The 56,272-nt window shown below is 66.8% G+C and carries 55 protein-coding genes and 1 pseudogene; 10 read left to right on the forward strand and 46 right to left on the reverse strand.

The window, feature by feature from the left end; all coding sequences use genetic code 11:
* From BTH42_RS22510 to fliF, 6 genes are all read right to left on the reverse strand, one after another.
* Positions 1 to 1,393, reverse strand: a 1,393-nt coding sequence (locus BTH42_RS22510; protein ID WP_075303376.1) for a flagellar hook-length control protein FliK, incomplete at its 3' end; no start/stop codon positions are given.
* Between the two features lie 77 nt (positions 1,394 to 1,470).
* Positions 1,471 to 1,920: a flagellar export protein FliJ gene (fliJ, locus tag BTH42_RS22515; protein ID WP_075303377.1), complete on the reverse strand. Its 450-nt coding sequence runs from the start codon at positions 1,918 to 1,920 to the stop codon at positions 1,471 to 1,473.
* Between the two features lie 64 nt (positions 1,921 to 1,984).
* The gene (gene fliI / locus BTH42_RS22520) at positions 1,985 to 3,808 is read right to left on the reverse strand and encodes a flagellar protein export ATPase FliI (RefSeq protein WP_143752170.1); all 1,824 of its coding nucleotides are present in this window, start codon (positions 3,806 to 3,808) and stop codon (positions 1,985 to 1,987) included.
* Positions 3,802 to 4,488, reverse strand: a complete 687-nt coding sequence (gene fliH / locus BTH42_RS22525) for a flagellar assembly protein FliH (RefSeq protein WP_075303378.1) — start codon at positions 4,486 to 4,488, stop codon at positions 3,802 to 3,804. Before fliH ends, fliI begins: the two co-directional genes overlap by 7 nt.
* Positions 4,481 to 5,476 (reverse strand): flagellar motor switch protein FliG, encoded by a 996-nt coding sequence (gene fliG / locus BTH42_RS22530; protein ID WP_075303379.1) that lies wholly within the window; start codon positions 5,474 to 5,476, stop codon positions 4,481 to 4,483. The genes fliH and fliG overlap by 8 nt, the downstream gene beginning before the upstream one ends.
* A complete protein-coding gene (gene fliF, locus BTH42_RS22535; protein WP_075303380.1) occupies positions 5,466 to 7,256 on the reverse strand; it encodes a flagellar basal-body MS-ring/collar protein FliF in 1,791 nt (596 codons plus the stop codon). Before fliF ends, fliG begins: the two co-directional genes overlap by 11 nt.
* A 241-nt stretch (positions 7,257 to 7,497) precedes the next feature.
* On the opposite strand from fliF, the gene fliE reads away from it, so the two are divergent.
* From fliE to BTH42_RS22560, 5 genes are all read left to right on the forward strand, one after another.
* Positions 7,498 to 7,839, forward strand: a complete 342-nt coding sequence (gene fliE / locus BTH42_RS22540) for a flagellar hook-basal body complex protein FliE (RefSeq protein WP_075303381.1) — start codon at positions 7,498 to 7,500, stop codon at positions 7,837 to 7,839.
* A 228-nt stretch (positions 7,840 to 8,067) separates the two neighbouring features.
* Positions 8,068 to 8,502 carry a flagellar export chaperone FliS gene (gene fliS / locus BTH42_RS22545; protein ID WP_075303382.1) on the forward strand — a complete coding sequence of 145 codons (435 nt, stop codon included), beginning with the start codon at positions 8,068 to 8,070 and terminating at the stop codon, positions 8,500 to 8,502.
* The gene (locus BTH42_RS22550; protein WP_075303383.1) at positions 8,499 to 8,825 is read left to right on the forward strand and encodes a flagellar protein FliT; all 327 of its coding nucleotides are present in this window, start codon (positions 8,499 to 8,501) and stop codon (positions 8,823 to 8,825) included. The genes fliS and BTH42_RS22550 overlap by 4 nt, the downstream gene beginning before the upstream one ends.
* Positions 8,826 to 8,878: 53 nt before the next feature.
* On the forward strand, positions 8,879 to 10,372 hold the full coding sequence (locus BTH42_RS22555) for a flagellar hook-length control protein FliK (RefSeq protein WP_075303384.1): 1,494 nt from the start codon (positions 8,879 to 8,881) through the stop codon (positions 10,370 to 10,372).
* Complete coding sequence (locus BTH42_RS22560; RefSeq protein WP_075303385.1) at positions 10,372 to 10,722, forward strand: EscU/YscU/HrcU family type III secretion system export apparatus switch protein; 351 nt, start codon at positions 10,372 to 10,374, stop codon at positions 10,720 to 10,722. The genes BTH42_RS22555 and BTH42_RS22560 overlap by 1 nt, the downstream gene beginning before the upstream one ends.
* A 32-nt stretch (positions 10,723 to 10,754) precedes the next feature.
* On the opposite strand, the gene fliR is transcribed toward BTH42_RS22560, so the two are convergent.
* The 19 genes from fliR to flgB all read right to left on the reverse strand — a co-directional run bounded on the left by fliR (position 10,755) and on the right by flgB (position 27,878).
* The gene (gene fliR, locus BTH42_RS22565) at positions 10,755 to 11,537 is read right to left on the reverse strand and encodes a flagellar biosynthetic protein FliR (RefSeq protein WP_075303386.1); all 783 of its coding nucleotides are present in this window, start codon (positions 11,535 to 11,537) and stop codon (positions 10,755 to 10,757) included.
* Positions 11,538 to 11,568: 31 nt separating this feature from the next.
* Complete coding sequence (fliQ, locus tag BTH42_RS22570) at positions 11,569 to 11,838, reverse strand: flagellar biosynthesis protein FliQ (RefSeq protein WP_075303387.1); 270 nt, start codon at positions 11,836 to 11,838, stop codon at positions 11,569 to 11,571.
* 28 nt (positions 11,839 to 11,866) lie between these two features.
* Positions 11,867 to 12,709 carry a flagellar type III secretion system pore protein FliP gene (gene fliP, locus BTH42_RS22575; RefSeq protein ID WP_075303388.1) on the reverse strand — a complete coding sequence of 281 codons (843 nt, stop codon included), beginning with the start codon at positions 12,707 to 12,709 and terminating at the stop codon, positions 11,867 to 11,869.
* Positions 12,709 to 13,317, reverse strand: a complete 609-nt coding sequence (gene fliO, locus BTH42_RS22580; protein ID WP_083654867.1) for a flagellar biosynthetic protein FliO — start codon at positions 13,315 to 13,317, stop codon at positions 12,709 to 12,711. The genes fliP and fliO overlap by 1 nt, the downstream gene beginning before the upstream one ends.
* Entirely contained in the window at positions 13,314 to 13,760 is a 447-nt protein-coding gene (fliN, locus tag BTH42_RS22585; protein ID WP_075303389.1) for a flagellar motor switch protein FliN, read from the reverse strand. Before fliN ends, fliO begins: the two co-directional genes overlap by 4 nt.
* On the reverse strand, positions 13,753 to 14,751 hold the full coding sequence (gene fliM, locus BTH42_RS22590) for a flagellar motor switch protein FliM (protein ID WP_075303390.1): 999 nt from the start codon (positions 14,749 to 14,751) through the stop codon (positions 13,753 to 13,755). Before fliM ends, fliN begins: the two co-directional genes overlap by 8 nt.
* A 58-nt stretch (positions 14,752 to 14,809) precedes the next feature.
* Positions 14,810 to 15,310: a flagellar basal body-associated protein FliL gene (gene fliL / locus BTH42_RS22595; protein ID WP_075303391.1), complete on the reverse strand. Its 501-nt coding sequence runs from the start codon at positions 15,308 to 15,310 to the stop codon at positions 14,810 to 14,812.
* Positions 15,311 to 15,527: 217 nt separating this feature from the next.
* A complete protein-coding gene (gene flgL / locus BTH42_RS22600; protein ID WP_075303392.1) occupies positions 15,528 to 16,754 on the reverse strand; it encodes a flagellar hook-associated protein FlgL in 1,227 nt (408 codons plus the stop codon).
* Positions 16,755 to 16,766: 12 nt separating this feature from the next.
* Entirely contained in the window at positions 16,767 to 18,761 is a 1,995-nt protein-coding gene (flgK, locus tag BTH42_RS22605; RefSeq protein ID WP_075303393.1) for a flagellar hook-associated protein FlgK, read from the reverse strand.
* A 190-nt stretch (positions 18,762 to 18,951) separates the two neighbouring features.
* Complete coding sequence (locus tag BTH42_RS22610; protein WP_075303394.1) at positions 18,952 to 19,725, reverse strand: flagellar brake protein; 774 nt, start codon at positions 19,723 to 19,725, stop codon at positions 18,952 to 18,954.
* Positions 19,726 to 19,969: 244 nt separating this feature from the next.
* Positions 19,970 to 20,983 carry a flagellar assembly peptidoglycan hydrolase FlgJ gene (gene flgJ, locus BTH42_RS22615; RefSeq protein ID WP_075303395.1) on the reverse strand — a complete coding sequence of 338 codons (1,014 nt, stop codon included), beginning with the start codon at positions 20,981 to 20,983 and terminating at the stop codon, positions 19,970 to 19,972.
* Positions 20,984 to 20,995: 12 nt separating this feature from the next.
* Positions 20,996 to 22,165 (reverse strand): flagellar basal body P-ring protein FlgI, encoded by a 1,170-nt coding sequence (locus BTH42_RS22620; protein ID WP_075303396.1) that lies wholly within the window; start codon positions 22,163 to 22,165, stop codon positions 20,996 to 20,998.
* Between the two features lie 2 nt (positions 22,166 to 22,167).
* Entirely contained in the window at positions 22,168 to 22,878 is a 711-nt protein-coding gene (gene flgH, locus BTH42_RS22625) for a flagellar basal body L-ring protein FlgH (RefSeq protein WP_075303516.1), read from the reverse strand.
* 29 nt (positions 22,879 to 22,907) lie between these two features.
* A complete protein-coding gene (gene flgG / locus BTH42_RS22630) occupies positions 22,908 to 23,696 on the reverse strand; it encodes a flagellar basal-body rod protein FlgG (protein ID WP_075303397.1) in 789 nt (262 codons plus the stop codon).
* Positions 23,697 to 23,786: 90 nt separating this feature from the next.
* Entirely contained in the window at positions 23,787 to 24,545 is a 759-nt protein-coding gene (flgF, locus tag BTH42_RS22635) for a flagellar basal-body rod protein FlgF (RefSeq protein ID WP_075303398.1), read from the reverse strand.
* A gap of 17 nt (positions 24,546 to 24,562) precedes the next feature.
* Complete coding sequence (locus BTH42_RS22640) at positions 24,563 to 26,074, reverse strand: flagellar hook protein FlgE (RefSeq protein ID WP_075303399.1); 1,512 nt, start codon at positions 26,072 to 26,074, stop codon at positions 24,563 to 24,565.
* Between the two features lie 52 nt (positions 26,075 to 26,126).
* Positions 26,127 to 26,837, reverse strand: a complete 711-nt coding sequence (locus tag BTH42_RS22645; RefSeq protein WP_075303400.1) for a flagellar hook assembly protein FlgD — start codon at positions 26,835 to 26,837, stop codon at positions 26,127 to 26,129.
* Positions 26,838 to 26,848: 11 nt separating this feature from the next.
* Entirely contained in the window at positions 26,849 to 27,274 is a 426-nt protein-coding gene (gene flgC, locus BTH42_RS22650; RefSeq protein WP_075303401.1) for a flagellar basal body rod protein FlgC, read from the reverse strand.
* A 106-nt stretch (positions 27,275 to 27,380) separates the two neighbouring features.
* Positions 27,381 to 27,878 carry a flagellar basal body rod protein FlgB gene (flgB, locus tag BTH42_RS22655; protein WP_075303402.1) on the reverse strand — a complete coding sequence of 166 codons (498 nt, stop codon included), beginning with the start codon at positions 27,876 to 27,878 and terminating at the stop codon, positions 27,381 to 27,383.
* Between the two features lie 218 nt (positions 27,879 to 28,096).
* Here flgB and flgA point away from each other — a divergent pair, with 218 nt between their 5' ends.
* The 3 genes from flgA to BTH42_RS22670 all read left to right on the forward strand — a co-directional run bounded on the left by flgA (position 28,097) and on the right by BTH42_RS22670 (position 30,653).
* Positions 28,097 to 29,611 (forward strand): flagellar basal body P-ring formation chaperone FlgA, encoded by a 1,515-nt coding sequence (gene flgA, locus BTH42_RS22660; RefSeq protein ID WP_075303403.1) that lies wholly within the window; start codon positions 28,097 to 28,099, stop codon positions 29,609 to 29,611.
* 144 nt (positions 29,612 to 29,755) lie between these two features.
* Entirely contained in the window at positions 29,756 to 30,112 is a 357-nt protein-coding gene (gene flgM, locus BTH42_RS22665) for a flagellar biosynthesis anti-sigma factor FlgM (RefSeq protein WP_075303404.1), read from the forward strand.
* Between the two features lie 94 nt (positions 30,113 to 30,206).
* The gene (locus tag BTH42_RS22670; RefSeq protein WP_075303405.1) at positions 30,207 to 30,653 is read left to right on the forward strand and encodes a flagella synthesis protein FlgN; all 447 of its coding nucleotides are present in this window, start codon (positions 30,207 to 30,209) and stop codon (positions 30,651 to 30,653) included.
* Positions 30,654 to 30,707: 54 nt separating this feature from the next.
* Here BTH42_RS22670 and BTH42_RS22675 read toward each other — a convergent pair whose 3' ends face one another.
* The gene (locus tag BTH42_RS22675; protein ID WP_075303406.1) at positions 30,708 to 32,075 is read right to left on the reverse strand and encodes a Fic family protein; all 1,368 of its coding nucleotides are present in this window, start codon (positions 32,073 to 32,075) and stop codon (positions 30,708 to 30,710) included.
* Positions 32,076 to 32,373: 298 nt separating this feature from the next.
* On the opposite strand from BTH42_RS22675, the gene BTH42_RS22680 reads away from it, so the two are divergent.
* Positions 32,374 to 32,556 (forward strand): type II toxin-antitoxin system HicA family toxin, encoded by a 183-nt coding sequence (locus tag BTH42_RS22680; RefSeq protein WP_075303407.1) that lies wholly within the window; start codon positions 32,374 to 32,376, stop codon positions 32,554 to 32,556.
* The gene (locus BTH42_RS22685; protein WP_075303408.1) at positions 32,553 to 32,963 is read left to right on the forward strand and encodes a type II toxin-antitoxin system HicB family antitoxin; all 411 of its coding nucleotides are present in this window, start codon (positions 32,553 to 32,555) and stop codon (positions 32,961 to 32,963) included. The genes BTH42_RS22680 and BTH42_RS22685 overlap by 4 nt, the downstream gene beginning before the upstream one ends.
* A 109-nt stretch (positions 32,964 to 33,072) precedes the next feature.
* Here BTH42_RS22685 and BTH42_RS22690 read toward each other — a convergent pair whose 3' ends face one another.
* The 20 genes and pseudogenes from BTH42_RS22690 to flhD form a co-directional block, all read right to left on the reverse strand.
* A complete protein-coding gene (locus tag BTH42_RS22690; protein ID WP_075303409.1) occupies positions 33,073 to 33,807 on the reverse strand; it encodes an RNA polymerase sigma factor FliA in 735 nt (244 codons plus the stop codon).
* Between the two features lie 25 nt (positions 33,808 to 33,832).
* Positions 33,833 to 34,702, reverse strand: coding sequence for an AAA family ATPase (locus BTH42_RS22695; protein WP_075303410.1), 870 nt, complete (start codon positions 34,700 to 34,702; stop codon positions 33,833 to 33,835).
* Entirely contained in the window at positions 34,695 to 36,818 is a 2,124-nt protein-coding gene (gene flhF, locus BTH42_RS22700) for a flagellar biosynthesis protein FlhF (RefSeq protein WP_075303411.1), read from the reverse strand. The genes BTH42_RS22695 and flhF overlap by 8 nt, the downstream gene beginning before the upstream one ends.
* A 246-nt stretch (positions 36,819 to 37,064) precedes the next feature.
* Positions 37,065 to 39,167: a flagellar biosynthesis protein FlhA gene (gene flhA / locus BTH42_RS22705; protein ID WP_075303412.1), complete on the reverse strand. Its 2,103-nt coding sequence runs from the start codon at positions 39,165 to 39,167 to the stop codon at positions 37,065 to 37,067.
* Positions 39,164 to 40,384, reverse strand: a complete 1,221-nt coding sequence (gene flhB, locus BTH42_RS22710) for a flagellar biosynthesis protein FlhB (RefSeq protein ID WP_075303413.1) — start codon at positions 40,382 to 40,384, stop codon at positions 39,164 to 39,166. Before flhB ends, flhA begins: the two co-directional genes overlap by 4 nt.
* A 174-nt stretch (positions 40,385 to 40,558) precedes the next feature.
* On the reverse strand, positions 40,559 to 41,866 hold the full coding sequence (locus BTH42_RS22715) for a DUF3443 domain-containing protein (RefSeq protein ID WP_075303414.1): 1,308 nt from the start codon (positions 41,864 to 41,866) through the stop codon (positions 40,559 to 40,561).
* Between the two features lie 14 nt (positions 41,867 to 41,880).
* Positions 41,881 to 42,444: a DUF2844 domain-containing protein gene (locus tag BTH42_RS22720; RefSeq protein ID WP_075303415.1), complete on the reverse strand. Its 564-nt coding sequence runs from the start codon at positions 42,442 to 42,444 to the stop codon at positions 41,881 to 41,883.
* Positions 42,445 to 42,861: 417 nt separating this feature from the next.
* Complete coding sequence (gene cheZ / locus BTH42_RS22725) at positions 42,862 to 43,572, reverse strand: protein phosphatase CheZ (protein ID WP_075303416.1); 711 nt, start codon at positions 43,570 to 43,572, stop codon at positions 42,862 to 42,864.
* Position 43,573: 1 nt separating this feature from the next.
* A complete protein-coding gene (cheY, locus tag BTH42_RS22730) occupies positions 43,574 to 43,969 on the reverse strand; it encodes a chemotaxis response regulator CheY (protein ID WP_075303417.1) in 396 nt (131 codons plus the stop codon).
* A 60-nt stretch (positions 43,970 to 44,029) separates the two neighbouring features.
* Positions 44,030 to 45,118 carry a chemotaxis response regulator protein-glutamate methylesterase gene (locus tag BTH42_RS22735; protein WP_075303517.1) on the reverse strand — a complete coding sequence of 363 codons (1,089 nt, stop codon included), beginning with the start codon at positions 45,116 to 45,118 and terminating at the stop codon, positions 44,030 to 44,032.
* Positions 45,119 to 45,123: 5 nt separating this feature from the next.
* Positions 45,124 to 45,867, reverse strand: coding sequence for a chemoreceptor glutamine deamidase CheD (gene cheD, locus BTH42_RS22740; protein ID WP_075303418.1), 744 nt, complete (start codon positions 45,865 to 45,867; stop codon positions 45,124 to 45,126).
* Entirely contained in the window at positions 45,864 to 46,817 is a 954-nt protein-coding gene (locus tag BTH42_RS22745; RefSeq protein ID WP_075303419.1) for a CheR family methyltransferase, read from the reverse strand. Before BTH42_RS22745 ends, cheD begins: the two co-directional genes overlap by 4 nt.
* A 364-nt stretch (positions 46,818 to 47,181) precedes the next feature.
* The gene (locus BTH42_RS22750) at positions 47,182 to 49,107 is read right to left on the reverse strand and encodes a methyl-accepting chemotaxis protein (RefSeq protein ID WP_075303420.1); all 1,926 of its coding nucleotides are present in this window, start codon (positions 49,105 to 49,107) and stop codon (positions 47,182 to 47,184) included.
* A gap of 67 nt (positions 49,108 to 49,174) precedes the next feature.
* Entirely contained in the window at positions 49,175 to 49,711 is a 537-nt protein-coding gene (locus BTH42_RS22755) for a chemotaxis protein CheW (RefSeq protein ID WP_075303421.1), read from the reverse strand.
* Positions 49,712 to 49,768: 57 nt separating this feature from the next.
* Positions 49,769 to 52,099 (reverse strand): chemotaxis protein CheA, encoded by a 2,331-nt coding sequence (gene cheA / locus BTH42_RS22760; protein WP_075303422.1) that lies wholly within the window; start codon positions 52,097 to 52,099, stop codon positions 49,769 to 49,771.
* Positions 52,100 to 52,197: 98 nt separating this feature from the next.
* Complete coding sequence (locus BTH42_RS22765) at positions 52,198 to 52,575, reverse strand: response regulator (protein ID WP_075303518.1); 378 nt, start codon at positions 52,573 to 52,575, stop codon at positions 52,198 to 52,200.
* Between the two features lie 102 nt (positions 52,576 to 52,677).
* Complete coding sequence (gene motB, locus BTH42_RS22770; protein WP_075303423.1) at positions 52,678 to 53,688, reverse strand: flagellar motor protein MotB; 1,011 nt, start codon at positions 53,686 to 53,688, stop codon at positions 52,678 to 52,680.
* Between the two features lie 21 nt (positions 53,689 to 53,709).
* Entirely contained in the window at positions 53,710 to 54,570 is an 861-nt protein-coding gene (motA, locus tag BTH42_RS22775) for a flagellar motor stator protein MotA (protein ID WP_075303424.1), read from the reverse strand.
* A 358-nt stretch (positions 54,571 to 54,928) separates the two neighbouring features.
* Positions 54,929 to 55,447 (reverse strand): annotated as a pseudogene (flhC, locus tag BTH42_RS22780) (flagellar transcriptional regulator FlhC); the annotation flags it as partial.
* Positions 55,447 to 55,767 (reverse strand): flagellar transcriptional regulator FlhD, encoded by a 321-nt coding sequence (gene flhD, locus BTH42_RS22785; protein ID WP_075303425.1) that lies wholly within the window; start codon positions 55,765 to 55,767, stop codon positions 55,447 to 55,449. The gene flhD and the pseudogene flhC, both read right to left, overlap by 1 nt.
* Positions 55,768 to 56,272 lie beyond the last annotated feature (505 nt).

A 56,272-nucleotide genomic window follows, 5' to 3' on the forward strand; every position in this document is an offset into this window, starting at 1 on the left:
AACCAGCCCCAGCCCCAGCCCCCGCACTCTGCTGCCCACTCTGCCGCGCAAACCCATCACTCACACTAGCGCTCCCCAACCCGATCCCATTCGACTCCATCGCCTCGCGCAACTTCGGCAACGCCGCCTCCACCGCCTCCCGCACCGACTGGTGCTGAGAAACAAACAGCGCGTGCGCATGGTTATCGGCCACCTGCAACACCACCTGCAACGGCCCGAGATCCTTCGGGTTCAACGTCAACTCGGCGCTCTGCGAGTGCGCGTTCGACAAAAACACCACCTTCTGACTCAGCGCCTCTTCCCAGTCGCTGGTGCCGACCTGCGGCCCCAACGCATTCGATGCCGCCTCCGCCGCGCCCGCATTACCGGTGCTCTGCGCCGCCGCGGTCGTGCTAGCGGCATTCGCCGCCGCCTGGGTCGCGGCCAGCTCTGCACTGGCCGAGTCGGCCGCGCTGCGCGCCGCGGCCAGCGTGTCCGCCTGGCCGCCGCTGGCCGCTGCCGCCGTCAATGCGTCGGCGGCCGTTTTTGCCGTCGACGGATCGGCCAACGCGGTCGCCGCAGCCGTGGCCGTCGTCGTCGCGTGGCTCGCGCCGCTCTTCGCGTCGCCGAACAGGCCGCTCGTCAGCGTCTTGCCATCCGAGCCGCCGCTGTTCAACCCGCTCTTACCGCTCGCGAGGCCGCCCGCCGTCGTCGCGGCCTTGGTTGCCGCCCCGGCCGCCAGCGCCTGCGCGGGCACCGCTCCCTGGCCACCCGACAACGCGGCCAGCGCCGTGTGCAACGCATCCTGCAGCGTCTTCGGATCGATCGTGCCCTTCGCGCTCGCCGCGCTCCCGGTCAGCGCGTTCGCGACGCCGCCCGCCACGGTGCTCAGCGCATCGGTGGCCGCGTCGGTGAGGTCGGTCGTGGCGGTGCTATTCGTATCGGCGCCGTTCGCGGCGGCCTGGGCTTGCGCCTGCACGGCCGCAGCCGCGGCAGCCAGCGCGCCGGCGTCGCTCTGCGCTTTGTCATCGGCCTGCTTCGCCTGCGCGCTGTTCGCCGCGTGCCGGACATGCGCGGTCGCCGCAGCGGAGCTATCCGTGCCCGACGACGACGTACCGCTGCTCTGCTTGCTGTTCGCACGATCAGACGCGGACGGAGCCTTCGCCAGATCGTGCACGCTCGAACCCGAAGCCGAGCCCGAAGATGCAGAAGCCGACGCCCGCGCCGCCGCCGAATCCGCGTCCCGGCTCGCGCTCTGCGCACCCGCGCTGTTCTGCTGGTCGATGCTCTGCTGCAAGGTCTGCGCGAACGGTATCGCGTTGGCTGCCGCGCTAGCGGCCGCGCCACTCGATGAATCGCCGCCCGCGCCGAGCAGCGAGCTCAGCTGCGAGCCGATCTGTGAAAGAAGGGACATAAGGAATCCTGCCAATCGATGAAACGGGTAGGCCCGCACGCGCGCGGCTGTGCGCCGCGCGCCGGTCCCATGAGTGGTTACGCGCCCTCGGCGCGCATGCGCAGCACGCGCGCCGCGAATTCGTCGGCGTCGCGCTGCTCGCGGCGTGCGATCACCTTGGCCTCGGCCGCCTCGCCGCGCGCCTGCAGCACTTCATACGAGCCGAGCTTCTGCTTCTGACGCTGCCATTCCGGCTTCGCGGCTTCGAGTCGCGCGTTCGCGTTCGCGAGCAGGTTGCGCTGCTGGTCGATCGCGGCATCGAGCGTGTCGATAAAGGCCTGGAAGTTGCGCATATTGCCGGCCGGCATGCCCGACTGCGCACTCTCGGTAAAACGCGCGTGATACTCGTCGCGGTATTGCACCAGCGCGTCGAGCTGCGCGGCCACGTCGTTGCGCTCGCGCTGCGCGCGGCCCAGGCGCTGCGCGGCGGCGTCGACGTCGTCCTGCGCGAGGCCGATCAGCGTCTTGATCGGGAAATGTTTCGCCATCGTCAGCCTCCTCGGGCCGGTTCAGGTAGGTGTTTGAGCATACGGCGGGCCAGCCGGCGCACGCTCACGCGAACAGCGCGTTCAGCATGTCGATGCTCGGTTTGAAATTCGCGCACTCGCGAAAGCCCTGCTGCAAAAACTGCTCCATCCGCGGATACAACGCGATCGCGCGATCGAGCACCGCGTCGCGCCCGCTCGAATACGCGCCGACGTTGATCAGATCGCGGTTGCGCTGGTAGCGCGACAGCATCTGCTTGAACATACGCGTTTTATTCAGATGGTTATCGTCGATCAGCGCGGTCATTGCCCGGCTAATCGACGCTTCGATATCGATCGCCGGATAGTGGCCGGCCTCGGCGAGCGAGCGCGACAGCACGATGTGGCCGTCGAGAATCGCGCGCGCCGAATCGGCGATCGGGTCCTGCTGGTCGTCGCCTTCGGTCAGCACCGTGTAGAACGCGGTGATCGAGCCGCCGCCCGCCGGCCCGTTGCCGGTGCGCTCGACGAGCGCCGGCAGCTTCGCGAACACCGACGGCGGATAACCCTTGGTCGCCGGCGGCTCGCCCACGGCCAGCGCGATCTCGCGCTGCGCCATCGCGTAACGGGTCAGCGAATCCATCAGCAGCAGCACGTGCTTGCCCTGGTCGCGGAAATATTCGGCGAGCGAGGTCGAATACGCGGCCGCCTGCATCCGCAGCAGCGGCGACACATCGGCCGGCGCGGCGATCACGACCGAGCGCGCGAGCCCCTCCTCGCCAAGAATCTGCTCGATGAACTCCTTCACTTCGCGGCCGCGTTCGCCGATCAGCCCGATTACGATCACTTCGGCGTTGGTATAGCGCGCCATCGTGCCGAGCAGCACCGATTTACCGACGCCCGAACCGGCGAACAGGCCCATCCGCTGGCCCCGGCCCACGGTGAGCAGCGAGTTGATCGCCCGCACGCCGACGTCGAGCACCTGGTGGATCGGCTCGCGGTTCAGCGGATTGATGACCGGCGCGGACAGCGGCGCATCGGTGCGGGTGCCGAGCGGGCCAAGCCCGTCGAGCGGCCGGCCGGACGCGTCGAGCACGCGGCCGAGCAATTCCCAGCCGACCGGCAGACGTTTCGCGCCCGCCAGCGGATCGTCGATCGGCGCGCTTTCGAGCGGATAAACGCGCGCGCCGGGTAACAGTCCGATCACTTCGGTGGTCGGCATCAGGAACAGTTTGTCACCCGAGAAGCCGACTACCTCGGCTTCGGCCATCGGCAGCGAACTGCCGGGCGGCAATTCGATCATCACCTCGGCGCCGACCGACAGCCGCAGCCCGACCGCTTCGAGCACCAGACCGGCCGCGCGGGTCAGTCGCCCGCAGGCGCGCAGCGGCTTGGCGATCGCATTGCGCGCGCGCAGCGCGTCGAGCTGGCCGCGCCATGCCTGCATGTGCGGATTGGCGTCGAGCGCCGGATCGTAGGGAGCGGGCGGCGGCACGTGGGCGGCAGTGTGGCTGGCATGGCGGGCCTTCGTGGCGTGCCCGGCATTCTCAGCCTCGGCTGCGCCATCGGCGTTACCAGCGCTACCAGCGTTATCAGCGTTGCCGGCGCGATCGGCACCACGGCCGCCGCCGGCCTTGGCCGCCTCGGCAGGCTCAGCAGCCGCCTCGGCCACGCCACCGCGACCGCCAGCCTTCCGGCCACCCGCCCGAGAATGCGAATGCGTATCCGAACTCCCTGAACCCGCCGCCCCCGCCGCCTCGCTGGCCGCCGCAATCGCGTCCTCGAGTTCCGCGAGACTGCCACCGTCGGCCTCGTGCGCGAGCGCCTCGGCGCCGAACGACGCCAACGCGAGTTCGCGTTCGAGCGGCGTCAGATCGCTGGCGCGGATTTCTTCGAGAGTCGGCTTCACCATGTACTCACCTTGCCGAGCGCGGCCGCGACGCGCTGCCAGCGCGTCTCGATCCCCGCATCGACTTCGCCGCTGCCGGCCTGTGCGCGGCAGCCGCCGCGTTCGACCGCGGCATCGGTACGCACGGTCCAGCCGCGCGTTTGCAATTCGTCCAGCAGATACGCCTCGACCACCGGCAGATCGGCGGGACTGACGATCAGCGCCGGCGCGCCGGTCAGCGCCGGCTCGGCGGCCAGCACTTCGCGCGCGGCCGCGATCAGCGCGGTCGGATCATGTTGCACGTGCTGGCGCACCACCTGCTGCGCGATATCGAGCGCGAGGGTGACCAGCGTTTCGGAAATCGCGAACTGCGCGCCGTCGAGCGCGGTTTTGAAGGTCTGCGCGAGCGCGGCGAGCTGCATCGCCTGTTCGCGCGCTTCGGCCTGGCCCTGCTCGAAACCGCGTGCATGGCCCTGGTCGTAACCGGCCTGATAACCGAGCGCCTGGCCGGCCACGTGGCCGGTCGCGACGCCCTGCGCATGCGCGGCTTCGCGCAGGCGTTCGAGTTCGGCTTCGAACGCGGCGCCGTCGTCGACCTCGGGCTCCGGCGGAGGAGGCGGCGGCGGCACCGGATCGAACGAGGCCATCTCCCAGCGCTGGTAGGCCGAGAGGCTTGCCTTCGCCGAGGAGTTCGAATCAGACATATGCGTCTTCCGCCTTGCCGCCTAGCACGATCGCGCCGCTCTCGGCGAGATTGCGCACGATCTGCAGGATGCGGCGCTGCTGCGTTTCCACTTCGGACACCCGCACCGGGCCGCGCGCGTCGAGGTCTTCGGCGAGCAGTTCGGCCGCACGCTGCGACATGTTCGACAGGAACTTCTGGCGCAGCGCCGGGGGCGCGCCCTTCAGCGAGATGATCAGCGCCTCGGACTCGACTTCCTTGAGCAGCAGCTGGATCGCGCGGTCTTCCAGGTCGAGCAGGTTCTCGAACACGAACATCTGGTCGATGATCTTTTGCGCGAGCTCCGCGTCGTACTGGCGCACGTTCTCGATCACGCCTTCCTCGTGGTTGCTCGACATGAAGTTCAGGATCTCGGCCGCCGTGCGGATACCGCCCATCGGGCTGCGCTTCAGGTTGTCGCTGCCGGACAGCAGGCCCGTGAGCACGTCGTCGAGTTCGCGCAGCGCGGCCGGCTGGATGCCGTCGAGCGTCGCGATCCGCAGCAGCACGTCGTTGCGCAGCCGGTCGGTGAAGCAGGCGACGATTTCCGACGCCTGATCGCGGTCCAGATGCACGAGGATCGTCGCGATGATCTGCGGGTGCTCGTTCTTGATCAGCTCGGCGACCGCCGCGGAGTCCATCCACTTCAGGCCTTCGATCCCGCTCGTATCGCTGCCCTGCAGGATCCGGTCGATGATCACGCCGGCCTTGTCGTCGCCGAGCGCCTTGGTCAGCACCGAACGGATGTACTCGTTCGAGTCGAGCGACATGCCGGTGTGCTGTTCGGCTTCCTTGACGAACTCCTGCAGCACCTCGTCGACCTGTTCACGGGTCACGTTCTTCAGCGCGGCCATCGCGACGCCGATCTTCTGGACTTCGCGCGGCCCGAGGAACTTGAACACCTGCGCCGCCTCTTCCTCGCCGATCGACATCAGCAGCAGCGCGCTTTTCATCACACCTTCAGCGCTCATCGGACACCCAGTTCTTGACGACGGTTGCTACGATCTTCGGATCCTGGCGCGCGATGCTGCGTGCGAACTCCAGGTTCTTTTCATACTTGTGCTTCGCGTTTTCGAGCGCGAGCGTCTCGGGATCGGCGTCGATCTCGACCACCGCGCCGTCGCGTTCGGCGGCCGGGATGCCGTCGAGCAGGATCGGCTCGTCCGGCGACGGCAGCGCGGCGACCGGCTCCGGCGGCGGCGGAAACGCGCGGCGCAGCGCCGGCTTGACCATCACGAAATACAGGAACAGGGCCACCGCGCCGATCCCGAGATAGGTCGCGATCTGCTTGTAGAGCGCGAGCATGTCGCGGGTGCGCCACCACGGCAGGTTCGCGTCCGGATCGATGTCGGTCGAAAACGCGCTGTTGACCACGTTGACCGAGTCGCCGCGCTGCGCGTCGAAGCCCATCGCGTCCTTCACCAGCTGGGTGATCTGCGCGAGCTTGTCGGCGCTGACCGGCTGCATCGTCACGTGACCCTTCGCGTCGGTGACCTTCATGTAGTTGACGACCACCGCGACCGACAGCCGGCGAATCCCGCCCATCGGGCTGTCGATATGACGCACGGTCTTATCGAGCTCGTAATTGGTGGTCGAATCCTTGTGATCGCTGATCGGCGTGGTGGTCACACCGCTCGCGCCGTTGCCGGCGACGATCGGCGCCGACGCCGGCTGCGGCGGCTGGTTCGACAGCGCGCCCGGCACGCCCGACGCGCCGCCTTGCGACATTTCGGTCGCGCTGCTGTTCTGCTGGCTGCGGATCGACGCCTGCTGCGGATTGGCGTTCGGGCCGTAGTTTTCCGAGGTCTGCTCGCTGTGCGAGAAGTCGATATCCGCGCTGACCTGCGAATGCGCGTTGCCCGAGCCGAACAGCGGCGCGAGGATCGCGTCGATGCGCTGCTGCGTATTGCGTTCGATCTGCTGACGGAACTTCAGCTGGGTCGCGTCCAGACCGGTGCCGTTGCTCGGCTGGGTCAGCAGGTTGCCGTCCTGGTCGAGCACGGTCACGCCCTTGGCCGGCATCTGCGGCACCGCCGACGCGATCATGTGCGTGATCGCGACCACCTGCCCTTCGTCGAGCACGCGGCCCGGAAACAGCTGCACCAGCACCGACGCCGACGGCAACTCCTTGTCGCGCACGAACACGGTCGGCTTCGGAATCGCCAGATGCACGCGCGCGGACTTCACCGACGAGATCGATTCGATCGTGCGTTCCAGCTCGCCTTCGAGCGCGCGCTGATAGTTGATCTGTTCGTCGAACTGGCTGATGCCGAATTTCTGGTTGTCCATCAGCTCGAAGCCGACCGAGCCGGCCTTCGGCAGACCTTGCGACGCGAGCCGCAGACGCGTCTCGTGCACCTGTTCGGACGGCACCAGAATCGCGCCGCCGCTGTCGGACAGCTTGTACGGGATGTTCGCCTGTTGCAGCGCGGCGATGATCGAACCGCCGTCGCGGTCCGACAGGTTGCTGTACAGCACTTTGTAGTCCGGCGCGCGCGACCACAGGTACAGGCCGGCGACCACCGCGACCAGCAGCGCGACCGCGAACACCAGCGGCGCGCGCGGGTTGCCGCGCATCTGCGCGAGGCCGGACAGACGCTGACCGAGGTTGCCGCCCATGGCGCCGAAGCCGCCGAGACCGCCGGGGTCGGCTGCGCCCGCCTGGCCGGCGGCTTGCCCGGGCGCGGGCTGCGCGCCGGCGAGCCCCATGCGGGCGTCGGGGTTGATCAACGAGTTGGCTGACGAATCCATGCGTCGGGTTTCTCCGGGGGATGCCTTGGCGTTCTGCCGTCACCGCGCGCCGGGGCTCGGCGGGCGGACGGACAGAGACTTTCACCGTCGAAATTATCCGGGGCGCGGCCGCCGCCGATTGCTTGAATAGAGCCGGGTTTCCCCCCTAGTTTCGGGACTTTCGCGACGGGGCCGCTTGCTATGCTTTCAGCCAGATCGGTGCGCCTGTCCGCACGCCGGTGAATCAATCAACGGAGAAAACATGAGCATGCCCGTGAACGCGCTATCGTCCGCGCTGCAACAGATGCAGGCGATGGCGGCGCAGGCCGCCGGCGGCACGACCCCGGCAGCGGCGGCGGAACAGTCCGGCGCGGCCACACCGACCGGTTTCGCGTCGGCGCTGAAAGCGTCGCTCGACAAGATCAGCAGCGACCAGAAGACCGCGGTCAGCGAATCGCAGGCGTTCGAGCTGGGCTCGTCGAACGTGTCGCTGAACGACGTGATGGTCGACATGCAGAAGGCCAACATCGGCTTCCAGTTCGGCCTGCAGGTGCGCAACAAGCTGGTTTCCGCCTACAACGACATCGCGCAGATGTCGGTCTGAGCGGCGTCCGCGCGACGCCGCCAAGGAGCACCGGTTCGCAGGCTGCCCGGCACGTCGCCGGGCGGCCTCGCCGCGCATCGGCGCGCGCTTCCTCGCTCCTCCTTACATCGGCCTAAAGCTTTGTCGCCGGCTATCCGATAACCAGCTTACAGGCCACGTCGGCACGCAAGCACGCGCCACGGCCATGCCACGAATCAACCGCAGTCAGTATCAACAGGAGGAGCGCCGATGTTTTCCCCGGGACACGCTGGAGCCAACGCATATGCACGCGTGGGTGTCGAGACGGCCGTGATGGGCGCAAGTCCGCATCGTCTCATCGTGTTGTTGTACCAGGGTGCGCGCCAGGCGGTCGCCCAGGCGCGCATGCATCTGCAGCAGGGCAATGTGGCCGAGCGCGGAATGGCGATCAGCAAGGCGATCCGGATCGTCGAAAGCGGCTTGCAGGCCTCGCTCAATCTGGACGTGGGCGGTGAAATCGCGGCGCGCCTGAACGCGCTGTACAGCTACATTTCGCGCCGTTTGCTGGAAGCGAATATCAGTCAGAGCGAGACGATGCTGGTGGAAGTCGACCGTCTGCTCGCCACACTCGAAGAGGCATGGGTCGGGATTGCCCCGGAGGTCGCGCGGATGGCAGCCCAGCCAGCCGCGGAAAGCCTGAGATGACATCGAACGCAGAATATTTTGCCCACTACGAGGCGGTTGCCGCGCTGTCCTGCCAGATGCTGATGGCGGCCCGGCGCGCGCTGTGGAGCGACCTCGCCCACTTGCAGGAAGAGTACCGGCACCTGGTCGACGCGCTGCGCGAAGCCGACGACGGCGTGAAGCTCGACGAAGCCGAGCGGCTGCGCAAGTACGCGCTGATCCGCCAGATTCTCGCCGACGACGCCGCGATCCGGGACCTCGCGAATCCGCGCATGGCGACGCTGTCGGCGCTGTTCGCCGGCCGGCCGACGCGCGTGCTCAAGGAAATGTACGGCGCGCGCTGACAGAGAAATCAAGGCATCGGACGCATTGACGCCGATGCGTCCAGGGAACCGGCATGAACGGAATCGATTCGGTCGCCTCGGTGCTTTCGAGCCGGATCGACAGCCTGCTGAACATCGCGCCGGGCTCCACGGCCACTTCGCAGACCGGCGCGACCGGCGTCGATACCGCACCGGCCACCGTCACCCCCAACACCACTCCCGCACCGGCGGCTTCAGCGCAGACCGCGCTGTCGGCGGTCGCCATGACGCTGAACGCGATCGCCGGTTCAGGCGGCGACGCGACGCCCGCCGTGCTCGGCCAGACGCCGATCTGGCCGGCCGCGCCCGCGCTCGACGTGGCGGGCTCCGCCCCCGCCGCCGCCTCTGCTTCCACTCCCAACGCCTCGACTGCAAACGCGAACGCTAGCGCGACCGCTGCCGCCGCGCGCGTGGCCGCCGCCGAAGTGCCGGTCGCGGCGCTCGCGGCCGCGCTCGAACGCACGGTCGGCGACAGCGGGCTGTTCTACGAAGCGCATCTGGCCGCGTGGCTGAGCGGGCAACGCACGCCGGCCGAACTCGCGGGCGAGGCGCAAAACCGCCTCGTCGCCGGCTCGCCGCTGCCGCCGGGCTGGAACAGCGCGACCGGAGCGACCGGCGATACCGCCGCGCAGAGCGCCGGCGGCTGGCCGGGCCAGACCGGGGCCACAGCGGATGGAACGCCGCGCGGGATGGCCGGCAGCGGCAACGGCAACAACGCGAATGGCGCCCAGGGCGGAACGCCCGGTGGAATGCAAGCCGGCACGCCGAACGGCCCATCGTCCGAACACAATGCCGGCGCGCACCCGTTGCCGTCGATCCTGACCGCGCAGGCCGCGCGCCTCGCGGCGGGCGAACTGCTGGCCAGTTCGATGTCCGACCTGAGCGGGCCGGCCCCGCATACGGGTCTGCACAGCGGCGCCGCGCCCAACGCCGACTCTAGCTCCGCGCAAAACGCGCAGGCACTGGCGGCCGCCGTGCATCCGGCGACGGTGCCGCTGGTGCGCCAGCAGCTCGATCTGCTGGCGACCGGGCAATTCCGCTGGAGCGGCGAAGCGTGGCCCGGCGCGCGGCTCGACTGGACGGTCGAACAGGACGGCGACGAATGGGACCGCAGCGGCGGCGGCCTCGCGAGCGAGGACGATCAGCCGTGGCGCACGCGCCTGACGCTGTCGCTGCCGACGCTCGGCACCGTCGACGCCGAACTGATCCTCACCGGCACGCGCCTGAGCGCGCGGGTGCAGGCGAGCCCACAGGGCGCGGCGCGGCTTGCAGGCCAGGGCGAGAGCTTTCGCATGCGGCTTGCGGCGGCGGGACTCGACTTGCAGGGGCTGACGATCCGCGAGATCGGCGGCGGGATGCCGGGAGCCGCGAGCGGCGCGGCGGCGACCCAGGCGGCGTCCGCTTATGTGCGCTCGGCGGCCGCGGGCTCCGCTGCTTCTGCCGCATCTGCCACGCCCACCGCTGCAAACCCGCGCAACCCGCCGGGCGCTTCAAGCCCCGCGCGTGACGACTTCGATTGGGAGATCTGATGAGCCGCACTCATCGCCGCAGCGCGGCCGCGCTCGTCTACGACGCCCACGGCGGCGAACCCGCGCCGCGCGTGGTCGCGAAGGGTTACGGGCTGCTCGCCGAGATGATCGTGCAGCGCGCGAAGGAAGCGGGCCTATATGTGCACGAGGCGCCCGAGATGGTGTCGCTGCTGATGCAGGTCGATCTCGACGCGCGGATTCCGCCGGAGCTGTATCAGGCGGTCGCCGAACTGCTCGCGTGGTTGCATCGGCTGGAAAGCGGCGCCGAGGATGCGCCCGCGCACGACGCGGCCGCGAACGAAGCGGATGTGGTCGACGTGGTGGCCGTCGAGCGGCCCGGCAAGCGCTAGGCTGTCGAGCCCCGCCCGCTTCGCAGCCCCACTTACCTCAACGCCGCCGCGACCCGCCCCATTTCATCGATCCCGCTATCGAACAGCCGCACGAAGAACGGAATCATGTTCGGCAGCGTCAGCTGCACGAGCAGCAGGCCGACCAGCATCGTCAGCGGAAAGCCGATCTGGAACACGCCGATCTGCGGCGCCGCGCGATTCAGGATGCCGAGCGCGAGGTTAGCGATCAGCAGCGCGACGACCACGGGCAGCGACAGCAGCAAACCCGCCGAGAAAATCGTCGCGCCCCAGCCGGCGAGCACCTGCCAGCCGTGTGGCGCGAGCAGGTTGGCCGTCACCGGCACCGACTGGAACGTCGTCACCAGCGCCGCCAGCATCTGCAGATGACCGTCGACCGCGAGAAACACCAGCGACGCGATCGTCGTCATGTAGCGCGAGATCACCACGCCCGAGCCGGTCGCCTGCTGGTCGAAGAAGGTCGCGAAGCCGAGCCCCATGCCCAGGCCGATGAAGTAGCCGGTCGCGTCGATCGCCTGGAACACGATCTGCATCGTCACGCCGAGCGCGATGCCGATCAGGAACTGGTTGACCATGATCCACACGCCGTCGGCGGAAAACACCGTGACCTGCGGCAGCGCGCCGATGGTCGGCGCGACGATGATCGTCGTGAACGCGGCCAGACCGATCTTCACGCGCGCCGGCATCGACGCGTTGCCGAACACCGGCGCGGTCGCGATCAGCGCGGCGATCCGCGCGAACGGCCACAGGAACGCGGTCAGCCACAGGTTCAGTTGCGCGTAGGTGACCGTGAACATCGCAAGGACAGCAAAGTAAGAGCGCGCGCGCTCAGTTGACCAGCGTCGGAATCGCGCTGAAGGTGTGGCGCAGATAGTCGAGCATCGTCGTCAGCATCCACGGGCCGGCGATCACCAGCGTCGCGGCGATCGCGAGCAGCTTCGGAATGAACGACAGCGTCGACTCGTTGATCTGCGTGGCGGCCTGGAACAGGCTCACCACCAGACCGACCACCAGCGCGACCAGCAACAGCGGCGCGGCGAGAATCAGGCCGATGTACATGGCCTCGTGGGCCAGCGTCATCACTGCTTCGGGTGTCATCGTGAGTGCCTCGAAAATACGGTGAAGGTCAGACGAAGCTCTGCGCGAGCGAGCCGAGCAGCAACTGCCAGCCGTCCACCAGCACGAACAGCATCAGCTTGAACGGCAGCGAAATGGTTGCCGGCGACACCATCATCATCCCCATCGACATCAGCACGCTCGCGACCACCATGTCGATGATCAGGAACGGAATGAAGATCGTGAAGCCGATCGTGAAGCCGGTTTTCAGCTCGCTGGTCACGAACGACGGCACCAGCAGCGACAGCGGCACGTCTTCCGGCCCCTGCATCGGCGCCGCGTGCGAGATGCGCGCGAACAGCGCGAGATCGCTTTCGCGGGTCTGCCGCAGCATGAAGGTCTTGAACGGCGCGACGCCGCGCGAGACCGCCTGGTCCATCGTGATCGTGCCTTCGGAGAACGGCTTGTAGCCGTCGGTATAGGCCTTGTCGAGCACCGGCGCCATCACGAACAGCGTGAGAAACAGCGCGAGGCCGGTCAGCACCTGGTTCGGCGGCGTCGTGGTGGTGCCGAGCGCCTGGCGCAGCAGCGACAGCACGATGATGATGCGCGTGAAGCTGGTCATCATCAGCACGATCGCCGGCAGGAACGACAGCATCGTGAGCAGCAGCATCGTCTGCACGCTCAGCGAGTAGGTCGTGCCGCCGTTCGGGCCGGGGCTCGTGTTGAACGCCGGCAGGCCGGCGGTCTGCGCGAACGAGACGTCCGGCAGCGCGAACAGCAGCGCGGCCAGCGCGAGCGGCAGCCACGGCACCACGCGATGCAGCAACGTGACGAACCGCGCGATCCGAGCTTCACGGCCTGCGCGCGCAAGCACGCCGTGGCCATCGAACTGCATGAAACTGAACTGCATCACCGCTCCCCGCCGCCGTGCGCGTTGAAACGTTTGCCCACTTCGCCTTTCAAGGCGTCGCGAAAGCGTTGACCGAAATTGCCCGACAGCGGCGCGGAAGTACCCGCGACGGCTTCGGCCGCGACCGAGCCGGCCGGCATCGTATGCAAAAGCCGCACGTTGCCGGGGGCCGCGCCGAGCACGAGCCACGTGTCGCCGATCTCGACCACCGCGACGCGCTCCTTGCCGCCGAGCGATGCGCCGCCGATCGTCTTCACGAGCCCGCCGCGCTGGCCGGACTGCACGCCGAAGCGGCGCGCGAGCCACGCGCAACCGAACACCAGACCGATCACGACCGCGAGGCCGACCAGCGTTTGCAGCACCGCGCCGACGCCGAGCGCCGGGACCGCGCTGCCCGCGCCGACGCCCGACGCGATCTGCGTCGCGTGGTTGACCGCGTTCATATCGGCGGCATGGGCGGCCGCCGGCGCCAGCCATGCGGCCGCGCCGAACACGGCAGCCGAGCAAACCGCGCGTGCGGCGCGGATGGCGCTCTCAGCGCCAAGCCGTTGCAACAGAAAAACATCGCGCGACGCCGCCAGCACGCCGCGACCGGCCACGCGTTTCATCGGTTCAGCTTCCGGATGCGTTCGGACGGCGTGATGATGTCGGTCAGCCGGATGCCGAACTTGTCGTTGACGACCACCACTTCGCCCTGCGCGATCAGGCAGCCGTTGACCAGCACGTCCATCGGTTCGCCGGCCATGCCGTCGAGTTCCACCACCGAGCCCTGCGCGAGTTGCAGCAGGTTGCGGATCGCGATCTTGGTGCGGCCGAGTTCGACCGTCATCTGGACCGGGATGTCCAGAATCATGTCGATGTCGTTGTGCGTCGTGGTCGGTTCGACCTTCGACAGCGGCTGGAACACGCCAGCGGCGGCCGGATTCACTTCGGCGTTGCCGTTCTGCTCGGCGAGCGCGCTCGCCCAGTCGGCCATCGCCGCTTCTTCTTCCTCGGCGCTGATGCCGCCGGCGGGCAGTTCCGCTTCGGCGCTTGCGTTCAGGTCACTCATATCCACCTTCCTTCATCGTGTCGGCTGCGCTGATCATCTTCTGGACCCGCAACGCGTACTGACCATTAAAAATTCCGTAGCCGCATTCCATCACCGGCACCCCATCCACTTTGGCGGTGATCTTCTCGGGGATGTTGACCGGCAGAACATCGCCCTTGCGCATGTTCAGGATCTGTTCGAACGTGACCGGCACCTCGGCGAGGTCGGCGGTCAGTTGCACTTCGGCCGCCTGCACCTGCTGCGACAGCACCCGCACCCAGCGGCGGTCGACGTCCATCGCCTCGCCCTGGATCGGCGAGGACAGCACGTCGCGGATCGGCTCGATCATCGAATACGGCATGCAGATATGCAGCGTGCCGCCGGTCGAGCCGAACTCGATCGAGAACTGCGTGACGATGACGATTTCGTTCGGCGTCGCGACGTTGGCGAACTGCGTGTGCATCTCCGAGCGCACGTATTCGAACGACAGCGGCCGCACGCTTTTCCACGACGCGGTGTAGTGCTCGAACGTCAGGTTCAGCAGCTTCATGATGATGCGCTGCTCGGTCTGCGTGAAATCGCGCCCTTCGACCCGGGTATGAAACCGGCCGTCGCCGCCGAACAGGTTGTCGACCACGAAGAACACCAGGTTCGGATCGAACACGAACAGCGAGGTGCCGCGCAGCGGCTTCACGTGGACCAGGTTCAGGTTGGTCGGGATCGGCAGGTTGCGGGTGAATTCGCTGTACTTCTGCACCTTCACCGGGCCGACGGAAATTTCCGCCGAGCGCCGCATGAAGTTGAAGATGCCCACGCGCAGCAGGCGCGCGAAGCGGTCGTTGATGATTTCGAGGCCGGGCATCCGGCCCCGGACGATCCGTTCCTGGGTCGCGATGTTGTACGGGCGTACTCCCGTGCGTTCGCTCTGTTCGGCTTCGGTGTCGGATTCGCCGGTGACGCCCTTGAGCAGGGCATCGACCTCCTCCTGGGACATGAACTCTTCGTGGCCCATCGGTTATTCCTCGTGCGTCCCTTGGCGGTTGATGAATGCAGCGCTAGACAAGGTCACGTCACTGCACGACGAATTCGGTGAACAGCACGTCCTGCACGCGGATCGGCGCGGAGCCTTTTTCGCCCGGCTGGCTGATCAGCGTTTTCAGTTCGTCGGCGAGCGCGCGCTTGCCGTCGAGCGGCGCGAGATCTTCCGGATGCTTGTTCGACAGCGCGAGCAGGATGCGGCTGCGCACTTCGGGCATGTGATCGGTCAGTTCCTGCTGGGTCGCGGCGTCGCCGAGCCGCAGCGTCAGGCCGATGCGCAGGAAATGCTGCGCGCCGTCGTCCGACTGCAGGTTGACCGTCATCGATTCGAGCGGGAAGAACAGCGGCACGGCCGGCGGCGGCGGAGCGGCTTCGGCGGTCGCGGCGCTGTGCACGCGTTTGGACATGAAGAACCACACGCCGCCACCGGCGGCGCCCGCGGCGATCAGCGCGATCAGGACGATCAGGATGATGCGTTTCATCGGGCCCGGCGACGCGGGCGCGGCTTGCTGGGGAGCGGTCGTGGTTGCCATAGTGTTGCTATTGCTAGCCTTTAGTCAGGGTTACGGTGATTGTTGTTGATTTGGACGCGCGGCGATGGCCCGAACAGAAGGGTTATTGCGGGCTATCTCCGGTTTTTGGGCGCGCGCCGGCGCGGCCGCGGCCGGACGCAAAAAAGCCGGCTCGCGCCGGCTTTCCGATCGACTGGCTGTGACTGAACCACCGCCCGCGCCGCGCTCAGGCCGCGCGTCAGTTGTTCAGGTACTGGAACAGCGACATGTTCTGGATCTGCACGAACGCCTGTTGCGACGCCTGCAACGCGGCCTGCTCCATCGTGTACTTGCTGATCGTCGTGACCATGTCGGTCTCGGTCAGGTCCGACAGGTCGCTCGCGTTTTGCAGCGAGTTGGTCTGCGTGACCGTCTGCAGCGCCTTCACTTCCTGCTCGCGCCCACCCACCGACGCCTGCACCGTCGTCACGTTGGCGAGCGTGTTCGAGAGTTGCGACAGGCCCTTGTTCAGCGCGTTCTGCAGATTCGCGACGGCCGCCTGGTTGCCCTGCACCGGCTGCTGGAGCGCGGAGATCATCTCGCTCAGATTGGCGAACACGTCGCTGCCCGCCTGCTTGGCCGGCTGCACCGAGAAACTGTCGCCGTCCGACGGAGTGCCGGTGATCGCCACGGTCTGGCCGCCCATCGTGATGTTCGCGCCGTCGGTATAGGCCTGCGGGCTGCCGGCCACACCGGTGGTGGTGTCGGTGATCGTGTAGGTGAGGCCCGAACCGGTGTCGCTGAACGCGATCTGGTACGAGTGCGCGTTCGCCGCGCTGGTCGGATCGTTGACCGTCACCGCGCCGATCACGCCGGTGCCGGTGTTGGCCGAATTGCCGCTCGCGATCGGTTCGGCATTGACCGCGCCGACGGTCAGGAACACCGCCGCGCCGTTGTCGCTGGTCGCCATCTGGTTGCTGTCGGTGACCTGCACGGTGCGGGTGCCGCTGTCGCCCGAATACACCACGGCGCCGCTCGAGTCGGTCGTGAATGCCTGGTTCGCGTTCTGGAAGCCGGAGAACAGCGAATTGCCGTTGTTGTCGGTCGCGTTCGCGTAGGTCAGCAGCTGGTCGCGCAGCGCCGTCAGCTGCGTCGCGATCGCGGAGCGGTCGGCGTCGTTCAACGAGCCGTCGCCGGCGCGGATGCCCAGCGTGTTGATGCTTTGCAGCGTGCTGAGCACGCTGCCGAGCGTCGAGTCTTCCGCTTGCAGCGACGACAGCGCGGCGCTCTGGTTGGTCGAGTACTGCGACAGCGCGGTGCCCGTCGAGCTGAGCTGCACGGCCTGGGCCGCGCCGAGCGGATTGTCCGCGGGCGAGGTCAGGCTGTTGCCGCTGGAAATCTGCTGATAGATGTTCGACAACTGAGCTTGCTGGTCGCTCATGGTCGACACGTTCATGCTGAAGTACTGAGCGCTGGAGATTCGCATGGTTTCAACGCCTTACGAGAAGATGCCGAGCAATGTCTGGAACAGCGTCTGGGCGGTCTGGATGACCTTGCTGTTGGCCTGATAAAGCTGCTGGTACTGAAGCAGATTCGCTGCTTCTTCATTGAGGTTGACGCCCGACACCGACTGCTGCGCGGACGTGATCTGCGTGACCAGCGTGCTTTGCGCGGTCGCGGAGGTCGAGATCTGCGACGCCTGGTTGCCGATCTGGTTCACGTAGGACGCGTACGCGGTGGTCAGCGTCGAGGTGCCGCCGCCCAGCGCTTTCGCCGAGGTCAGGTTCGACAGCAGCTGCGCGTTGCGCCCGTCGGTGGTCGCGCCGGTGTTCGGGCCGATCGTGAAGGTGTCGCCGTCGGCGGGCGCGCCGCTCAGCGTGACCGTCACATTGTTCATCACGCCGGCATTGGTCGAATTGTTCGGGTTGGTGATCGTCAGCGTCGCGCCGCTGCTCGACGAGTACGGCACCGCGTCGGTCGACGAGCCGATCGTGTACGAGGTCGACGGCGAACCGGCCACCGTCACCACCGAGCCGACCGGGAAGCCGGTCAGGCCGGTGCCGGCGGTATAGGTGATGGTCGAGGTGCTGGTCGGCGCGCTGTAGCCGGCGCTGACCGTGCCCTGGGTGATCGTCGCGCTGCCGGTGTTCGACGACGACGCCGACGCGAGCACCGGCGCGGCCGCGGCGATCGCCGACGCGGACGTGGTGCTGAGCGCGAAGCCGTCGAGCGCGCCGCGGGTCGGCTGCACCGAGAACGAGTCGCCGGCCTTCAGCGAGCCGCTCGCGACCGAGAACTGCAGGCCGCCGATCGGGTTGTCCAGATTCTGCGCCGCGCCGACGATGCCGCCGGTCGCGTTGTCGGTCAACGTGTAGTTGGTGCCGTCGTACGACAGCGTGTAGTCGCTGGTGGTCGGCTGGGTCGAGTCGGCGAACGAGACCCCGAGCGTCGCGGTGCCGGTGTTCTTCGAGTTCGCGTAGACGGTCGGCGTGCCGACGGTGAACAGCGCGCCGCCGGCGCTGCCGGTCAGCGTCAGGCCGAGTTCGTTCTGCTGGTTCACCTGCGCGGCGAAGCTGGTCGCGATCGCGCCGAGCTGCGCTTCGGCCGGGTCGAGCGTCTGCGAACGGAATTGCAGCAGGCCGCCGAGCGTGCCGCCGCTGACCGCGGTATCGGACAGCGTCTGCGGAGTCTGCGCGGCCTTCGAGCCGGCCTGGCCGAGGTAGGTCACCGACAGCTCGCTCGGATCGCCCGACGAAGTCGTGGTGCCCAGGTTGTAGCTGTTGCCGGACAGCACCAGAGGCTGGCCGTTCGACATGAACAGGCTGTAGCTGCCGTTGTCCTGCACGACCGACACGCCGACCAGTTGCGACAGTTGCGAGACCGCCTGGTCGCGCGCGTCGAGCAGCTGGTTCGGCGGCTGGCCCTGCGCGCTCGCCTGGGTGATCTGGGTGTTCAGCGCCGCGATCTGCGCGGTGTAGGTGTTGATCTGCGAGACCGCGTCGGTCAGCTGCGTGTTGACGCTCGCGCGCAGCGAGTCGTATTGCTCGCCGGCCGCGTTGATCTGGTTCGCGAGCGTCTGCGCGTCGCTGATCGCGGTCTGCCGGGTCGACACGTCCGACGCGTTGTTGGCGACGTTCTGCAGGCCGGTGAAGAAGTCGTTGATCGCGCTCGCAATCCCCGCGGTCGGGCTGCCGACCAGGTTATTGAGCTGCGTGATCATCGTGTTGTACGTGCTGAGCGCGCTGCTCGAGGACTGCGCGTCGTTCAGCTGGGTCGCCAGATACTGGCTGTACTGGCGCTGCACGGTGTCGGTCGACACGCCCATCGGCAGATAGCCGGAGCCGGTATAGCTGCCGCTCGTCTCCGAGTACACGACGGTTTCCATCGAATAGCCGGCGGTCGACGAGTTGCTGATGTTCTCGCCGGTGGTCGTCAAACCCCATTGGGCCGCGTTCAGTCCGCTAAGGCCGATAGACAAGAGATTGCTGGACATGCGTCATCCTGAAGGGCGGTCGTGCAGTGCTGCCGCCGCGTTGCTGGAATATTCCGTTTAACGGCCCGCGGTAAGAAAAATTAAGGGCCCTGCCACTGCGTTGACCGCCGCCGCGCGCCGCGGTGCAACGTTTGCTTCGCCGCGCAAAAACGCGGCACGCGCCGCGCTCGCGGGGCGTGCCGCCGGCGGCTTAACGCACCAGCGAGCGGCGCTTCATTTCGAGCTGCGTGATCAGCCGTTGCAGCGTGTTCTCCGCGCTGCCCGGCAGCGTGAGGAAGCGGAAGCCCAGCTGATAGCGCTGCGTGCCGTTCGGCATCGCGAGCGAGCGGTGCGACACCAGTTGCAGATCGAGCGACAACCGCCCGAGCGCGCCGAGGATCAGTTCGCAGTCGAGCAGGCGCGTGCCCATCGGCAGCTCGGCGACGCGCTCGTCGGCCGTGCGCATGCCGACCCCGCCGAGCGACAGGTCGTGCACCTCGAAGCGGAACGGGTCGCCCTCGGGCAGACGGCCGCTACACATGAACGGATCGAGAATCGGCGCGCTGACGCGGAAGTACTCGCGGCGCTGCACGTAGAACAGCACCTCGGGGAAGTCGGCCTCGAACGCGGGCAGACCCTCGAAGCGGGTTTCGCGCGGCGTCGAGGTCGCGAATTCGACGCGCACGCCGTCGGGCGCCGCGTGGAACTGGCAGCGCGGCGCGCTGAGCAGGCCGCGGTTCTGATCGGAGAGCGCGCCCCAATCGAAGGTGAAGGTACGCTCGCGCACGTCGACGTCGAGCAGTCGCGTGACGAGCTGGCCGCCCGCGTATTCGACCGTGAGGAAATCGCCGCGATTGACGAGATTGCGCAACTGCACGCCGATCTCGAGCGGGTTGCGGCGGCCGAAGTCGGGGACGCTTTCGTTTTGCGGGACGTGCGGCTGGCCGCGCAGGTCGGTCTGGCCGTTCGACTGGTTCATATCCATGAGCTTGCCGGTTTGCTTGTTCTTGCGGGCGAGTGCCGCAGCCGGACCGGGGACATTGACGCTCTGCCGGGTAGCCGCGACCCACGCGTTCGACCGGACCTTACAGCGCTATTCCGGTATCGGGTCTACTTCGTTAGCGGCAGCATCGCGGCAAAATTTAGGGATTTTTATTAAATATTTGCCGCAAATCCCGCGCAAACGTTAAACCCCATGCCGCCGATGCGCCCGCCACCGGCCTGCGCACTCAACCGAGTTTCTGCATGATCGACATCAGCTTTTTCGCGTAATGCGGGTCGGTCGCATAGCCGGCGCGCTGCATCCCGTGCGCGAAACCGTTCACGTCGCGCGACGAATTGATCACCTGCGCGTAACGCGGATTGCCCTTGAGCAGACTCGCGTAATCGCTCATCGCCTCCTCGTACGAGTCGTACGAGCGGAATTTCTCGACCGTGCGCTGCGGCTTGCCGTTCACGTATTCGGTCGTAACCGTCGAGACGGTCTTGCCGGTCCAGTCGCCGCCCGCCTTGATGCCGAACACGTTGTGACTGGTCGAGCCGTCGGCCTTCTTGATCTCGCTCTTGCCCCAGCCCGATTCGAGCGCGGCCTGACCGATGATGAAGCGCGCCGGAATGCCGGTCGCGGCGCTCGCGGCCTGGGCCGGCGCGGCCAGCTTGTCGACGAACGCGTCGACCTTCGACGAGCTGCCGTCGCCGCGCAGCGGCGGAGTCAGCGCGCTATTGGCCGAGTAGCCCTTGCCGAGCGCGAGCTGGCCGTTGGCCTGCGCATTGCCGTACGCGCGCGCCAGCGCGTTCAGCGCGACGCTCTGCCCTTCGTTGCCGCCGCTGGTGCCGCCACCGGTGCCGCCGAGCGCGTTGGCCATCCCGGCGAGCCCGCCCGCCGCGCCGCCGTTCGCGCCGCCCACCTGCATCCCCTGGTTGCGCATCAGCTGCTTGAGCATCGCGTCGGCGACGCCGATGCCCTTCTTCGACAGCTGCTGCGCCATCTGCTGATCCATCATCGACGTGAAGGTCGCGGTGTCGTGCGAATCGAACGGCCCGTCCTGCGGCGTCGCATCGCGCATGCTTTTGAGCATCATCTGCGTGAACACCGCGTCGAACTGCTGCGCGGCCATCTTCATGCCGGCCTGCGGCGACGCCTTGGCCTGCGCGCTGAGCGCGCCGAAACCCTGCACGTCGAGTGCGAAGCGACTGGACAGGTCGCTGCCCGAGGCAAGGGCTTTGCTGGTATCCGAATTCATCTGCTGGACTCCTTAGATGATTTCCAGGTCGGCGCGCAACGCGCCGGCCGCTTTCATGGCTTGCAGGATCGACATCAGATCCGCGGGCGTGGCGCCGAGCGCGTTGAGCGCCTTCACCACTTCGGCGAGATTCGCGCCGGCGTTGACCATCTTCAGCGCGCCGTTGTCCTGCTTCATCTGGATCTGCGACTGCTGCGCGACCACCGTCTGGCCGTTCGAGAACGCGCCGGGCTGGCTCACCACCGGCTGCGTGTTGATCACCACCGACAGATTGCCGTGCGCGACCGCGCAGCTTTGCAGCGTGACCATCTGGTTCATCACGATCGAGCCGGTGCGCGCGTTCAGGATCACCTTCGCGGCCGCCTGGCCGGGGCGCACGTCGAGGTTCTGCAACTGCGCCATGAACGCGACCTGCTGCTGCGGATCGGCCGGCGCGCGCAGCTGGATCGTGCGGCCGTCGAGCGCGGTCGCGGTGCCGCTGCCGAACGCGTTGTCGATCGCGGCGACCACGCGCTGGGTGGTGTCGTAGTCCATGTCGTTCAGGTCGAGCTGCATCGTGCCGGCCTGCGAGACCGCGGTCGGCACCGAGCGTTCGACGATCGCGCCGGCGGTGATGCGCCCGGCCGCGAGCTGGTTCACCTGCACCTTGCTGCCATTGGCGCTCGCGCCGGCGCCGCCGACCGCGACGTTGCCCTGGCCGAGCGCATACACCTGGCCGTCGGCGCCCTTGAGCGGCGTGAGCAGCAGCGTGCCGCCGCGCAGGCTCTTCGCGTTGCCGAGCGACGACACGGTCAGGTCGATCTGTTCGCCGGGCCGCGCGAACGGCGGCAGCACCGCCGTCACCATCACCGCGGCGACGTTCTTCAGCTGGATGTTCGACAGCGACGACTGCGAGCTGCTGGAGCCGGCCGCCTGGTTGTTGATCGAGATGCCGAGGTTCGCCAGCATGTTGGCGAGCGTCTGCGTGGTGAACGGCGTCTGGGTGGTCTGGTCGCCGGTGCCGTCGAGGCCGACCACGAGGCCGTAGCCGATCAGCGGGTTGTCGCGCACGCCCTGGATCTGCGCGAGGTCCTTCAGACGTTCGGCGTGCGCGGGCGCGGCGAGCGGCAACGCCGCGCATGCGAGCGCCGTGAACAGCAACGCGCGGCCCGCGCGCGACACGGTGTTGAGCAAAGTAGCCATCGTCACCACGGCGACACGTTGAGGAAGAAGCGTTGCAGCCAGCCCATGGTCTGCGCTTCGTCGATGTAACCCTTGGCCGAGTACTCGATTTTCGCGTCGGCGACCTGGGTCGAGTACACCGCGTTCAGACTCGAAATCGTGTTCGGATTGACGACGCCCGAGAAGCGCACGAACTCGTTGCCCTGATTGATCAGCATCTGCTTCTCGCCGCTCACCACCAGATTGCCGTTCGCCTGCACGCCGGTCACCGTGACGGTGATCGTGCCGTTGAAGGTGTTCGACGCGTTCGCGCCGCCGGTGCCGGCAAAGCCGTTGGCGCCGGTCGCGCTCAGGTTGGTCTTCGCGAACAGGCCGCCGAGAAAGCCGGCGGTCGGCACGTCGAACGCGGTGTTGCCCTTGCGGTTCGCGTTGGCGCCCGAGCTCTTGGTCGCGTTGATGTTCTCGGCAATCACGATCGTGATGATGTCGCCGACGTTGCGCGGACGCTGGTCTTCGAACAGCGGCCGGCCCGCATAGCCCGGGTTGTAGATCGAGCCCGGCGCCTGCGCCTGCGGCGGCACCGGCGGCTGCGCGATCATCGGCTGCTGGGTGATCGGCTCTTTCGGCACCAGCGCGCAGGCGCCGAGCGCGGCGACCAGCGTGGCGACCAGCGCGGTCCGCGCGAGCGCCTCGCCGGTGCGCGAATGAACCGGAGTACGAGTGGAGTGCGACATCATCATTTACCGCCTTTCATTCCCGGGCCTCAAACCTGCATCTGGCTCAAGGTCTGCAGCATCTGGTCGGAGGTCGTCACGGCCTTGCTGTTGATTTCGTACGCGCGCTGGGTCTGGATCATGTTGACCAGTTCCTGCACCACGTTCACGTTCGACGCTTCCACGTAGCCCTGATTGAGCGTGCCGGCGCCGTTCAGACCCGGCTGCGCGACGTTCGGCGCGCCCGACGAAGCGGTTTCCGCGAACAGGTTTTCGCCCTTCGCGTCGAGGCCGGCCGGGTTGATGAAGGTCGCGATCTGCATCGTGCCGAGCTGCTGCGTGTTGCTCGAACCGGCCACCGTGATCGACACCGCGCCGTCGCTGCCGATCGTCAGCGAGGTCGCGTTGGTCGGGATCGTGATCGCCGGGATCACCTGGTAGCCGCTCGAGGTCACGAGCTGGCCCTGCGCGTTGGTCTGGAACGAGCCGTCGCGGGTGTACGCGGTGGTGCCGTCGGGCATCTGCACCTGGAAAAAGCCGGCGCCGTTGATCGCGACGTCTTTCGAGTTGCCGGTCTGCTGCAGGTTGCCCTGGGTGTACAGACGTTCGGTCGCGACCTGCTGCACGCCGGTGCCGAGCTGGATGCCGGACGGCAGTTCGGTCTGTTGCGTCGAGTTCGCGCCGGGCTGGCGGATGGTCTGGTACAGCAGATCCTCGAACACCGCGCGCGAGCCCTTGAAGCCGTTGGTGCTGACGTTCGCGAGGTTGTTCGAGATCACGTCCATCTGCGCCTGTTGCGCATTCATGCCGGTGGCGGCGATGTAGAGAGAGCGGTTCACTATGTTTCTCCATGTTGGGTCGCAAGCGGCGCCTGAGCGCTTGCTCCGATCCCGTGCAAAGCTGTCGGGGCGCGGCCCCGTGGCAGTCCGTTAGCTGAAGCTGAGCAGCTGGTTGGCGGACTGATCGTTCTTGTCGGCGTTCTGCAGCATCTGCGTCTGCATCTGGAACTGCCGCGCGTTGGTGATCATCGAGACCATCGCGCTGACCGGATTGACGTTGCTGCCTTCGAGCGACGCCGGCGCCAGCGTGACGGCCGGATCGGCGTCGGCGGGATTGCCGTCGGCGGTGCGAAACAGGCCATCGTCGCCCCGCTTGAGCGACTGCGGATCCGGGTTCACCAGCTTCAGCTGATCGACGGTGACGACTGCCGTGGGCGGATCGCCCGGCGTCAGCGCGGACACCGTGCCGTCCTTGCCGATCGTGATCTGCGCGCCCGGCGGCACCGACACCGGCCCGCCGTTGCCGAGCACGACCTGATTGATCGCGTTCACCAGCTGGCCGTTTTCATCGACGTGCAGATTGCCGGCGCGGGTATAGGCCTCGTTGCCGTCGGCGGTCTGCACCGCCAGCCAGCCGGGCCCCTGGATCGCCACGTCGAGCGGATTGCCGGTCTGCTGGATCGGCCCGGGCGTGTAGTCGGCGCCCGGCGTCGACGACAGCACGAAGGTGCGGGTGGTGTCGTCGTTGATCGAGCTGCCGTCGCCGAACGCCAGCGGCACGGCGCGGAAAGTCTCGAGCTGCGCGCGAAAGCCCGTGGTCGATGCGTTCGCGAGATTGTTCGCGACGATCGCCTGTTGTTCGAGCGCCTGCGTGCTGCCCGACATCGCGGTGTAGATCAGCCGATCCATGAGGAGGTCCCGTTCGCTTACAGGTTGATCAGCGTCTGGTCGACGGTCTGCTGGGTCTTGATCGTCTGCGCGTTCGCCTGATAGTTGCGCTGCGCGGTGATCAGGTTCACGAGCTCGCTGGTCAAGTCGACGTTCGAGTTTTCGACCGCGCCGCCTTGCAGCACGCCGTGATTGGTCGAACCCGGCGACGAGATCTGCGCGACGCCCGACGCCGAGGTCTGGCCGTACTGGTTGTTGCCCAGATCGACGAGACCGTTCTCGTTCGCGAAGTTCGCGAGCACGATCTGGCCGAGCGCGGCGGTCTGGCCGTTCGAGTAGTTGCCGGTCAGCGTGCCGTCGGAGCCGACCGTGAAGCTGGTCAGCTGGCCCGCCGCGTAGCCGTCGGTCGACAGGCTGTTCACGCCGTCCTTGCCGCCGTACTGGGTCGTGCCGGCGAGGCTCAGCGTGATGTTCTGCGGAGTCGACGAGCCGTCGCTGGTCGGGATCGACACGGTGAACGCGCCGAGCGTCGAGGTCGCGACGCCGTTCGCGTCGGTCGTGCTGACGAGCGTGCCCGACGAATTGAAGTTGGCGGTGCCGATCAGCGACGCGGTGCCGGTCGAGGTGCCCGCGTACACGTTCCACGTGCCGGCCGCCGTCTTCGCGAAGTACATGTTGACCGTCTGCGAGCCGCCGAGCGTGTCGTACGCGGTCGTGCTGGTCGAGTAGTTGTAGGTCGTCGAGCTGGTCTGGTCGAACGCGGTCGCGTTCTGCGTGACCGCGTAGCTGTCGCCGGCCGCCGGCGTGCCGCTGAACGTGATGCTCTCGCCGTTGCCGAGCGTGATCGCGGTGCCCGCGTTGAAGGTTTGCGACCCGGTGGTCGTGCCGAGCGTGTTGTCGGTGACCGTGTAGGTCGTCGCGCTCGTGAAATTGATCGTGTAGTTGTCGGTGTTGGTGCCCGCGGTCGCGTCGGTGATCGTCGCGCCGGTCGTGTTCAGACTGCCGGTGTTGGTGGTGGCCGCCGTCACGGTCGGCGCGCCGAGCATCAGCGCGTCCTGCGCGTTCAGGTTCAGGCCCGCGCTGATCTTGGTGGTCGCCGCCGGCGCGATGTTCGCGGTCGGCACCTTCAGCGGCACGGTCTGCGCGGTGTTGATGACGCCCGCGCTGTTAGCCGCGTAGCCCATCAGTTCGAGGCCCTGCGCGTTGGTGATGTAGCCGTCCTTGTCGAGCTGGAACACGCCGTTGCGCGAATAGGTCAGCGTGCCGTTGTTCGACATCTGGAAGAAGCCGTTGCCGTTGATCGCGACGTTCAACGCCTGGTTGGTCGTCGTCAGCGTGCCTTGCGAGAACTGCTGCTGCACTTCCGCGAGCTGCGTGCCGATACCGATCTGCTGGCTGGTCGCGGTCGCGACCGAATTCGCGTACATGTCGGCGAATTCGGCGGTGCCGCTCTTGAAGCCGACCGTGTTCGCGTTGGCGATGTTGTTGCCGATCACGTCGAGATCGCTCGACGACGCGGACAGACCGCTCAATCCTTGCTGATAACTCATGAGGTACTCCGTATCTGGAAAGTCGTGACTTGTTTGCTCTGGCCGGGCCGCGTCAGAGGATCGCGGCGACGCCGGTCAGGTCGACCGTCGAACCGTTCGACAGCACGAGGCCCGCGTTGCCGCTCGACTGCTGCACGACGCCTTCGACGGTCGCGCCGACCAGCGTGGTGGCGGTCGCCGCCGTGCCGTTGATCGTGCCGGTCGCGGTGATCGTGTAGGTGCCGTCGGCGAGCGTGTTGCCGGCCGAGTCGGTCGGCGTCCAGCTGACCGGGATCGTGCCGGCCGACTGCTTGCCGAGATCGAGCGTGTTGACGATCGTGCCGGCCGAGTTCTTCACGACGATCTGCAGGTCGCTCACCGAGTTCGCGAGCGACACGCCGAATTCGCCGGTCTTGCCGCTTGCCACCGAGATCGAGTTGCCGGCCGCGAGCACGGTCGAGCCGATCAGCAGCGCGGCCTGCGACTGCTGGCCGGCGGCGAGCTGCGTCGACAGCGAGCTGAGCGACGTGTTCAGCTGGCTGATGCCCTGCACCGTGCTGATCTGCGCGAGCTGCGAGGTCATCTGCGAGCTGTCCATCGGATTGGTCGGGTCCTGGTTCTTCAGCTGCGCGACCAGCAGTTCCAGGAAAGTGTTCTGCAGATCGGCGGCCGAGGTGCCCGACGAGCTGCTCGAACTGCTCGAGCTGCTGGTGCCGTTCATCGTGTCGAGCAGCGTCTGCGAAACGGTCGTGCCGCTGCCGCCGATGGTGGTGCTGGTAGTCAAGGCGAGTCTCCTCAGGTTCCGATCGTGAGCGTTTTCAGCATCAGGGTTTTAGCGGTGTTCAGCGTTTCGACGTTGGCCTGATACGAGCGCGAAGCCGAGATCATGTTGACCATTTCCTGCACCGGATCGACGTTCGGCAGCGTCACGTAGCCGTTCGCGTCGGCGGCCGGATTGCCGGGCTCGTACGCGGTCTTCATCGGCGACGGATCGTCGATCACGCCGGTCACCTGCACTCCGCCGACCTGCTGGCCCGAGCCCGAGCGCGCGCCGCCGAGCGGGTTCACCGCGAACACGACCTGCTTGGCCTTGTACGGCTGACCGTCCGGGCCGGTCGTGCTGTCCGCGTTGGCGAGGTTCGACGCCGTCACGTTGAGCCGTTGCGATTGCGCCGACATCGCGGAGCCTGCAACACCAAAAATATTCATCAGGGATGGCATGTTTCCTGATCTCTCCTGCCGGCTCGCACCGGCTTTGCGTTAAGTCCCGTAGCGTTTCTGTTCGGGTGTTACGTGTGTTTCGTGCTTCTTCGTGCGCGGCCCGGGTCTAGCTGCCCGAGGTGATCGCCGAAAGCATCGTCTTGATCTGGTTCGACACGGCCGTCATGCCCGATTCGAAGTGCAGCGTGTTGTCCGCGAACTGCACGCGCTCGGTGTCGACGTCGACGGTGTTGCCGTCGAGCGCGGGCTGGGTCGGAATCCGGTATTTCAGGTTGCCGTAGTCGTCGGGGCTGCCGCCCGTCGCGCTCAGCGTCGTCTTGCCGCTCATGTGGCCCGCCTCGGTCGCGCTCATCGACATTCCGCTCGTCACGCCGGCCGGTTTCGTCATCGCCAGCGTCGAGTTGTTCGACGCGCCCTGGCCAGCGGTGCTGCCGCCGCTCTTTTTCAGCGCGCCGGCCAGCGACGACGCGAAATCGACGTCGCGTGCCTTGTAGCCGGGCGTGTCGGCATTCGCGATGTTCGACGACAGCAGTTCCTGCCGATACGCGCGCACATCCATCGCCTGGCGGCCGAACGCGAATTCGGCATCGAGTTTGTCCAGCATAGAAATCTCCCGAGAACGTTCCCGAGGCCTTCCGATGCATGCGTCACGCGAAGTGCGCGGCGGGCGGAAAGGCCTTTTTGCATGAGGTGCATCTTATGGGCCGGGCGCAAGCGGCAATCGGACGAATAACCGGGAAAGGGGGCTTCTATTCGACGTTTGTCCGCGGGGGCCGCTCTCTAGAATGCAAGGCGTACCGATGCCTTCGATGGAGAACCGTAATGAGCCAGTCCACTTCCGCGTTGCCGCCGCGTGCGAACCGCACTGCCGTGCGCCGTGCGGGTGGCCTGGGCGGCGCCGCGCTTGCGCGGCGCGCGGGGCGTCGTGGCGTGCGCCTGGGTGTGCGGTGGGTCGCGCGGGTCGCGACCAAACTGATCGTCAACGTCGCGGTGTGGGTCGCGGGCGGGATCGTGCTGGTGCCGGCGACGAGCCAGGCGCAGGACAGCGGCGGCCCGATCGTGATCGCCGGCCCGGCCGAACAGAATCCCGGCGCGCTGAACGAACTCGCGCAACGGATTCAGAGCCCGGCGCAACGCCATGCGTCGGCGGCCTCGCTGGCGGCGGCGACCGCGCAATCGATCGGCCGCGCGCCGGCCGCGCGCGACGCCGATCCGTTCACGCGCGCCGCCAATGCGAGCGGCGCGATCGTGATTGCCGGCGCGGGCGATACCACGCCCGCCGCGCCGACGATGATCCGCACCAGTTTCAAACCGGACGCGAACGGCGTCGTGACGATTCCGGCGCCGGTCAATGCGGGGGCGGCGGGAGTTGCACGCGTGAATGTCGAAGCGCGCGCGCGGGCGGTGACACCGGTGGTTGTCGCGCCGGCCGCGAATAATCTGGGCGATGCGAATGCGCGCCCGGTGGCCGCGAATGCGCCGCGCGGCACTGACGTGAACAGCATCGACAGCCTCGCATCGCGCGGCGAGCCGCCTCAGTTCGGCGCGAACGGCAAGCCGATCGCGAACGCGGCGGCGCAGGCGCGCGCTGCGACGCCCGCCAGAACGGCGCCGATTGCCGCGCGTCAGAACACGCCGACGCCGGCCGCGCTGCAAAAGACTTCGCAACCGGGCACGCCCGCGACCGCCGCCGCGCAAGCCGCGCCGCTGCCCGGTCAGCAGGACCCCGAAGCCATTCACACCGCCGCGCTCGCGTTCCTGCAACAGCAGTCCGCCGGCCTGCCCGGCAAGGTCGAGATCACCGTCGCACCGGCGTTTCCGCGCGGCCTCGCCGCGTGCACCGCGCTCGAACCGTTCCTGCCGACCGGCGCGCGCCTGTGGGGCCGTCTGACGGTCGGCGTGCGCTGCGCGGGCGAGCGGCCGTGGACCCTCTATCTGCAGGCGCGCATCGCGCTGCACGCAACCTACTACCTCGCGTCTCGCGCGATGGCGCCCGGCGAAGTGCTGAACGCCGCCGATCTCGTTGCGCGCGAAGGCGACCTGAGCGGCCTGCCGCAGGCGATCGTCACCGATCCGTCGCAGGCGGTCGGCTCGGTATCGCTGGTGCGGATCGCGAGCGGGATGCCGCTGCGGCGCGACATGCTGCGCAGCGCGTCGGCGGTGACCTTCGGCCAGACCGTGCGGGTCGTGGCGGCGGGCGCCGGCTTCTCGATTTCGTCCGAAGGCAGCGCGATGAACAACGCGGCGCCGGGCCAGCAGGTGCGGGTCAAGACCGCGAACGGCCAGATCATCTCCGGCGTCGTCAAGGATGGCGGCACGGTGGAAATCCAGATGTGAACGGGGTCACGGTGACAACCGCGGCAAACACGGGTTTGAAGGGGCCGGATGGGCACGCGAATGCGGGCCGGGCAGTACACGATTGCGCTAAAGTTTTGATCAACGCTTGCCGTTATCAGAATCAAATCGTTCAGGAAGCCAATCGTGAAAGTCGATTCCAACAGCTCTTCGAATCTGCCGACGTTGAAAGACGCCGTGTCCCGCACCCAGCAGGGCGGCGACGCCACGCCGGCGGCCAGCGCCACGCAGGGCGCAAGCACGGCCGCGACGGCCAGCGGCAGCGCCGCGGGCGACGCGAGCGTGAGCCTGTCGGGCCTGTCGCAGCATCTGCGCAGCCTCGCGGCGTCCGGTTCGGCCGACATCGACACGGCGCACGTCGAGTCGATCAAGCAGGCGATCAAGGACGGCACGTTGCAGATCGACTCCGGCAAGATCGCCGATGGCGTGCTGCAGACGGCGCGCGACCTGTTGCAGAACAAATCCTCGTCGAACGGCAGCTGACCCGCGCTTCGCGGTGCGGTGAGGTGCCGGGCGACGGTCACCCCACCCGGCTCGCGCGCGGTGCGCGAGCCGCCGCGCGTAGCGAGTTGCCGACATGAAAGACGCTCTGGTTGCCACCCTGGTCGAGGAATATTCGACCGTCGAGGCGTTCGCCTCCATCCTCACCCTCGAAACGAAAGCACTGACCGCGCTATCGCCGCTGGAGCAGTTGCCCGGGATCGTCGAAAAGAAAACCGCGCTGATCGGCGTGCTCGCGCGGCTCGAAACCGTGCGCGACGCGCAGCTGGCCGAGCTGGGTTTTCCGGCCGGCTGGTCCGGCATGGAACTCGCGGCGGGCAGCGATACGCGTATCGCGACGCAATGGAAGCTGCTGCAGAAAGCGGCTGAGCGTGCGCGGCGGGTGAATACGAATAATGGTGAACTGATCCGCGTGCGGATGGATTACAACCAGCGCGCGTTGCAGGCGCTGCAGGTTAATGCGCCGCGTAAGACTAATTTCTATGGGCCCGATGGGCGGGTGCCGGCGCAGTCGGGGTTGTGAGGGTTGAGGGCGGCCGTTTCGCGCGTGCCGCCGCGGTCCGGTCGTGCGCCGCGCTCAGTGCGGGCGCCCGACATCGATCCAGGCCTGCGTCGCGGTTAGCGTCAGCCGGTATCGCGCGCAGTTGAATATCTCCAGCTTCTTTAGCTCGTCGAGCAACATCGCCTGAAAGCCTGGCGCCTGATCCTCGGTGAGCCCCAATTCCGTCATCGCGGCCTGCGCGGATTTCCTGTCGCGAACCACGAGGCCGATGGCCTCGCTCAAATGCTCCCGGTATCGCAATCTCAATGGATTCGGGGCGCTCATCGACTCCAGCACGACCACATATTTTTTGATCGAGCGCCGATAGGTCCAGGCGAACAGATCCACCGCGCGCGACACATCCAGAAATTCGTACACGCCCAGCACGGCCTTCGCGTAGTCGCGCGGATCGACGTCGAGAAAGGACAGCGGCGAGCAGTTATAGAGCATCAGCGGAATATTCGCCGCCAGGCGGCTGGTGCGCTTGTTGCCATCTTCGAACGGCTGCAGATAAGCGAGATTCACCCACAGGAAGAAGGCGGCCTCGACCGGATTCTTGATGAGCCGGGCCTTGGCCAGGATGGTCTCGAGCATGCCCTCGAGTAACGCCGGCACTTGGGTGGGCACGTAGACCGTGTCGCTGATGTTGACCACCTTCTTGCGGATCACTCCTAGCGCGTCGGTATCGGCAAGCAGGTCCTGCATCAGCACTGCATGCAGGTTGCGGACGAGCGGTGTCGACAGGCCTTGCAACGGAACCGCCTCGACCAGAAACTCGATGGCCGTTTTGTGGTTGAGCAGCATGACCGCGTCGGTATCGCTGCCGGCGGTGCCCCGCCGGAACAGTTCCTCGGTCGCCAGCAAGGTATAGCGGTTGCCCTCCAGACGGGACGACGACCAGGACAGGTCGATCAGCAACTGCTCCAGCACTTTGCGCGCATAGGTCCCCGCCGGCTGCTGTTCGCGCAGCCGACCCTCTCGATAGAGCTCGTCGGCCAGATCGGGCGGCATCAGCGAGCTCTGATTGGGCACGTAGTTTTCGACGAATTCGCGGCGGTAGGTAACCGGGTCGCGCGCCGCCAGAGGCAGGTCGAGTTTTCGGCCCAGTTCAATGGCGGCGGGTGACCAGACCGGACTCGGGACAGTGGGAGGGACTTCCGGGGTGGCGGCCTGGCCGGCGATCGCGCTCTCACTCAACCGGTAGCGGGTAGCTCGCGCCTGACCGATACGCACGAGCTGCCCGCTCGCGCACAGCGCATCCAGGTGACGGCGGACGGTGGAGGAGTTGCCATGCGTCGCACGGATGACGTCGCCTGACGAAACCTCAAGTTGACCCGCGTTCGCCAAGCGCTGGATTGCCGCAAGGACCGGTGCCGGCCCCGCATAGCTGTTCTTATTGCTCATATCTGCCCAATCTGCCCAGTATCTGCCCACATATGGGCAGATACTAGTCCGAATGGGCAGATACGCCAAGCCGTGGGCAGATACTTGGGCAGATTCTCGCTGCTGAGCAGATTCAAGGAGGGCTCTTTTTACCCCTCTGCCCCCACTAGCCATCCGGCTAGCTAGCCCGAACCCCCTCCTTACATTCAAATAACAACTCCACCCCGAGCTTCGCCGACGCCTCGACTTCACCGCGGCATCGACGAAATCTGGCCACCATTTGCTTTGTGTATTTGTGTGTATAATGGAGGGCGTATGTATGAACAGCGCAGAGCTCGTCAAATTGATTCAAGGCGATGGCTGGCACCTCGTCCGCATCGCGGGCAGCCACCATCATTTCAGGCACGCGGAAAAACGTGGTCTCGTGACCGTCCCGCATCCGAAAAAAGATTTGCCGCTCGGCACCGTGAACAGCATTCTGAAACAGGCGGGGCTCAAATGAAGGACCTGATCTATCCGATCGCCATCGAACCCGGAGACGACACCCACGCGTTCGGCGTAGTCGTGCCGGACCTCCCCGGTTGCCACTCCGCGGGCGAGACCGTCGAAGAAGCCTACGTGAACGCGAAAGCGGCGATCGAATCGCATCTCGACACGCTGCTCGACGAAGGACTACCGCTGCCCGAGCCGCTCACGCTCGGCGAGCATATGGGCAATCCCGAGTTCGCGGGCTTCGCATGGGGCTACGTGGCAACGCGCAATATTCCGGCGCTGAAGAAAACGATTCGCCTCAATATTTCGTTGCCCGAAGTGCTGGTGCAGGAGATCGACGCGGCCGCGCGCTCGCGCGGTATGTCACGTTCGGCATTTCTCGCGCTCGCCGCGGAACACGAAATGGCGCTGGCCTGATCGGCCGCTGTGGCAGCGGCGGTTGCGCACGGCGCGCGACACACTGAAGCGCGGCGCCGCGTCGGTCGCAATGAGGAAAGAAACGGCGGCCAGAACCGCCGGTAAAACTTCAGCTAGCCTCGGCGTTCGCCCAGGCCATTTCCCGCAGCCGCGTGCGCAACCGCGCCACCGCCTGGCTATGCAGCTGACACACGCGCGACTCGCTCACTTCCATCACCGCGCCAATCTCGCGCAGGTTCATCCCGCGCTCGTAGTACAGCGACATCAGCAGCTTTTCGCGTTCCGGCAGGCGGTCGATCGCTTCGACCAGCGCCGAGCGCAGACTGTCGTCGAGCAACGCAGACAGCGGGTCCGAATGATCGACACAGTAACGGTCGAGGAACGGTTCGTCGTCGGCCGAGCGGTCGAAGTCTTCGTAATAGATCAGCTGGCTGCCGTGCAGGTCCTGCAGCATCGACTGGTATTCGTCGAGCGGCATCTGCAGATGCTCGGCAACCTCGGCTTCGCTCGCCGAGCGGCCCAGGTTCTGTTCGACCTTGTGCACCGCGGTTTCCACTTCGCGCGACGTGCGCCGCAAGCTGCGCGGCAACCAGTCGTTGCTGCGCAACTCGTCGAGCATCGCGCCGCGAATCCGCTGGCTCGCATACGTTTCGAACTGCGCGCCCTGGTCTTCCTTGTAACGGCCGGCGGCATCCAGCAAGCCGATCATGCCGGCCTGGATCAGATCGTCGAGATCGACGCTCGCCGGCATCTTCGCAACCAGTTGCAAGCCGAGTCGACGCACCAGCGGTGCGTACTTCGTCAGAACTTCGGCCTGGGAAATCTTTCCCTGAGCGTTATACATCGTGCTCCCCTTGTCCACGGCGCCTTCAGGCGTGCTGCGCGGACGGTTGGTCGGCGTGGTGCGCCGCTGTAACTGTCGCAGGCGCCCGCCAGGGCGTTTGCGACGACATCGCTGGCCGCATCGGCCAGTACTGCAATTCGGCGGCGAGGTGGCGGAAGTCGCGCGCGGCCGGGGTCGACGGAAATGCGTCGACCACACAGCGCGACAACTCCTGCGCCCGCGCCATGCGTGCGTCGGCCGCGATACAGCCGGCGTCTTCGAGCGCCACGCTCAGATAGCGGGCGGCCACCCCGGCCAGATTCGCGAACGCGGCCTGCGCGTCGTGCGGGCTTTGCACGTGAGTCGCGAGCACCCGGAACTGCGGGATCGCATGCGCGTAGTGCAGCCGTTTCAGGCATGCATACGCATCGGTGATCGCCTGGGCCGACACGCGCGTGACGATCATCACGTCGTGCGCCTGCTTCGCGAATTCCGACAGATGCCCGTGTTCGTCGAGTTGCGCGTCGATCAGCACGATGTCGGCGGAACCGCCGAGCAGCACGCTGAAGTCGGCGGCCGCATGGCCCTCGCGGTTGTTGCGCGACGCGCTCAGCACCGAAAAGCCGAGCGCATGCCGCGCGGCGGCGAAGTCGACCGGGATCTCGCCGCGCATCACCGCGGCAAAGTTGCCCGCGCCGCGCAGACCGCCGAGCATCACGCTCACCGATCGTTCGCCGACGCATTCGTCGATCACCAGCACGTCCTTGCCCTGCTGCGCGAGCGCGGCGGCCAGGTTGACGGTCGCCGTGGTGCTGCCGACGCCGTTCGCCGCGCCGGCCACCGCGAGCACGCGGGCAACGCCGCGCGCGAGCATCCGCCGCAGCCCTTCCGCCTGATCCGAAACGAGCTTATCCAAAGCGAACCTCGTGCAGCTCGGCGGTCGAACGGGCGGACAGCGCGGACAGCAACGCGGGAATGTCGTCGTCCTGCGGGACGAACGGCGAGTGGTCGCGCGGAATGCAGAACGCGCTCTTGATCAGGAATTTCTTCGTCGCGACGTACAGGTTCTCCGGCACCTTCTGCCCGGTCGATACGTAGTGCACCGGCAGCTTGTAGCGGATCACCGTGTCGAGCACGCCGCCCAGATTGGTCGCTTCGTCGAGCTTGGTCAGGATGCAGCCGGCCAGCGGCTGGTGATCCGGCGCCTGCTGATAGGCCTGCACGACTTCGTTGAGGGTGTCGCCGTGACTGGTCGCGTTCAGCAGCAGCAGACGCTGCACCGGCTGACCGGCGCGGCCGAGCATCGCGATCTGGTCGGACACGAGGCGGTCGCGCTGGCTCATGCCGATCGTGTCGATCAGCACGATGTGCTTGTTGCGCAGCTCGGAGAGCGCGAGTTGCAGATCGGCGCTGTCCTTCACCGCGTGTACGGACACGCCGAGAATCTTGCCGAAAATGCGCAGTTGTTCGTGACCGCCGATCCGGTAGCTGTCGGTGGTCAGCAGCGCGACCTTGCTCGCGCCGAAGCGCATCACGCAGCGCGCCGCGAGCTTCGCGGTGGTGGTGGTCTTGCCGACGCCGGTCGGGCCCATCAGCGCGAATACGCCGCCGCGCTCCATCAGCGCGTCTTCGTTTTCCATCACCGGCAGGTTCGATGCGAGCACCGAGTGCACCCACTCCATCCCGCCTTCCATCGAGTCGACGTCGGCGGGCAGGTTGTCGATCATCATCTGCACGAGTTGCGCGGAAAAGCCCGCGGCGAACAGGTGCTTGGTCAACTCGCCGCGCGCCGGGTTGCGGCGCTGACGCTCGCCCCACAGCAGCCCCGCGAACTGTTCCTCCATCATCCCGCGCAGCGACGACAGCTCGTTCATCACGGTGTCCTTGACGACCTGCTCCATGCGCAGCTTGATCGCTTCGGCGACCGCGGCGGGGGTGCGGGTTTCGTCGGTCGCGGCCGGCACCGGCGCGACTTTCTGCGCGTTGCGGCGGGCCGCGACTTCGGCGGCTTCGCGTGCCCAGTCGGGCGTGTCCGTCAGCGGCGCGTTGCCCTTCGGCTGGATGCCGGCGGCTCGCGCGTCGACCGCGTTGCCGAGGCCGCGCGCGGTTGCGGCGGCCGGGGTCATCGGTGCCGGACGCGCGCTGTATTCGCCGCGCTCCTGCTGCTCGGCCGCGATACGGCGTGCGTGATCGATCAGCCACGGATTCGATTCGGCCATCGTGCGCGGCGCGGCGACCTTGATCGCGGCGCCGCCGTTCGGCGGCACCGGCACGCCGGCCGCTTTGAGCAGATCGGCGCGGATGTCTTTGGTCAGTCGCGTCGCCGCGGCGCGGGCGCTCGAACCGGTGAGCGTAGGTGTCGGCGTTGGCGCGATAGTGGAGGCGGTTGCGGCGTTCAATGCATTGGACGACGCCTGATTGGCGGCGGCTGCCGCGTTCGCGGCAGTGCCGGCCAGGTTGCCCGGCAGCGCGAGCGCCGATGCGGCCATCTGATCGAGCGCGGCTTGCGCGCTCGGATGGATGGCCGGGGCCGTGTCCGCATTCGCGGCCGCTTGCAGCGCCGCGTTCGTGCCTGAAGATTCATCGTCGGCGTGCTCGTTCAGCGCCGCATTCAGCGAGCCGCTCAACGACCTGTTCAACGAACCGCTCAGCGCTCCGTTCAACGAACCCGCACCCTCGGCGGCCGTCTTCGATGCATTCAACGGCGCCGCATCGGCACCCGCTTCCGGGCTCGCGCCGAACACCGACGAGAACACATCGGGCATTCCGCTCGCATACGGATTCACCGTCGCCGCGCTCACACCGTTCAAGCCGTTCAAGCCGTTCAAGCCGCGTGCGGCACTGCCCGCCCCCGCGCCTTCGCGCGCTTTCGGCGTGATCGCCGCGAGGTCGCGGTCGGCGACGGCGGTGATTTCGACACTGCCATCGTCCAGGGTCCGGTTCGACAGCACGACCGCGTCGGGGCCTAGCGCTTCGCGAACGAGACGCAACGCATCACGACTGGTAGCACCGAGAAATTTACGAATGTTCAAACTAGACCCCCGCTGAGGTAGACGGACTGACGAACCGGCAATACACCGCGTCACATTGAGATCAATTATTGCGAAAGGTGTCGGGCGACGATCGATGGATAAAGACCGTTAAACGCGGGCAATTCGCGCGATGGAAAGCGCGCCGGCCTCAACCGCAAAAGCTGCCGCCCAAACGAAAACCGGCGCCCATCGGAGCGCCGGTTTTGCCTGTGGGCCAGATACGCATAGCCCGCCGCGCCAGCGCGCTCAGCCGTTCCCGCCGATTACATTGACGACCTTCACGTTGCGCGTCTCGGGCACTTCCGCATACGAGAGCACCTTCAATTGCGGCAGGCTGCGGCGCAGGAAGCGCGCGAGCATCGGCCGCAATGCGTGCTGCACCAGCAGCACCGGCGCGAGGCCGGCGTTCTGCTGCCGCACCATCGCTTTCTGCGTTTCCATCAGCAGCGTATTCGCGAGACCCGGTTCGAGCCCCGGGTTCGCACCGGTCGACAGCGCCTGCGACAACACCCGTTCGAGATTCGCGTCGAGCCCCATCACCTGCATGTCGCCGGTGCCCGGGAACCACTGCTGGGTGATCGCGCGACCGAGCGCGAGCCGCACCGCGGCGGTCAGATCGTGAGGATCGCTGATCTTGCCGCCGTGCTCGGCCAGCGCTTCGAGAATCGTGCGCAGATCGCGAATCGGCACGCCTTCTTCCAGCAGGTTCTGCAGCACCTTCTGCAGCGTGGTGAGCGGCAGCAGCTTCGGCACCAGATCGTCGACCAGCGACGCGGTGTCCTTCTGCATCCGTTCGAGCAGCGCCTGCACCTCGCGACGGCCGAGCAGCTCCGACGCGTGCGTGACCACCAGGTGATTCAGGTGGGTCGCGACCACCGTGCTCGAATCGACCACCGTGTAGCCGTACACCTGCGCCTGTTCGCGCAGATTGGTATCGATCCAGATCGCCGGCAGACCGAACGCCGGGTCCTGGGTCGGCGTGCCGGGCAGCGCGGCCGACACCTGGCCCGGATTGATCGCGAGCCACTGGCCCGGATACGCTTCGCCGACGCCGACCTCGACGCCCTTCAGCGCGATCCGGTAACCGTTCGGCCGCAGTTCGAGGTTGTCGCGGATATGAATGACCGGCGGCAGGAAGCCGATCTCCTGCGCGAACTTCTTGCGGATGCTCTTGATCCGCTTCAGCAGCTCGCCGTCCGAATTCTTGTCGACTAGCGGAATCAGCCGGTAGCCGACTTCGAGGCCGAGCGTGTCGACGAGCGACACATCGTCCCAGCTCGCCTCGGCGTTCTCGACCGGCGCCAGCGCGGCCGGCGTGACGTCGACCAGCGCCGGCGAGTTCTTGCGTTCCTCGGTGCGCTTTTTCATCGTGCGGCCGAGCTGGATCAGCCCGCCGCCGAGAATCAGAAACGCGAAGTGCGGCATGCCCGGAATCAGGCCCATCAGCACCAGAATGCAGCCGGTGATGATCAGCACGCGCGGATTGGTGAACAGCTGGCCGGTCAGCTGCGTGCCGATGTCCTCGTTGGTCGCGACGCGCGACACGATCACGCCGGCCGCGGTCGAAATCACCAGCGACGGAATCTGCGCGACGAGGCCGTCGCCGATCGTCAGCAGCGTGTAGTTCTTGCCCGCCGCCGCGAAGCTCATGTCGTGCTGGACCATCCCGACGATCAGCCCGCCGATGATGTTGATCACCATGATCAGCAAACCGGCGATCGCGTCGCCGCGCACGAACTTGCTCGCGCCGTCCATCGAGCCGTAGAACTCGGCTTCCTGCGAGACTTCCGCGCGACGCTTGCGGGCGGCCTCTTCGTTGATCAGGCCGGCGTTCAGGTCGGCGTCGATCGCCATCTGCTTGCCGGGCATCGCGTCGAGCGTGAAGCGCGCGGACACTTCGGCGATCCGCCCCGCGCCCTTGGTGATCACCATGAAGTTGATCACCATCAGGATCACGAACACGACGATACCAACCGCGAAGTTGCCGCCCACGAGGAAGTGGCCGAACGACTCGATCACCTGGCCGGCCGCGTCGGGGCCGGTGTGGCCTTCGAGCAGCACGATCCGGGTCGACGCGACGTTCAGCGACAGCCGCAGCAGCGTCGAGAACAGCAGCACGCTCGGGAACGCGGCGAAGTCGAGCGGCTTCATCGTGTACATGCTGACCAGCAGCACCATCACCGACAACGCGATGTTGAACGTGAACAGCAGGTCGAGCAGAAACGGCGGCAACGGCAGAATCATCATGCCGAGGATCATGCAGATCAGCACCGGCCCGGACAGGGCGCGCAGATTGGTGCTGCTCAAGGCTTCCGGCCGGCGGCCGAGGAAACCGGCGCGAGCGTTCATGCGGAGGCTCCGTTAGTTGGGTTGCCAGCGTCGTCGCTGGCCGGGTTGAGCGTGTCGGCGGCTTCGTCGGCGGCATCCGCGTCGGACACGCCGCCCTTGTCGAGTTCGGCCGGTACGTCGAGGTCGGTCGGCGCGACCGGCTTGTCGCCGCCTTCGGCCTTGAAGCGGCGCAGCTGGAACACCCACGCGAGCACTTCGGCGACCGCGCCGTACAGCGGGCCGGGAATCTCGCGATTCAGTTCGACGTTGTGATACAGCGCGCGCGCGAGCGGCGGCGCTTCGAGCAGCGGCACGTTGTGCTCGGCGGCGACCTCGCGAATCCGCGCGGCGACGAGGTTCACACCCTTGGCGACGACCTTCGGCGCGCGCATCTCGCCGTCCGTGTATTGCAGCGCGACCGCGAAGTGAGTCGGGTTGGTGACCACCACGTCGGCGTGCGGCACCTGCGCCATCATCCGGCGTCGCGCAATCGCGCGTTGCTGCTGGCGAATCTTGCCCTTGATGTGCGGGTCGCCTTCGCTCTCGCGATGCTCGCGCTTCACTTCTTCCTTCGTCATCCGCAGCTTCTTGTGGAAATTCCACAGCTGGTACGGCACGTCGAGCGCGGCCACCGCGAACATGCCGGCCACCGTCATCCCGCAGCACACCGCGATCAGATGCGCGCCGTTGGCGAGCGCGACCGGCAGCGGCTGGGTCGCCAGCGCGAGCATCTCGTCGCGGCGATTCCAGATCGCGGTGCCGCCGATCAGCCCGACCACCAGCGTCTTCACGATCGACATGCCGAGCTGGATCGGCCCGTTGATCGAAAAGATCCGGCCCAGACCCGCGATCGGATCCAGCCGGTTGAATTTGGGTTCGAGCCCCTTCGCCGACAGCTGCCAGCCGCCCAGCGCGAGCGGCGCGAGCAAGGCGGCCGCGCCGGTCAGGCCGAGAATCGGCAGCAGCGCGGACAGGCCCTCGCGCGCGGCCGCGCCGGCGCCGGCCATCACCTGGCTGGTGTCGAAGGTGCTCGCATGGTTGAACGTCAGCGACGCGCGCAGCATGTCCTGCAGATGCTCGCCGATATGGCCGGACATCCCCCACACGCCATAGAAGCCGGCCGCCAGCAGCGCGAACGTCGACAGCTCGCGCGAACGCACGATCTGCCCTTCCTCGCGCGCCTTCTGCAGGCGCCGGGGAGTGGCTGATTCGGTTTTGTCCTCGCTGTCTTCCGCCACCAGGCTCTCCAGTCGGCCGAGGCACCGCGCCTCTTTCCAGTGACAGCGATTATTCCCGCTCGGCGCAAGCGTCGATCGGCGGATAAAGGTGGAGAAACCGGGGTATTTCGACGGATGGCCCGAGGGCCCGCGCGGCTGTGCGCGGACCTTCGGGCATCGGTTTGAAGTGCGGCCTCAGTAGCCGACGTAGGGAGACGCGCCGCCGCTGGCGGTCTGGTCGAGGTGGTAGTAGACGTGGCGGCCGTAGAAGAACGGCAGCCCGAGGTCGAAGCTGTTGCTGCCGCCGATCTGGCCGGCGAGATTGTTGAACGCGTAGTTGTTGCCGTTGTTGAACAGCGTCTGCGCGCTCAGGATGCCGATGCTCGCGCTCTTCGTCACGCTGTCTTCGCCGTGCAGCGTCAGCGTGCGGGTCTGCGCGGACGCCGGGCAGTAGAAGCCCGCGAACGCGCTGCCGCACTGCGTGAGCGAGCTGTCGGTGAAGAAGTAGCCGTTCGAGCCCGAATCGAGGAACGCCTGCACCGTCGTGCCGTTGAACACGCTGCGGTTCAGGTCGCCGTATGCGTCGGTCGCGAAGATCTGGGTTTGCGACGTGTCGAGCGCGTTGTTCCCCTGGGTGCCGATGCCGAACACCAGCGTGCCGGTCGCCGACGCCTGACCGGTGTTCGAGACCGGCGGCATCTGCACGATCACGCCGTTGTTATCGACCGGGAAGCTGGCGACCGGGTTGGCCACCTGCTGCGCGAGCGGCACCGCGGTGCGGGTGCACGAGGTGCCGTTCGGGCACGCGTAGTAGTTGCTGTAGTTCGCGGCGGTCGATGCGTTCACGCAGGTCGCGCCGCAGTCGGTCGGCGCGGTGCCGACGCCGAGAATGCCGTTCGCGCCGAGATCGGCGACGGTGTTTTCCGCCGAGCCGCTGCTGCAACTGGAGGGCACCGTGCTCGCGGCCTTGTCGCCGATGATCTGCAGCGGAATGGCGCTGGTCGTCGTTTCGCCGCCGATCGTTATGGTCGCGGTGCGGACCGAGCCCCACGTGAAGCCGTCCGCGAAGGTCGCGCATTCGGCCAGTTGCGCGCCGCTCGTCAGCGTGCTGATCGGCAGCGCGCTCGCCAGCGACGAGTTCAGCACCGAGCCGACCACGCGCAGCCCGAACGAACCGGTGTCGAGCTGGATGTTGTTAATGGTCTGGCAGTTCGAGGTCGAGCCGGGCGCGCAGATCGTCACGCTGACGCTCGGGATGTTGATCACGCCGTTCACGCCCCGGCCGACGGTGACCGCGACCGCATTGATGTTGTTGACCGCGCTCGGCTGCAAGGTCGGGCTGGGCGGCAGCGTGCCGCCGTTCAGCGGGTCCGACGAATTGCCGCCGGAGTTCGAATCCGAGCCGCCGCCACCGCCGCAGGCGACCAGCGTCGCCGTCAGCAGCACCGCGCACAGCGCCTGCAGCCAGCCTTTGAGTGTCACGCTCGTGTGCATGGTTCGCATCGTCGTCCTCGCCGTTACTGGATGTCGGAACCGCTGACGCCGGACGGCAGCGCGGCCGGCAGCCACGCGACACCGCTGAACGCGCCCATGTGGCCGCCCGAGTGCACGACCAGCGCGCTGTCGTTGACGCTGACCGGACCGCGCGTATTGCCGCGCGCCGCCCGCACCGCCTTCACGCTGGCCACGTACTGCGGGAAATAGCTGCCGAGCAGCTCGCTGAGGTCGGGCATCTGCGGACCGCGCCACGCGATCCCGAACACCGCGCCGCTCGTGTCCAGATACTCGCGCACCACGGTGCCGTTGCCGAGCGTGGTTTCGCGCACCGTGTAAGAAGAAGAAGAGGAGGAAGAAGACGTTGCAGCGCTCAACGACGCCGCACTAGATGCGGAACGCATCACACTTTGGCTCGCGCCGCTCGCCGGCTGCACGAGGCGGGACGACACCGACGCATCGGACGGCGGCGTCATCGGCGTGCCGCCGAGCGCCGCGTGGGCGGGCTGCGCGGCGCTCAATGCCCACAGCGAAAACGGTAAGGCCAGCGCCGCAACGGTGCCGGCGCGACGAATACAACTCCACATGACGATGCTCCTCCCAAGCCGCGGCGCTTCGCTGATGGCGCGAATCGGCCGCATGTAGGCAGATGATACGGCACCGCCGCAATCGCAAGCCTGGGGGTGTCCCTCACCCTGCGAGCGCACGGCGCTGCGATCGCGGGCGCCGTACCGCTTCGACCTCGTAGTATGCCCGCGGAACATGACGGCCAGCGGCACGCGCGGCCGCCGGGGCAACTTACCGTCTCTTACCGGCTGGAAACTGTCCGGGGCGGACGGTCATGGGAGGCGCCGCGCCGGCGCGTGGGAGCGCCAGTCGGGAGCAGGTCGGGAGCAGGTCGGGAGCAGGTCGGGAGCAGGTCGGGAGCAGGTCGGGAGCAAGTCAGGAGCACGCCGCGAGCCCTGCCCGCGGCGAAAAAAACCCGGCGCATGCGCCGGGCCGGATCAGAAGCCGAGGCTTGCGAGCAGGTCGTCGACCTGCGATTGATCCTGCACCACGTCGGCCTTGCCTTCGGGGTTGATCTGCGGACCGTTCAGCAGATGCTCGGGGCTGCCGGTCGGCGACACTTCGGCCGCCAGCGCCGCCGCGTTCGCCGCGAACTGCTCGCGGCGCTCCAGCGCAATGTTCTCGACCAGCACACCGAGCAGTTGCTGCTCGATCAGATAGACGACGTCGGTGATCTTCTTGATCACCTGGCCGGTCAGATCCTGGAAGTCCTGCGCGAGCATGATTTCCATCAGCTGCGCATTGGTCGCGCCGGTCGCCTCGGGCACGCCGCGCAGGAACGTGCGGGTGTCGCCCATCAACGCGCGCACTTCCTCGCGCTCGATCGGCGCCGAGTACCACTCGTCCCAGCGTGCGTCGAGTTCGGCCGCGTCTTTCTGCAACTGCTCCTGCACCGGCTTCGCGATATCGATCGCCGACAGCACGCGCTCGGCGGCCTGCTCGGTCATGTTGGCGATGTACTTGAGGCGGTCGCGCGCATCGGGCACGGCCTCGGCCGCGCGTTCGACATGCTTGTCGAGGCCGAGCTCGCGCATCGAATCGCGCAGCGTGCGCGTCAGCTGGCCGATGCGCGCGAGAATGCGGTCCGACGCGTGCTCGCCGCTGTCGAGGGCCGCGTCGGCGCCAGGCGTTTGGGTCGGCGGCGTCACATCAGCTCCCGGCTTTCGCCATCTTCTCGAGAATCTTGTTGAGCTTCTCGTCGAGCGTCGCGGCCGTGAACGGCTTGACGACATAACCGCTCGCGCCGGCCTGGGCCGCCGCGATGATGTTTTCCTTCTTCGACTCGGCCGTCACCATCAGCACCGGCAGGTGCGTGAGGTTCGCGTCGGCGCGGATCTGCTTGAGCATCGCGAGACCGTCGAGGTTCGGCATGTTCCAGTCGGAGATCACGAAGTCGTAGCTGCCGCCGCGCAGACGCGCGAGACCGGCCGCGCCGTCTTCCGCTTCGTCGACGTTCGCGTAGCCCAACTCCTTCAGCAGGTTGCGGACGATCCGGCGCATCGTCGGAAAATCGTCAACCACCAGAATCTTCATTCCCTTATCCATTTCTATTCCTTTGCTTGATTCATGTGCGGCGTGCCGCCGCGTGAATTCATCCGGCCCGCATCATACTCGTTGAACACGGTCGCCCATCGACGACAAACGCGCCATCACGCGCCGGCTCATATCCGGCAGCGCGGCGATTTCGTCGGCGCCGCCGAGCGCGATCGCCTCGCGCGGCATGCCGAACACGATGCAGCTCGCTTCGTCCTGCGCCAGCGTGTATGCGCCGGCTCGCTTCATTTCCAGCAGCCCGGCCGCGCCGTCGCGCCCCATGCCGGTCAGAATCACGCCGATCGCGTTCTTGCCCGCATGCTGCGCGGCCGAGCGGAACAGCACATCGACCGACGGACGATGCCGGTTCACCGGCGGGTCGTCGGACAGATGCGCGATGTAGTTCGCGCCGCTGCGCGCGAGCACCAGATGCGCGTGGCCCGGCGCGATATACGCATGCCCCGGCAGCACGCGTTCGCCATGCTCTGCCTCTTTAACGGTGATACGGCACAAACCATTGAGGCGTTGCGCGAAAGATTTCGTAAACCCGGGCGGCATGTGTTGCGCGATCAGCACCGCCGGCGCATCGGGAGGCAGCGGCACCAGCACTTCGCGGATCGCCTCGGTGCCGCCGGTCGATGCGCCGACGATGATCAGCTTCTCGGTACTGAGCAGCGGATTGTTGAACATCGGCGCGGCGCCGAGCGGCGCATGCGCGGCCGGCGCGGCCGCGTGCTGCACGGGCGCGGCCTGGCGCACCCGCGCGCGGGCCGCCGCGCGAATCTTGTCGGCGAGCTTTTCCGCGTAGTCGAGCATGCCGTCGCGAATGCCGACCTTCGGCTTGGTGACGAAATCGACCGCGCCCAGTTCGAGCGCGCGCAGCGTGATTTCGTTGCCGCGCTCGGTCAGCGACGACACCATCACGACCGGCATCGGCCGCAGGCGCATCAGCTTCTCGAGAAAGTCGAGCCCGTCCATGCGCGGCATTTCGACGTCGAGCGTCAGCACGTCCGGGTTGTGCTGCTTGATGAGCTCGCGCGCGACGAGCGGATCGGGGGCCGTCGCGACCACCGTCATATCCGGCTGGCTATTGATGATTTCCGTCATCAGGCTGCGGATCAGCGCCGAATCGTCGACGCACAGTACCTTGATCTTTTGCACAGCGCTCACGCCTCCTCTGTGGTTCTGGCGTTGTTGGAGTTAATCGGGCGCTCTCTCGCGCCGAACAGTTCGATACGCGGCCGCGCGGATGCGGACCCGGCGCCGGCCGTGGCGGGCGACTTCGGCGACGCGAACAGTTCGACCCGTTTGCGCGCCGCCGCGAGCCGCTCGGCGCGCGCTTCCGCGCTTTGCCGCACGAGCGCCTGTTCGCGCTCGGCGACGCCCGCTTCCTGCTGCAAGCGCAACTTCTTCACCATCACCTGACCGGTGCGCGGCATGAACGCGACCTTGCGCGGATGCGAGCCCTGCAGGTCCTCGGCGATGATGCGAATCTTTTCGGTGGCGAGATAGCGGCGCACGAACGCGGAGTTGCGATCGCCAATGTTCATCGTCGTCATGCCGGCCAGCACCGCGCCGCCGCCGAACACCTTCGCTTCGAAGCGCTCGCGCCGCCCGCCGGCTTTGATCAGTTCGTTGATCAGCACTTCCATTGCGTACGCGCCGTAGCGCATCGAGTCGGACGCCGCGTGCACGACGTCGGCGCCGTCGTCGGGCAGCATGAAGTGGTTCATTCCGCCGATGCCCGCGGTGCGGTCCTGGATGCAGGCCGCCACGCACGAGCCGAGCACGGTGACCAGCACCATGTCTTCGCTGGTCGTATAGAACTCGTTGGGCAACAGCTTCACGCCGGGGCGCTGAAAGTGGTTGTCGTAGTACAGGTTGGAGGCGATCGGCAGTGCGCTGCTCATGCCGCCACCCCGCTAGCCTGTTGCGCGCCGGCGCGGGCCGGCGCGCGGGCGCCGCCGGTGTCGCGGGTCAGTTCGTAGACGGTCTGGCCGCGCAGCCGGAACGCCTGGGTCACATACGTGAAGTTCTCCGAATGACCGGCGAACAGCAGACCGCCCGACTTCATCAGCGGCTCGAAGCGCGTGAGCACCTGGCCCTGGGTCGGCTTGTCGAAATAGATCATCACGTTGCGGCAGAAGATCGCGTCGAACTGCGTGCGCAACTGGTAGTCGCGATCGGTCAGGTTCAGCTGTTCGAAGCGCACCAGCGCGCGCACTTCGGGGCGCACCTTGACCATTCCCGCATGCGCGCCGGTGCCCTTCAGGAAGAAGCGCTTGAGCCGCTCGGGCGACAGGTGCTTGACCTGGTCGAACTGGTAGACGCCGGCTTCGGCTTTCGCGAGCACTTGTGTGTCGATATCGGTCGCGAACACCGATGCCTGGCGCGCGCCGCTTTCGCCGAGCGCTTCGATCAGCGTCATCGCGATCGAATACGGCTCTTCGCCGGTCGAGGCCGCCGAGCACCACACCGACACCGGCTGCGCGCGGCGTCGCACGAACTCGGCGAGGATCGGAAAGTGATGCGCTTCGCGGAAGAACGCGGTCAGGTTGGTGGTCAGCGCATTGGTGAACGCTTCCCACTCGAGCGGATCGTTTTCCGCTTCGAGCAGATCGAGATACTGGCGGAACGTATCGATGCCGCGCGCGCGCAGGCGTCGCGCGAGCCGGCTGTACGCCATGTCGCGCTTGTGGTCCGACAGCGAGATGCCGGCCACGCGATGAATCAGATCGCGGATGCGGGCGAAATCGGCTGTCGTAAATTCGAAATCGCGTCCCGTCTCGGCGGATCTGACCGGCTCGGGCCGGTCGGGTGCCGCCCGTACGGGGCGTTGTGGTGCACGCGTTGCCATCATGAGAATTCCTGTCTGCGATACGAGCGATCACGCTTGCCGCCCAGCCGTCCTGCGAGAGCGGAAGGAATTGTCCACGCGGGGTCGCGCCCACCCGCGAATTGAGTCGGCATGCGGTCGGCCCGCCACACGCGTTGTGCGCGTGCTTCGATGCTTCGCCCATTAGCGGGCGCGATGCCGATTGACCACATGTCGTCGTTCTGCCGTTGCCTGAAACTGTCGTTGCCTGAACTGCCGCTAGCTGAACTACCGCTAGCTGAAATTGCCGCTGCCTGAAATTGCCGCTACCTGAAACTACCGCTGCCTGAAGCTGCCTTTGCGTCGGACCGCCGGAGCGTGAAGCTGCCGGCGCCTCGACTTCCGCTACCTAAAACGTTTCCCAGTCCGCGTCCGAGCCGGCGCTTGCCGTGCTCTTCGCGGTTGCCGCGCCGCTCGTACCTGCCGTAGCCGCGCGTGCGGCCGGAGCCGCCTGCTTCGGTTTCAGCGCCGGTTCGGCGCGTGCTGCCGCGTCGTGGCCGGAATGGGACGGGGTCGGTGCGGTGCTGCCGGACGTCGCGGCGGTTGCCGCGTTCGCGGCCTTGCCCGTGTGCGCCGCGTGGTTTGCGCTCGCCGCGCCGGACGCATGCGTCGCGGCTTTGCCCGGCTGCGAAACCGCGCTGCCATTGCCGCCCGCCTGGGCCGCCAACGGCGCGCGCAGCGACGCACTCGCCGAACTCACCGCATAATCGCGCCCCGCGCCGCTCACTACCGTCCAGCCGTTCAACACCGTCTGCAACTGCCGCGTCTGATCTTCGAGCGACGCCGCCGCGGCGGCCGCCTGTTCGACCAGCGCCGCGTTCTGCTGGGTCACCGAATCCATCTGCACGACCGCGCGATTGACCTGCTCGATCCCGCCCGACTGCTCTTCCGACGCCGCGCTGATCTCGCCCATGATGTCGGTCACGCGTCGCACCGCCTGCACGATCTCGTCCATCGTCGTGCCCGCGCGGCCGACCAATGCCGAGCCGCTATGCACCTTGTCGGCCGAATCGCCGATCAGTTCCTTGATTTCCTTGGCCGCGCTCGCGCTGCGCTGCGCGAGGCTGCGCACTTCGCCGGCGACCACCGCGAAGCCGCGGCCCTGTTCGCCCGCGCGCGCGGCTTCGACCGCCGCGTTCAGCGCGAGGATATTGGTCTGGAACGCGATCCCTTCGATCACGCCGATGATGTCGACGATCTTGTCCGAGCTGGTCGCGATCGCCTGCATCGTCGTCACCACTTCGCTGACCACGTCGCCGCCGCGTTTCGCGATATCCGACGCGTTCACCGCGAGCTGGCTCGCCTGGCGCGCGTTCTCGGCGTTCTGCCGCACGGTGCCGGTCAACTGCTCCATGCTCGACGCGGTTTCCTGCAGCGACGCCGCCTGCTGCTCCGTGCGCTGCGACAGATCGGTATTGCCGGTGGCGATTTCGCGCGCGCCGGTATCGATCGATTCGGTGCTGCTGCGCACCGCGCGCACCATCGTCGCGAGGCTTTCCTGCATGCGCTTGATGCCGGCGAACAGACGGCCGACTTCGTTGTTGCCGCTGAACTCGACCGCGCGCGACAGATCGCCGGCGGCGATCCGCTCGAAGCACGCGGTCGCGTCCTTCAGCGGCTGCACGATCAACCCGCGCAGCGCGAAGCGGATGCCGACCACCAGCAGCAGCGCGAGCGCGGTGACCGCGACGATCAGCGTCGTCATCAGCGACGCGTTCGACTGCGCGCGCGCCTGCTCATCGAGCGCGCTTTGCCGCAACGCGTCGATCACCTTCGAGGCGGCCGCGTCGTACGCGACGAACAGCGGGCTGATCTTCGTGTCGGCGACCGCGTGATACGCGTCCAGATCGTTCGCGTTCAGCGCGGCGAATTCGACGTCGACGCCGTCGTGCATCACCGTGTTGCGTTTGGCCAGCACGTCGTCGAGCAAGGCCTGGTCGACGCCGTGCTTCGGCGCGCTCAGATAGGTCTGCCAGTTCTGGTTGCCCTTGCCGAGCAGTTCCTGCGCGCGCGCCAGTACCTGCTTCGCTTCGTCCGCGTTGCCGGCGGCCGTCAACGTGTTGTAGCGGTCGATCGCGACGCGCGAGCGCAGCAGATACGCGGACGCGTCGTCGAGCGCGTGGATCGCGACCAGTTCGCCGCCCGTGATGCGCTCAAGCGAATCGCTCGCGCGGCCGAGCGCGCTTAGACCCAGCGCGCCGACCGCCACGGTCAACGCCACGAGAAGAACCCCCACCATCGTCAACGAGGTGCGGATCGACCACCTGCTCAGCATCCTGACGCTCCCTGATCTATTGCTTGTTAGCTGTTGCCCGCGCGCGCCGCGACGGCGCGCCGCGCGTTCAAACGCCGAGCGTTTCGGTCAGCGCCATTTCCTGGCTGGTCATCAGTTTCTCGATGTCCATCAGGATCAGCATGCGGCCGTCGACGGTGCCCAGCCCCGTCAGATACTCGGTCGTCAGCGTCGCGCCGAATTCCGGCGCCGGCATGATCTGGTCGATCGCGAGCGTCAGCACGTCCGACACGCCATCGACCACCATCCCGACCACGCGATGCGCGACGTTCAGGATGATCACGACGGTCTGGTGGTCGTACTCGACGCGGCCCAGATGAAACTTGATGCGCATATCGACGATCGGCACGATGATGCCGCGCAGATTGATCACGCCCTTGATGAACTCGGGCGCGTTGGCGATGCGCGTGACGCTGTCGTAGCCGCGGATTTCCTGCACTTTCAGGATGTCGATCCCGTACTCTTCCGCGCCGAGCGTGAAGACGAGAAATTCCTGGCCGCCGGCGTCCGCCTGCTGCGCGTCGCGGCGACCATTCGTGCCGCTCGCGCCGGCGACGCTCGAATTGATGGATTGGACTTCTGCCACGTTAGCCCCCAAACGGTTGGGATGAAATAAGTTGAATGTGTAGTGCCGGGGCGCGCGTTACGCGAGGCTCATCGCGCTGTGTCCATGCGCATGGCGACTCTCGCGATTGAGCGCGGCGACGTCGACGATCAGCGCGACGCTGCCGTCGCCGAGAATGGTCGCCGCCGAAATGCCGTGCACCTTGCGGTAATTGGTTTCCAGATTCTTCACGACCACCTGCTGCTGGCCGACCAGTTCGTCGATCAGCATCGCGAAACGACGGCCCTCGGTCTGCATGATCGTGACGATCCCCTGGGTCGGCTCCTGCTTCGCCTCGTGCACGTTGAACACCTCGTGCAGCGCGACGAGCGGCAGATATTCGCCGCGCACCCGCACCACGCGCTCGCCGTTGGCGACCGTGTAAATGTCTTCGGCCTGCGGTTGCAGCGACTCCATCACGAAGTTCAGCGGCAGGATGAAGATCTCGTTGCCGACCTTCACCGACATGCCGTCGAGAATCGCCAGCGTGAGCGGCAACACGATCCGCGTGGTGCTGCCCTTGCCCGCGTGCGAGGTGATCTCGACGTGACCGCCCATCGACTGGATGTTGCGCTTGACCACATCCATGCCGACGCCGCGGCCCGACACGTCGGTGACCTGCTCGGCGGTCGAGAAGCCCGGCAGGAAGATCAGGTTCCAGACTTCCTCGTCGGTCATCGTGTCGCTGACCTGCATGCCCTGCTTGGCCGCCTTCGCGAGAATCTTGTCGCGGCGCAGGCCGGCGCCGTCGTCGCTGACCTCGATCACGATGTTGCCGCCGTGATGCGCGGCCGAGAGCACCAGCTGGCCGGTCGAATCCTTGCCCGCCGCGCGCCGCGCCTCGACCGTTTCGATGCCGTGGTCGAGACTGTTGCGCACGAGGTGAGTCAGCGGATCGATGATCCGTTCGATGAGGCTCTTGTCGAGTTCGGTCGCCTGACCGAAGGTGACGAGTTCGACCTCCTTGCCGAGTTTGGCCGCCAGATCGCGCACGAGGCGCGGGAAGCGGCTGAACACGTAATCCATCGGCATCATGCGGATCGACATCACCGCTTCCTGCAGATCGCGCGCGTTGCGCTCGAGTTGCGCCATCCCGTTGAAGAGCCGGTCGTGCAGCGCCGGATCGAACGTGCTGGTGGTTTCGGCGAGCATCGCCTGGGTGATCACCAGTTCGCCGACCAGGTTGATCAACTGATCGACCTTCTCGACGCCGACGCGAATCGAGCTGCCTTCGCCGGCGTTCGCCGCGGCTGCCGGGCGCGCCGCCTTGCGGTCGTGCTCGGCCGTTTTGGCGGCGGCCGGCGCGACGCTCGGCGGCTCGGCGAGACCGAGCGAGTTGCCGCCGGCGGATGCCGCCGGCTGCGATTCAATAGCGGCCGCGGCGATAGGGGCCTCAGGGACCGACGATGCCGCGAGTTCCGGGTAATGCACGGGCTGCGCGCTCGCCGCTGGCGCGGCGCTCGCGTGATGCCCGGGGTGCGCCGGCGTATTGACGGCAGCGGCGGGCGTTCCAGGTTCGCCCTGCTGCGCGTCGTTGGCCGGCGCGGTGCCGCGGCCGATCGTGATCTGACTTTCGTCGATCACGAAACAGCACACGGCGATGATGTCGTCGGAAGGGACGTCGGTCGAAAGCCACAGCATCAGATCGCTGCCGCTCTTGACCTGCCCGACGATATTGCCAAGATTGCCCAGCTCTTCGGCCAGCAGTTCCTGGTCTTTCTCTCCCACGCCCCGTAGCGTAATTTTCAGATGTGGGCCGGCGCCGTCGGCGGCGGCTGGCGCCGCGCCCGTTGCCGTGCCCGCGGCTTGCCCGGTCTGCGCCGGTTCGCCGTCGGTCCAGTCTTCGCCCGCCACCAGCACCGCCTGTTCGACGACGTGCTCGGGCGGGGTGCCGTGTTGTTCTGGTGTTGCTGCTGCTGCCGCGGCTGCCGTTGCCGGCGCGCTTGCGGCCGGTGCTGCTGCCGGCGCGCCGCCCGCGAGGCTTTCCGCGTGCAGCTGTTCGAGCTTCGCGCAGATCGCGCGCGCCACGGCCGCGTCGGGCTCGGCGCTCGCGCGGTAATCGGTGAGCTGGCCCGACAGCACGTCCTTGGTTTCGAGGAACGTGTCGATCATGTCCTTGCGGAGCACCAGTTCGTTGTTGCGCGCGCGGTCGAGCAGCGATTCGAGAATGTGGGTGGTCTCGGTCAGCGCGGTGAAGCCGAAGGTCGCCGCGCCGCCCTTGATCGAATGCGCGGCGCGAAAGATCGCCGCGAGGTCTTCGGGATCGGGGCTAGCGACGTCGAGATCGAGCAGCAACTGCTCCATCTGCGCGAGCAGTTCGTCCGCTTCGTCGAAGAACGTCTGATAGAACTGTGTGATATCGAGTGTCATGCCTGGTTCACCGCGAGGAATTCCTGTCTGGCGTGAGCTGCCGTGCAGCCGCGTCGAGAGCTGTCTGTACTGTGTTTAAGCCTGGTTTGCGACGATGCTCAGGCCGGGTCCGGTTCGGCCAGCGCCGCCACCAGCTCGGTCAGCATGTCCGGGTCGAGCGGTTTCTCGATCCAGCCGGTCGCGCCCGCCGCGCGCGCCGCCTCCTTGAACGGCTCGCCCGATTCCGTCGTGAGGACGAGGATGGGCGTCGCCTGATAGGCCGGGTTGTTGCGCAGCGCGGTGATCAGATCGAGGCCGGTCTTGCCCGGCATGTGCTGGTCGGTCAGCACCAGGTCGAACGCCATCGCGAGCGCGTTTTCGAGCCCCTCGTTGCCGTCCGCCGCCAGCGTGACCTCGTAGCCGGCGCCGGTCAGCGTCGCGGCGAGAATCTGCCGCATCGATGCCGAATCGTCGATTGCCAGGATGTGCCTGATCATGAAAACCTCGCTGCGCTTCATGTCTTGGCCGCCGGACCGCACGCGCCAGGCTGGCGCGGGCCGCGGCCCGGCGGCCGCGTTCTGTTACTGGAATAACCGGAGTTACTGGACCGCCGGCGCGGGCGCCGCTACTTTCGGCGCCGCCGTCGCCGGCTGCCCGAGTTTTTGCAGCAGCGGCTTCGAGCCGGCCGCGTCATCCGACAAAGTGGTGGTGGTCGAGTCGTCGTGATTGAGCGCCTCTTCCGACCGCTTGTTCAGCACGATGATGCTGATCCGGCGATTCTCCGGATCGAGCGGGTCCGCCTTGTTCAGGTTCTGCGTCGACGCGAGGCCGAGCACCCGCATCACCTTCGCCTCGTCCATGCCGCCCGCGATCAGCTCGCGGCGCGACGCGTTCGCGCGATCGGCCGACAGCTCCCAGTTGCTATAACCCTTGTCGCCGCCCGCGTACGGCACCGCGTCGGTGTGACCCTGCACGATGATGCGGTTCGGCACGTCGTTCAGCGTGTGGCCGATCTCGCGCAGGATGTCGCGCATGTACGGCTCGACTTCGTCGTTGGCGGTCGCGAACATCGGCCGCTTCTGCGAATCGACGATCTCGATGCGCAGACCCGTCAGCGTCGAATCGATGCGGATCTGCTGCTTGAACTGGCGCAGCACCGGGTTCGCTTCGATCGCGGCCATCAGCTTGACCTGCAGGTCGTGCAGACGGACCTGCTCGCGGCGCTCCAGCTCGCCTTGCAGCTGCTTCACCGCGTCCTCGTTGTTGTGCGACACGCTGTGCTGCGAACGGCTACTGCTGCTGCCGTCGGTGGTGCGCGTGATGCCTTGCGCGTCGGTCGAAATATCGCGGCCGCCGCCTTTCAGAATGCTCGAGTCTTCCGCGCTGCGATCGCCGCCCCACAGCGTGACTTTCAGCGGCTGGTTGAAGTAATCGGCGATGCCCTTCAACTGCACCGTGGAGGCCGAACTGAGCAGCCACATCAGCAGGAAGAACGCCATCATCGCGGTCATGAAGTCCGCGTACGCGAGCTTCCACGCGCCGCCGTGATGGCCGGCCTTTTTCGGCGCGGAGCGCTTGACGACGATCGCGCGGTCTTTGTCCTTGCTCATGGTCCGGTGCCCGCCGCTGCCTTATTTCGCCTTCACGCGCCGCACGTGCTCTTCGAGCTCGGCGAACGACGGACGCTCGGTCGAGAACAGCACCTTGCGGCCGAATTCGACGGCGATCGCCGGCGCATAGCCGTTCAGGCTCGCGAGGATCGTCACCTTGATGCACTGGAACATCTTGGTCGACTCGGTCACGCGCTGTTCGGCGACGCTCGCGAGCGGGCCGATCAGCCCGTACGAAAGCAGAATGCCGAGGAAGGTGCCGACCAGCGCCTGCGCGATCATCTCGCCGAGCACCGCGGGCGGCTTGTCGGCCGACGCCATCGTGTGGACCACGCCCATCACCGCGGCGACGATCCCGAACGCCGGCATCGCGTCGCCGACCTTGTTCAGCGCGTGCGCGGGCGCTTCGCCTTCCTGATGGTGCGTCTCGATCTCCTCGTCCATCAGGCTTTCGATCTCGAACGCGTTCATGTTGCCGCCCACCATCAGACGCAGGTAGTCGGTCAGGAACTCGACGATGTGATGGTCGGCGAGGATCTTCGGGTACTGCGTGAAGATCGGGCTCTTCGACGGATCGTCGATATCGGCCTCGAGCGTCAGCGTGCCTTCCTTGCGCGCTTTCGCCAGCAGGACGTAGAGGAGCCCCATCAGCTCCATATAGACGTCCTTGTTGTACTTCGCGCCCTTGAACAGGGTCGGGATGACGCGCAGGGTCGCCTTGATGGTCTTCATTCCGTTGCCGAGAATGAACGCGCCGACGCCGGCGCCAACGATCATCAGCACTTCGACGGGTTGCAGCAGCGCGCCAAGATGGCCGCCTTCGAGCGCGTAACCGCCGAAAACGGACAACAACGTCACGAGTGTTCCCACGAAAATCAGCACTGCTGGGCCCCTTACAAAAAGCGACGAAGACCGTCGTTAGTCTGGTTTACGGCAACCGGGCGGAAAACTTTCGGGGGGAAAAGGTTTGCGCCCCTCCGGTGTAAACCAGAGGGTGCGGGTGAGCCGCGCGCGGCGCTCAGAGTTCGGCGGTGGCGAGGGGTTCGGCGGCGGTCTGGCGCCCGGCGCTGACGGCTGGGGCGGGCTCGGGAGCGGCATGGCGCCAGGCGCTGGCGGCTGGGGCCGGCTCGGCGATGGCATGGCCGGCTCCGGCGAGCGCCGCGGTTGCCGCGGGCGCGACGTGGCGAGCCCCGGCGAGCGCCGGCGACGCCTCGAGCCGCTGCGCGACGGCCAGAGTCTGCGCGGCCTTCTTCGTCTTGCCCGCGCGCGACGGCGGCTGGCACAGCCCGCACACGAACGCGTGCTGCGGATCGTGCGCATGCGCGACGAAATGGCCGCCGCAACGCCGGCACACGCTTGTCTGCAACATGCCGGAGTCGAAAAAGCGCACCAGCGTCCACGCCCGCGTGAGACTCAATACCGGCTCGTCGTCGTGCAGATGCACGTGCTCCAGATACAGCCGGTAGCTCTTCACGATCGATTCGATCGCGCGGCAGCCGCCGTGACCGGCCATGAACCGGTAGATGTTGTAGAACAGCGAAGAGTGAAAATTCGGCTGCCAGGTCATGAACCAGTCGGTCGAAAACGGCAGCATGCCTTTCGGCGGCGATACGCCTTTGAGCTCCTTGTAGAGCTTGATCAGGCGGTCACGCGACAGGCTGGTCTCGGCCTCCAGCAATTGCAGGCGCGCGCCGAGCTCGATCAGCTCGATCGCCAGCGTGATTTCGCGGACTTCCAGAACGACGCTTTTACTGGCCATCAGCCGATCTGCTCGACCGGCTGGCTCGCCATCAGGATCGCCGAATGCGCCTGCGCGACGGTGCTCGACTTGCCCTTGTCGGCCAGCGTGGACAGCACCGCGTGATCGTCGAAGCGAAAGCGGCACAGCATCTGGTTCGACGCCGCCAGCTTGACGGTCTGCGCGAGCGACAGATTGGCCAGCACGTCGGCGAGCTGGTCCGAAATACCCATCCGAAACATGCCCATCGGCTTGTCTTCGCGCAGCAGACGCTGGGCGAGCAGCAGATAGGAAAGGTTAACTTCCCTGATCTCATTGAGCATATCGCTATTCGTGCTCATGATTTCCCCCGTTTATATATCCGGCTGGTCAGGCCGTTTTGGCGAAAACGTTTGCTCGAACGCGCGCACTTAACCGCGCGAAACGGCTCGTTTCTGGTCTTGCGAGCATTGTGTCGAAACGGGGGGCTACGGGAAATCGGAGAGACACCCAGCCTGTTTGACGGATTAATCCGTCATTTCTGTAGGAATTTTTCCTACAAGCATGGCTGCGGTAAATGGGGGCGGGGTGTTCAGGCGAGACGCGCCAAAGAGCTGACGATGCGCGCTGGGAATTTGTGTCGGCGCCGCGTGTACCGGATGGTGAATTTTAGGGACCGGCCCGGAGCACCGCTGAAATGCCGGCCAATTATATGACGTTTTGTCGCACCCGCAGCGGGCCGAATTAGACGGCGCGCTCGCCCGCCGCCACGGCCGGGCGCGCCGCTTGCTCAGGTAAATCGGGCCGCGCGGGCGCCGATTCAGACAGGCGGCGCAACAGTGGCCCGTTCATATTAAGTAAGTAATG

The organism is Burkholderia sp. SRS-W-2-2016, assembly GCF_001931485.1.
GTDB lineage: Bacteria > Pseudomonadota > Gammaproteobacteria > Burkholderiales > Burkholderiaceae > Paraburkholderia.

Excerpts from the sequence above, each read along its gene's own strand:
- fliJ (WP_075303377.1), bottom strand. The coding sequence starts at position 1,920 with ATGGCGAAACATTTCCCGATCAAGACGCTGATCGGCCTCGCGCAGGAC.
- fliI (WP_143752170.1), bottom strand. The coding sequence starts at position 3,808 with ATGGTGAAGCCGACTCTCGAAGAAATCCGCGCCAGCGATCTGACGCCG.
- fliH (WP_075303378.1), bottom strand. The coding sequence starts at position 4,488 with ATGTCTGATTCGAACTCCTCGGCGAAGGCAAGCCTCTCGGCCTACCAG.
- fliG (WP_075303379.1), bottom strand. The coding sequence starts at position 5,476 with ATGAGCGCTGAAGGTGTGATGAAAAGCGCGCTGCTGCTGATGTCGATC.
- fliF (WP_075303380.1), bottom strand. The coding sequence starts at position 7,256 with ATGGATTCGTCAGCCAACTCGTTGATCAACCCCGACGCCCGCATGGGG.
- fliE (WP_075303381.1), top strand. The coding sequence starts at position 7,498 with ATGAGCATGCCCGTGAACGCGCTATCGTCCGCGCTGCAACAGATGCAG.
- fliS (WP_075303382.1), top strand. The coding sequence starts at position 8,068 with ATGTTTTCCCCGGGACACGCTGGAGCCAACGCATATGCACGCGTGGGT.
- BTH42_RS22550 (WP_075303383.1), top strand. The coding sequence starts at position 8,499 with ATGACATCGAACGCAGAATATTTTGCCCACTACGAGGCGGTTGCCGCG.
- BTH42_RS22555 (WP_075303384.1), top strand. The coding sequence starts at position 8,879 with ATGAACGGAATCGATTCGGTCGCCTCGGTGCTTTCGAGCCGGATCGAC.
- BTH42_RS22560 (WP_075303385.1), top strand. The coding sequence starts at position 10,372 with ATGAGCCGCACTCATCGCCGCAGCGCGGCCGCGCTCGTCTACGACGCC.
- fliR (WP_075303386.1), bottom strand. The coding sequence starts at position 11,537 with ATGTTCACGGTCACCTACGCGCAACTGAACCTGTGGCTGACCGCGTTC.
- fliQ (WP_075303387.1), bottom strand. The coding sequence starts at position 11,838 with ATGACACCCGAAGCAGTGATGACGCTGGCCCACGAGGCCATGTACATC.
- fliP (WP_075303388.1), bottom strand. The coding sequence starts at position 12,709 with ATGCAGTTCAGTTTCATGCAGTTCGATGGCCACGGCGTGCTTGCGCGC.
- fliO (WP_083654867.1), bottom strand. The coding sequence starts at position 13,317 with ATGAAACGCGTGGCCGGTCGCGGCGTGCTGGCGGCGTCGCGCGATGTT.
- fliN (WP_075303389.1), bottom strand. The coding sequence starts at position 13,760 with ATGAGTGACCTGAACGCAAGCGCCGAAGCGGAACTGCCCGCCGGCGGC.
- fliM (WP_075303390.1), bottom strand. The coding sequence starts at position 14,751 with ATGGGCCACGAAGAGTTCATGTCCCAGGAGGAGGTCGATGCCCTGCTC.
- fliL (WP_075303391.1), bottom strand. The coding sequence starts at position 15,310 with ATGGCAACCACGACCGCTCCCCAGCAAGCCGCGCCCGCGTCGCCGGGC.
- flgL (WP_075303392.1), bottom strand. The coding sequence starts at position 16,754 with ATGCGAATCTCCAGCGCTCAGTACTTCAGCATGAACGTGTCGACCATG.
- flgK (WP_075303393.1), bottom strand. The coding sequence starts at position 18,761 with ATGTCCAGCAATCTCTTGTCTATCGGCCTTAGCGGACTGAACGCGGCC.
- BTH42_RS22610 (WP_075303394.1), bottom strand. The coding sequence starts at position 19,725 with ATGGATATGAACCAGTCGAACGGCCAGACCGACCTGCGCGGCCAGCCG.
- flgJ (WP_075303395.1), bottom strand. The coding sequence starts at position 20,983 with ATGAATTCGGATACCAGCAAAGCCCTTGCCTCGGGCAGCGACCTGTCC.
- BTH42_RS22620 (WP_075303396.1), bottom strand. The coding sequence starts at position 22,165 with ATGGCTACTTTGCTCAACACCGTGTCGCGCGCGGGCCGCGCGTTGCTG.
- flgH (WP_075303516.1), bottom strand. The coding sequence starts at position 22,878 with ATGTCGCACTCCACTCGTACTCCGGTTCATTCGCGCACCGGCGAGGCG.
- flgF (WP_075303398.1), bottom strand. The coding sequence starts at position 24,545 with ATGGATCGGCTGATCTACACCGCGATGTCGGGCAGCACGCAGGCGCTC.
- BTH42_RS22640 (WP_075303399.1), bottom strand. The coding sequence starts at position 26,074 with ATGAGTTATCAGCAAGGATTGAGCGGTCTGTCCGCGTCGTCGAGCGAT.
- flgC (WP_075303401.1), bottom strand. The coding sequence starts at position 27,274 with ATGCCATCCCTGATGAATATTTTTGGTGTTGCAGGCTCCGCGATGTCG.
- flgB (WP_075303402.1), bottom strand. The coding sequence starts at position 27,878 with ATGCTGGACAAACTCGATGCCGAATTCGCGTTCGGCCGCCAGGCGATG.
- flgA (WP_075303403.1), top strand. The coding sequence starts at position 28,097 with ATGAGCCAGTCCACTTCCGCGTTGCCGCCGCGTGCGAACCGCACTGCC.
- BTH42_RS22670 (WP_075303405.1), top strand. The coding sequence starts at position 30,207 with ATGAAAGACGCTCTGGTTGCCACCCTGGTCGAGGAATATTCGACCGTC.
- BTH42_RS22675 (WP_075303406.1), bottom strand. The coding sequence starts at position 32,075 with ATGAGCAATAAGAACAGCTATGCGGGGCCGGCACCGGTCCTTGCGGCA.
- BTH42_RS22680 (WP_075303407.1), top strand. The coding sequence starts at position 32,374 with ATGAACAGCGCAGAGCTCGTCAAATTGATTCAAGGCGATGGCTGGCAC.
- BTH42_RS22685 (WP_075303408.1), top strand. The coding sequence starts at position 32,553 with ATGAAGGACCTGATCTATCCGATCGCCATCGAACCCGGAGACGACACC.
- BTH42_RS22690 (WP_075303409.1), bottom strand. The coding sequence starts at position 33,807 with ATGTATAACGCTCAGGGAAAGATTTCCCAGGCCGAAGTTCTGACGAAG.
- flhA (WP_075303412.1), bottom strand. The coding sequence starts at position 39,167 with ATGAACGCTCGCGCCGGTTTCCTCGGCCGCCGGCCGGAAGCCTTGAGC.
- BTH42_RS22715 (WP_075303414.1), bottom strand. The coding sequence starts at position 41,866 with ATGCGAACCATGCACACGAGCGTGACACTCAAAGGCTGGCTGCAGGCG.
- BTH42_RS22720 (WP_075303415.1), bottom strand. The coding sequence starts at position 42,444 with ATGTGGAGTTGTATTCGTCGCGCCGGCACCGTTGCGGCGCTGGCCTTA.
- cheY (WP_075303417.1), bottom strand. The coding sequence starts at position 43,969 with ATGGATAAGGGAATGAAGATTCTGGTGGTTGACGATTTTCCGACGATG.
- cheD (WP_075303418.1), bottom strand. The coding sequence starts at position 45,867 with ATGAGCAGCGCACTGCCGATCGCCTCCAACCTGTACTACGACAACCAC.
- BTH42_RS22745 (WP_075303419.1), bottom strand. The coding sequence starts at position 46,817 with ATGATGGCAACGCGTGCACCACAACGCCCCGTACGGGCGGCACCCGAC.
- BTH42_RS22750 (WP_075303420.1), bottom strand. The coding sequence starts at position 49,107 with ATGCTGAGCAGGTGGTCGATCCGCACCTCGTTGACGATGGTGGGGGTT.
- cheA (WP_075303422.1), bottom strand. The coding sequence starts at position 52,099 with ATGACACTCGATATCACACAGTTCTATCAGACGTTCTTCGACGAAGCG.
- BTH42_RS22765 (WP_075303518.1), bottom strand. The coding sequence starts at position 52,575 with ATGATCAGGCACATCCTGGCAATCGACGATTCGGCATCGATGCGGCAG.
- motB (WP_075303423.1), bottom strand. The coding sequence starts at position 53,688 with ATGAGCAAGGACAAAGACCGCGCGATCGTCGTCAAGCGCTCCGCGCCG.
- flhD (WP_075303425.1), bottom strand. The coding sequence starts at position 55,767 with ATGAGCACGAATAGCGATATGCTCAATGAGATCAGGGAAGTTAACCTT.